The organism is Faecalibacterium sp. i25-0019-C1, assembly GCF_042854225.1.
GTDB lineage: Bacteria > Bacillota > Clostridia > Oscillospirales > Ruminococcaceae > Faecalibacterium > Faecalibacterium taiwanense.
The window spans coordinates 569,055-626,165 of sequence record NZ_AP031428.1 but is presented as its reverse complement, the minus strand read 5'-3'; the positions used below and the strand labels follow the sequence as shown (position 1 = coordinate 626,165).

The following is a 57,111-nucleotide window of genomic DNA, read 5'->3' as shown; positions in this document are numbered from 1 at the left end:
AACTGTAAGAAATAGTTTTAATCCTTTGCCGCCTTCGGGCGGCATTTTCATTTTATAGGGGGTGATTCGTGATGGCTGCGACACGATTGATCGCATTGCACAAGAATAAGGGAAAGACCGTTGCGGCCTGTTTGAAAAGCCGCACAGATTATGTGCAGAACCCCGATAAGACCGAGCAAGGTGAATTGGTGAGTTGCCACGAGTGCAGTCCTCTGACAGTCGATGAAGAATTTATGCTTACCAAGCGGCAGTATGAACTTGCTACCGGGCGCAGACAGAAAAGTGACGTGATTGCCTATCAGATCCGGCAGTCGTTCAAACCCGGCGAGATCACCGCCGAAGAAGCCAACAAGGTGGGCTACGAACTAGCCATGCGCTTTACCAAGGGCAAACACGCCTTTGTGGTGGCAACGCACACGGACCGTCACCACATCCATAACCATGTGATTTTCAACTCCACCGCATTGGACGGTTCAAAAAAGTTCCGGGATTTTTTCTTTTCGGCACTGGCCGTTCAGCGGTTGAGCGACTTGATTTGTCTGGAGCATCAACTCTCTGTTATTGAAATAAAGCCCTACCGGGAACGGCAGAAACGTACCCTCTATCCACCCAAAGAAAGCAATCGTGATAGGCTGTGTGGCATCATCGACAGTATCCTTGCAGAAAAGCCCAAGGATTACGAAGATTTTCTGCAAAAACTGGAACAACAGGGTTATGAGGTCAAGCGTGGAAAATACACTTCCGTCAAGGGCGCACGACAAAAACGGTTCATCCGATTCAAAACGCTGGGCGCAGGCTATAGCGAGGACGAACTGAAAGCAGTGATTGCAGGAAAAGCAGAACACCATCCCCACCAGAAGCAGCCGCCCCAAGAGCAACCGTTCCAATTGCTGGTTAACATTCAGGCAAAGCTCTCCGAGGGCAAAAGCGAAGGCTATGCACGATGGGCGAAAAAATATAATCTGAAAGAAATGTCCAAGACGCTGATTTTCTTGCAGGAGCACAAAATTGGCAGCACAGATGAACTGAATGAACGCGCAGCGGCGGCAACAGAAAAATATCACCAGCTGGGAGATTCCATCAAAGCCGCCGAAACACGGATGGCGGAAATTGCTGTGCTGAAAACGCACATCGTCAATTACGCCAAGACCCACCCAGTCTACGATGCCTACCGGAAAGCGGGATATAGCAAAAAGTTTCTGGATACTCACCGGGAAGAAATCACACTGCACAAAGTAGCCAAGGCCGCTTTCGATGAAACTGGCTTAAAAAAGCTGCCGAAGGTCAAAGCACTGAATGCAGAGTATTCCGATCTTCTGACCCAAAAGAAAGCAGCCTACCCGGACTATCGCAAGGCACGAGAAGAAATGCAGGAGTTGGTAAAGGCACAGAAAAATATTGAATTGTTCTTCACAGAAGAAAAAGACGCACAGGAAAAGCAGCAGACCCGATAAACGAAAGTCGCCGAGGATTCTAACCCTTTCATGGGGCGGAATCCTCGGCGACTTTTTTAGTTTATGTAGCAGCGATCCTGCGTTACGAGCCAATCTTCACACAGCCGTTGGGCTTCATCTGTTGAGCGGCACACGCAATTGAACAGCTTGCCGTGCAGGGAGCAGTAGGTGTAACGGATTTTGGGCACACCGTTCTCATCCCGAAACTTTGTGTAGCGTTCCTCACCGGGCATCAGATAAAGCTGCTCCATTTCTGCATCGTCCTTTCCGTTTTCATGTGTCAGGCACACAACGCACCTATTCTATCATGAACTTAGGAATTATGCCATTGACGCTTGCACCAAAAAGCGCCCCGGATTTTCGGAGAGAGTGTGCATTGACACATTCAATAGCGTTCGGAAAGAATGCGCAGCCTGCACCGGAACGGTGCAGATCAGAAAGGGTTTGGGATTTCCCAACAAGCATTTTGCAACGCAAAATTTGCATTTGTGCGCACGAATGCACTGCTTGCTACAATGGTGTTGGTTCTGAGAAGTTCACAGCCAGTGAGCTATACAGATGCCCAAACCTAAGCTACAATGAAGATGTGCTGAGAGAACGAAGCATTGCTTGAGCTGAACGCTCGTACGCGCAAACTGTTCTCCGCCATCTCCATTGCAGCGTTCGATTGACGCAGGTTGAGTTATCGGCAGATAAAAATGTTGCCGTACATTCGTGTCACAAAGCAAGCTGAATCGGTAATGGGCATAGGCGGAACCGGCATTAATATCCTCGACCGCGTGGGCGGCGGCGATGCCTTCGCCAGCGGCCTCATCTACGCCATGTAGTCTGCCTTTTGCCTGATGCGAAAGCCCGCAGACACGCGGGGCTTACAGCACCAGCGAGGGCGCGGTGTAGACCCGTGCCTTCAGCTCGCTGTTTAGCATATACAGCCCCTTGCTGTCACCGCCGAACAGATCCATCTTGGTAATGAGGTCAGCGGCGTTCTTCTCCTCCTCGCCCTGTTCCTTGATGAACCAGTCCAGCATCTGCATGGTGCGGAAGTCCCTGACCTCGTATGCGGCGGCGTAGATGGCATTGATGCTGGCGGTGACCAGCATCTCGTGTTCCAGGGCTTTTTTCAGCGGGGCCATGTGGTCGCCTCGTTCCCACTCCGGCTTTGCGATAGCCTCAAAGGTGACGTCCTCGCCGTTATTCTGCAAATACTGATAAAACAGCATGGCGTGATCACGTTCCTCCTGCGCCTGTACCCGGTACCAGTTCTCAAAGCCGTCCAGTCCGACGGCGGCGTAGTAGTTGGCAAAGTCCAGATACAGATAGGCGGAGTAGAACTCCTTATTGATCTGCTCGTTGAGCAGAAGAGATACGTTAGCGTTCATGATACTTCTCCTCCATAAGATTGTCTTTTCCTGCTCCCGGCATGGGGGCAGATATACCGTACCCAGAGCGATGCTGGGATGCTCCCTTTTCATCTCCAGGAACACCTGCTCCGCCTTGGGATGCTGTTGCAGCTCCGTTACGGCGGCCAATATCTCCTCTGCGTATTTTGGCGTACCGCCAACTCTCCAAATGCAAGAATGACTCTTATTATTTTGCTTTTATTATACCTATATTTTTTTCTCTGTCAACAAGCACAAAGGGCTTGTGCTCCAAAAGCTGCCTCGAAGCCGATTTTCTCAAATTATGTGACGCCGTCACAGTAAAACCGCTTGTCACGCGGTAATACTACGCATAAAAACACAGCCGCAGAGTACATCTGTGGCTGTGTTTTGTGTTCAGTTGCTCACTGTTGTGTGGACTGGATATGGAGAGACAACATATCTCCCGATCTTACATGGGTTATCTTATCTACCATCAGTCTGGCAGTTTGCCTTGCAGATATGTCGGCATCCCCACTGCGGTCGTATCCGGCCTGACCTTAAACATGGCTTTTTCAATCTACCTCCCTTATCGGTTTTCCGCGATATATTTCTCCGCCATGTGGACTGCCACCGCGCCGTCCGCCACGGCGGTGACCACCTGACGGAGGGGCTTCGTCCTCACGTCGCCCACGGCGTATACGCCGGGAATACTGGTTTCCGTGGTCTCTCCGGCCACGATATAGCCGCCGCCGTCCAGCGCCAGTTGACCCACCGCCAGCGCCGTGGCGGGCTGTCGGCCCACGCTGACAAATACGCCGTCGCAGTCCACCACGCTTTCCTCACCGGTGACGGTGTCCCGCAGGCGGACGCCGGTCAGCCTGTCCCCGGAAAGCAGCGCGGAAACGACGCTGTTCCAACGGAATTCCACGTTTTCGGCCTGTGCCAGCGGCTCGTGATAGATCTTGGTGGCCCGCAGGGTGTCTCTGCGGTGGACGAGGATCACTTTTTTCGCCACGCGGCTGAGAAGGAGGGCATCTGCCGCGGCGGAATTGCCGCCGCCCACCACGACCACCGTTTTGCCCTTGTAAAACATCCCGTCGCAGGCGGCGCAGTAGGCCACGCCCCGGCCCACCAGTTCCGACTCTCTGGCCACGCCCAGCGTTCTGGGGTTCGCACCGGTGGCCAGCACCACGGTTTTCCCCAGAAAGATCCCCTCGCTGGTCTCCACGAGCTTTGGAACCGCCGTCAGATCCATGCGGAGGACTTCTGCGTATTCGCTGCGTGCCCCGAAGCGCTCCGCCTGCTTTTGCATCTTCTCCGCCAGAGAGAAGCCGTCGATCCCGTCCTCAAAGCCAGGATAGTTGTCGATCTGCTCGGTCAGGGCCATCTGCCCTCCGGCGGACAGTTTTTCCAGCACGATGGTGTCCAGCCCCGCCCGTGCCGCGTACAGGGCGGCGGTGTAGCCGCCCGGTCCGCCCCCCACCACGAGCATATCATAAACATGATTGTTGTTCATATCTGAACCCTCCGTTATTTCGCCAAGGCTTCCTGAATGAAACGGTCGATTTCTGCCTTTGAGCCGGGCGCGGTGATGGAATCCACGGCCTTTCCGTTCCGGTACAGCACCAGAGTTGGGATGTCCTCGATCCCCTCGGCCCCCGCCAGCCGCGGCTCCTCGTCAATGTTGATCTTGCCGACGGCGAGGCTGTCCGCGTATTCCTCTCCGATCTTCTCATACGCGGGGCCGATCCTCCGGCAGTAGCCGCACCAGGGCGCCCAGAAATCCACCAAAACGGGCTTTTCCTCCCGGATCGCCTGCTCAAACTGCTCCTGATTCATGTTCATAGCTGCCATATCTGCCAGCTCCTTTCCTTTGTTTGGGTATTCTCAAGACTCCGGTCTCGCCCCACACCACATCGTGACCTCAACCTGAGATGACGGTACTCTGCCCTTGGGACATAAAGCAGATGAGTAAGACCATCATCTGTACGAGAATAGCTGCGGTTTGTTGCAGCTTATTCTGCGCAGAGCTCAGCCACCAGAGCGTCCATCTGCGCTTCGCTGGTTTGGTTCAATGCACCACGCAGAGACACTACCGTTTCGTAAAGGTGGATATCCTTCATCTCCTCCAATTTGGTGCGCATCAGCCGCGCGGCAGCAGGTGCCCAAGAGCCGTCTTCAATAAGGCCAACCCGGCGGTTTCGGAATCCCTTTGTCCGTAAATGTTCCAAAAACTCCCTCATGGGCGGAAACAGTCCTCCGTCATAGGTGGAGCTGGCTAAAACCAACTTCCCGCAGTAGAATGCACTGGCAACAGCGTAGGAAAGGTCTGTTGCCGTCAGATCGCATATGGTGACTTGCGCACCTTTGCCCTCCAGCTTGCTCTTGAGGGTCTTCGCCGCATGGGCAGTATTTCCATGGATCGATGCGTGAGCGATCAGGATGCCCTCCGGTTCTTCCGGTTTCCATTGTGACCAGAGATCATAGAGCCGCAGATACTCCCCCAAGTCTTCTGTGAGCATGGGGCCATGGAGCGGGCAGATCGTTTTGATCTCCAGCGCGGAGATTTTTTTCAGCAGAGCCTGCACCTGTGCGCCATATTTCCCGATAATATTGTAATAATACCGTCGGGCCTGCGGCACCCAGGGGGCACGGGCAGTCCGTTCCAGTGAGCCAAAGCGTCCGAAGGCATCCGCCGAGAACAGGATTTTTTCCGTTTCCTCATACGCCGTCATCACCTCCGGCCAGTGTACCATCGGCGCCAGCAGAAAGCGCAGCCGGTGCAAACCCAAGGAAAGCGTATCTCTTTCGCCAACCTCCAGCATACGGTCTTCCGACAATGCACCTGTGCCGAAGAACTGCTTGATCAGGGTAAATGTTTTCGCGTTTCCCACGATCTTCATCTCCGGGTACTTTTGTGCCAGCCGCATGAGGCTGCCGGAATGATCCGGCTCCATGTGTGTGACCACAAGATAGTCGGGGCTGCGCCCCTCCAACACCCGCGCCACATTGGAAAGCCATTCTTCCGTTGCCCGTGCGTCCACGCTGTCCATCACGGCAATCTTCTCATCCAGAATGACATAGGAGTTGTAGCTCACTCCCATAGGCTGGACGGGGTACTGGTTTTCAAAGAGTGCCAATGTGTTATCATCCACCCCTACATAGCGGATGGCATCTGTTACCGTTTGGATAGCCATATAAAAAATACCTCCTATTTTCCTTACTCAGACTCTGACTGATAGGTTCTTCTTTTCTAATGAAACATACGCTCAACCGCGGATCGGCGGTCGCGCATTTTACCGTTGCCTTGCTTCCCCCAGAGTCGTTACATGTGGTACACCGCAGCGGAGCGAAGTCCTTCCGGCAGGCCGTCGGGCGCAGCAGGTGAAAGTTCCCAGTGTACCTGCCCCGCCCACTGGGAGGCGACAGCGGAGAAGTGGAGCATGACAATACCGAGATCCAATGCGGCATCCAAATTATCGGTGTAGGCATCCTCCTGCTGCACCAAATAGATGCTGTGATCCTGCACAAGGAAGCCATAGGGCTGACGGTTGAGATAGCTGGGGGAGAGCGAAGCGGCGTAGAAGGACTGCCAGAGCATATCGTCGTAGAAGTCCATCATCTCGTCAAGCCCAGACTTGTTGCTCCAGCTCCCCATGTGAACCAAATCGTGCACGCCCTTTTTGGGCGCGTAGTACTGCTGTTCGGCCCGCACATCGATCTGAGACATACTTAGGATATTCAGCCGCAGCTTTTTTGCGGTCTTTTCCCCGTAGCCAAAGGCAACGATTGCCGCCACCTCTAACGGGGTGGCGAGAGACAGTGCCTTTTTGATTTTGTCGCTGTCGGTGAAGGTCATCCAGCAGGTGTCAATGTCCAACTCAGTCAGCTTGAGGACGAGATCTTCCATCATGTAGCCGGCGTTGATGGCCGCATAGGAATGCGGGGCAGACATAAGGAGCAGGTAGTGCGGTGCTCCGATGAGAAATTGATTATAGCCCGCTGAGCTCTCCAGCGCCGGCTGTGCATCCTTGTCCAAGACGATCAACTCCGTTGCAATCTCCGGGACAAGACGGGGGCAGGTCTTTTCATAGTAGGATCGGAGCTGGCCGATAGCCTCGCTCGGAACTTCCTTTTCGCGGAATGCGCGAACGGATCTGCGATTTTGAATCATAGCGCTGTAATTCATAGTAGTATCTCCTATTCTGATGTCTTTGGTTTTCTTATAAATCGTCTATCAGTGCGGTGCTCTTGGCGTAGGCGGTACTGCGTGCCTCAAAGAAATCGGTCTTGACCATGTTGGCGTCGGCGTACTGGCTGACCCATTCCATGCTCTCCGGTTCGCTCTCAAAGCCTGGATACAATGCAGGATAGCCAAGGCTCGTCCAGCGGAGGTTGCCGAGATAGCGGATGTAATCGCTGATCATCTGCCGGTTCAGCCCCGGGATGTCGTCGCCGATTACATAATGCCCCCATGCGATCTCCTGCTCCACGCCCTCACGCATCATCTTGCGCAGCGCTTGTACGCTCTCGACGGTGAATAACTCCGGCTGCTCCTTTTGCAGCTCCGTGATGATATTGCGGAACAGCCACAAGTGCGTGTTCTCATCGCGGTTTATGTAGCGAATCTCCTGCGCCGAGCCGGGCATCTTCCCGTTTCGGGAGAGATTGTAGAAGAACATAAAGCCGCTGTAAAAATAGATGCCCTCCAAAATATAGTTTGCCATCATCACGCGCAGCAGCGTGGGAGCGTCCTTCCGCTCCTGAAACTCGTTGTAGCAGTCCCCAATGAAGGTGTTGCGGCGCAGCAGATGCTCGTCCGTTTTCCATTGGTAGAGGATGTCATTGCGCTCCACGGGGGAACAGATGGTGTCGAGCATATAGCTGTAGCTCTGTGAGTGGACACACTCCTGAAACGCCTGAATGGACAGGCAGAGATTGACCTCGTTGGCGGTAATGTAGGCGCCGATATTAGGCAGGTTCGCTGTCTGAATGGAATCCAAAAAGACAAGAAAACTCAGAATTTTATCGTAGGCGCTGCGCTCGGCTGACAGCAGGCGTGGATAGTCCTTCACATCCTGCGAGAGATTGATCTCCTCAGGGATCCAAAAGTTGTTCATGGCCTGCCGGTACCAGTCGCTGACCCAAGCGTACTTCATATTGTTGAAGTCGTTGAGGTTTGTGGTATTGCCGCCGATCATGCGCCGCAGGCGCACATCAGGGTCGCCCTCCGGGTTAAAGAGGGGCTTTTTCTTCAGTTCCGTCATGCTATCCTCCTTATGACGAGCAGCTTTCGCAGGCCTCGACCTCAAGGGCCTTGCTGCGGACATAGTAAATGGTCTTGACGCCGGCCCTCCACGCCTCCAAATACAGTCTGAGCACCTGACGCATGGAATAGTCGTTTGTGATATAGAGATTCATGCTCTGCGCCTGGTCAATATGTCTCTGGCGAAGGCCCGCGGCGCGTACCGACCAGCTTTGGTCGATTAGATGCGCTGCCTTATAGTACCACCATGTGTCCATAGAAAGCTCTGGAGCAACGCGGGGCAGCATGCTGCCCTTTTTTTCCTCTAAAAAGAATTTCTTCATAATTGGATCTATACCCGCCGACGTGCCGGAGAGGATAGATGTGCTGGAGGTCGGTGCGACCGCCAGCAGATAGGCGTTGCGCATTCCCTGCACCGCCACCGTTTTCGCAAGCGCCCGCCACTTTTCGGAGGTATAACCCCGCTTTTCAAAATACGCGCCCGTCTGCCAGTCGCTGCCCTCAAAGAGCGCGTAACGACTCTTTTCCCGTGCCAGAGCTGTGTCCGCCTTGACGGCGGCGTAGTTGATGAGCTCGAACACTGCGTCGGTGAAGGCAAGGTGCTTATCGCTCTCCCAGTGGATGCCGCGCTTTGCCAGCATGTGGTGGTAGCCGCTGACGCCCAGGCCGATGCTGCGGTACTTCTGATTGGTAAGCCGCGCGTATTCCAACGGGTAGAAGTTGAGGTCGATCACATTATCCAGTGCGCGGATGGCCGTTTCCACCGTGCGTTCCATATAGGCCTCGTCCTCCACCGGCAGATTACCGAGAGACAGACTCGCCAGGTTGCAGACCACAAACTCACCTGGGCGTGTGGCCGTCACCACAATTGTGTCGCCGTTCTCCGTGTGCACCTCAGTGCTGATGTGCTCGATGGGTGCCATGTTCTGCGCGATCTCCGTACAGAGATTGGAGCAATAGATCATTCCCGTGTGGCCGTTTGGGTTCATATGATTTACACTGTCGCGATTGAAAGCGAAGGGTGTGCCGGTCTCCACTGCCGAGCGAAGCACCAGCCGCACGATGTCCTTGACGGTGACGCTGCGCTTTTCGATGCGCGGGTCATTGACGCAGTCCAGATACCGCTTCTCCCATTCTGTACCCCAGTAATCCTCCAGTGCGTAGCCCTTGACCGTGAGGATCTCATGCGGACACATGAGATGCCACGGTGCGTCTATGTTCTCCTCCGCCAGTCGCCAGAAGAGATCCGGATAGCACACGGCGGGAAACACATCATGTGCCTTCATGCGGTCGTCGCCGTTGTTGGTGCGCAGTTGAAGGAATTCCGGCAGATCCCGGTGCCATGCGTCTAAGTAAACCGCCACAGCGCCCTGCCGCATCCCCAACTGATCCACCGCCACGGCGGTGTCGTTGACCAGCCGGATCCAGCGGATAACACCGCCCGCCGCCCCTTGAAAGCCGCGGATGGTGCTGCCTGCAGCGCGCACCTTACCGAAGTACATCCCCATTCCACCGCCGAATTTAGAGACCTTTGCGAAGTTGTCCAGCGAGCGGTAGATGCCGTCCAGACTGTCCGGCACAGTGTCCACAAAGCAGCTTGAAAGCTGATGGTAGGGCTTTCGTGCGTTGGACATGGTAGGTGTCGCCATCGTGACCTCCATACGGCTGAGCATATCGTAAAAGCGTTTTACCCACCCCATGCGGTCAGAGCCTTCGTTCATAGCAAGATGCAGCGCGATACCCAAAAACATCTCCTGCGGTGTTTCCAGCGGCACGCGGCTGCGCGACTGGATCACATAGCGTTTGAGCAGCAGGTCAAGGCCGGAGTAGGTGAACAGCTCGTCCCGTTCCGGGCAGAGAAAGTCCTCCGCCATGGCAATCTCCTCGTGGGTATAGTGGGCAAGGATATAGTCACCGTAGAGTCCCTTATCCGTCAGATAGCGAAGCTTGCCATAGAGGTCGCAGACGCCGCGCCCCTCCCATTCCTGTGCGTTGCGACAGCGAAAGGAGTGGTTCAGAAGCCGCGCCGCGATGAACTCCCACTTGGGTGCCTCTGCCGTAGTCAGCTCTACCGCCGCCTTGGTCAGTGCCTCAGCCCGCTCATCCTCCGTCATGCCCAGACGACAGAAACTCTCAAACTTCATTTGAAGCGCCGCGAGGGAGTAGACTTCCTCGGTAAAATCCATCTGGATGCGGCGCAGCACCTCGTCAAGCGAGTCATCCCCCACCGTCCGCGCGATGGTATGCCGGACACGGCGCAGCGCAGACCGCTTTTCGCGGTAGAGGATGTACGCCTTGGCCACCTCATAGTGTCCGCGCTCCATGAGCGTTCGCTCCACCTCGTCCTGCACACGTTCTACGGTGAGCGGCACTGTGACGGAGAGATTGTTGAGAACGGTGGCGAGGATCTCATCCATCTCTCTGCTCCCGATCTCCTTGCCCTGTCCGTCAAACGCCTTTTTCATGGCGTTGAAAATTTTCTCCTGTTGAAAGGGAACAGACTCCCCGTTTCGTTTTCTGATCTCCATTTCGATCCTCTCATCTTCTCCGGTCACTTCTCATGTCCTTTTGGGAAAAGAGCGGGCAAGCGCAGTATCACGCTTGCCCGCTCTATTTTTGAAAGCCGGTTTTTCTGCAGCCGACGCGGCGGGGCTGTTTGTTGTCTGTTGTCTTGGTTTTGGCTTTCCTGCCAGTTACTTCATAGATTCCAGAATGGCGTCCGCCAGTGCTTCCAGCTCAGTGCGCTTGTCCGTGCCCATGGACGAGGCGAGGCTGAGCCGCTCGTTGAGCACCGTCATGTTCTTAAGCTCATTGTTGACGAATTTCTGCATGAGGTCACCGGACTTCACCGCCCATGAGCCGTTTTCAATGATGGCAAAGGTGCGGTTTTGCAGATTCAGTGCCTTCATATCCATGAGGAAGTCATGCATGGCAGGGTAGATGCCGAGGTTGTAGGTCACAGAGGCCAGGACAATGTGACTGTACTTAAACGCCTCGGAGATCAGCTGGGAGACATGAGTGGAGGACACATCGTACATCGCCACCTTGCTCATGCCCTTATCGCAGAGCGACGTCGCCAGAGCCTGCGCCGCGTTCTCCGTGTTGCCATACATAGAGGCGTAGACGATGAGCACGCCCTGGGTCTCAGGGGCATAGCGGCTCCATGTGTCGTACTTTTCGATGAACCAGCCCAGATCCCTGCGCCACACTGGGCCGTGGAGCGGGCAGATGTACTTGATCTGATCCAAAACGCCGCTGGCCTTTTTCAGCAGGAGCTGGATGTGGGGGCCGTACTTGCCCACGATGTTGGTGAGGTAGCGGCGGGCGTCGTCCAGCCAGTCCCGCTCGAAGTCCACCTCGTCGGCGAACAGCTTGCCGTCCAGCGCGCCGAAGGTGCCGAAGGCGTCGGCGGAAAAGAGGACGCCGTCGGTGACGTCAAGGGTCACCATGGCCTCCGGCCAGTGAACCATAGGCGCGCCCACAAAGGTGACGGTGTGCTTGCCGAAGGAGAAGGTGTCGCCCTCCTTCACCTCGATGCACTCATGTCCGTCCACATGGAAGCCGAACTGCCGCATGAGCATGAATGCCTTCTCATTGGAGATCAGTTTCACCTTGGGATGGCGTAGCAGGATCTCCTCGATGCAGGCGGCGTGATCCGGCTCCAGATGGTTGACCAGCAGGTAGTCCAGCTCGCGGCCATCCAGCACATACGCCAGATTTTCCAAAAGCTGGCGGCAGGCAGACCAGTCCACCGTGTCAAAGAGCACCGTCTTTTCATCCAGCAGGCAGTAGGCGTTGTAGCTTACGCCCCGGGGAATGGGAAAGCAGTTTTCAAACAGGGCCAGGCGATGGTCGTTGGCGCCCACCCAGTAGAGGTCGTTCGTTACTTTACGCACGCAATACATCTTATCTTGCCTCCTTCACGGCCTCAAGCCTTTACAAATTGATCCTTCGTCTCCGCGCACTCGGGACACACCCACTCGGCGGGAAGCTGCTCAAAGAGCGTACCGGGCGCGATCTCGCCGTCCTCGTCGCCCAACTCCGGCACATACTCGTAGCCGCAGCCGCTGCAGACGTAGCGGTCGCCGATGGGGGCGGGCTTCGGCGGCGTGGGCCGCTTCATCTTTACCATGGGCGGCGCGGGCAGCTTTTCGCCGCTATCCAGCGCGGCAGTGAGCAGGGGCAGGATCTCCTCCACATCGCCCACGATGCCGTAGTCGCAGTTCTTGAAGATAGGCGCGTTACCGTTCTTATTGATGGCCACGATGGTGGAGGCGTCCTTGATGCCCTTAAGGTGCTGGGATGCGCCGGAGATGCCGCAGGCGATGTACAGATTGCCGGTGAACTTCTGACCGGACATACCCACATAGCGGTTCAGCGGCAGATATTTGAGAGTCTCCGCCACAGGGCGGGAAGAACCGATGGCCGCGCCGGCGGCCTTGGCCAGCGACTCTACCAGTTTCATGTTCTTTTTCTCCCCGATGCCCTTGCCCGCGGAGACCACCCGCTCCGCCTGCGGGATGGGCGTATCCATAGGAATGCCCACGGAGAAGTCGTGACCATCCTTCTTCAGCGCCGCCACAAGGTCGGCCACCTGCTGGGCAGCATCCCCCTCCCGGAAGATGGTCTTTTTGCGAATGCCGGTGATGGGCGCGGGTTTCTTGGCCGCCGAACGGCTCTCGCCGCCGGAGCTCTTGCCCAGCCTGCCCAACAGATGAGAGGCGATGACCACCCGCTGGATCTCGTTAGTGCCCTCGTAGAGGGTGGTGATCTTGGCGTCGCGGTAGGCCCGTTCCACCTCCATGCCCTTGAGGTAGCCGCTGCCGCCGTGGATCTGCAGGGCATCGTTGGTGACCTCCAGCGCGATGTCCGAGGCGTACATCTTCGCCATGGCGGACTCCATGCCGTAAGGCGCGTGCTGCTCCTTCAGCTCCGCCGCGGAGTAGATGAGGAACCGGGCGCAGCGCAGCTTGGTTGCCATATCTGCCAGCTTGAAGGCGATGCTCTGCTGGGCCGCGATGGGCTTGCCGAACTGGACGCGCTCCTTGGAATAGCTCAACGCGTGCTCAAACGCGCCCTGGGCGATGCCCAGCGCCTGCGCGGCGATGCCGATGCGTCCGCCGTCCAGCGTGGACATGGCAATCTTGAAGCCCTCGCCCTCCTTGCCCAATAGGTTTTCCTTGGGAACCTTCACGTTGTTGAAGATCAGCTCCGCCGTGGAGGAGGAGCGAATACCCATCTTGTCATAGTGGTCGCCGAACTCAAAGCCCTTCCAGCCCTTCTCCACGATGAAAGCGGAGATGCCCCGGGTGCCGATGTCCGGCGTGGTGACGGCGAAAACCACATAGGTGTCCGCCTTAGGGGCGTTGGTAATGAAGATCTTGCCGCCGTTGAGGAGGTAGTAGTCCCCCTTATCCAGCGCCGTGGTCTCCGTGCCGCCGGCGTCGGATCCGGCGTTGGTCTCCGTAAGGCCGAAGGCGCCGATCTTCTCGCCCTTGGCCAGCGGAACCAGATATTTCTTCTTCTGCTCCTCGGTGCCATAGGCGAAAATGGGCCATGAGCCGAGGGAGACGTGGGCGGAGAGGATTACGCCCGTGCCGCCGTCCACACGGGCCAGCTCCTCCACCGCGATGGCGTAGCTCAGAGCATCAAGACCGGCACCGCCGTACTCCTTGGGGTAGGGAATGCCCATCCAGCCCAGCTTACCCAGCTTCTTGACAGCCTCCTCGGGAAACTCATTGTTCTGATCCATTAAAAATGCGAGGGGCTTGATCTCCTCCTCCGCAAAACTCCGGATCTTCGCGCGCAGCTCTTCGTGCGCCGACGTGGTTTGAAACAGCATACGGGTACCTCCTTTTAAAATTTTACAGCTTGCTTGTATCTTGGGGATCGGATCCGCCGGTCAGCAGCCTGCGCAGGCTCACGGCACGGAACGCCTCGTCCTGCTTTTGCTGCAAGGCCGCCAGCTGACAGTGGATGGTGCACCGCCCATGCTTGTCCTGCCAGCGGCATTCATATCCCGGCTCCATGCAGGCGCACAGGATGCCCCGCTCCCCCACGACCCCCATGAGATCGTAGAGGGAGGTCGCGTCCAGATCGCAGGACAGCTCGCAGCCGCCGAGAGCGCCGCGGCTCACCCGCACCAAATTGCCGGCGGAGAGTTTGCGCAGAATCTGGTAGGCAAACTGATTGGGGATCAATTCCGTTTCCGACATCTCGGCCACCGAATGCTTCTCCCCGTCCAGCAGCACCCGCAAAATGCGCAGCGCGTAGTCCGTCTCTTTGGTGATGATCATGCTCCACATCCTCTTTTCGCTTGCTTGTTAATACCATCATATCAATCTTGATAAAATTTGTCAAGATAATTTCAAAAAAAATATCGCTTTAATACAGACCGCCCCAGCCCGGGTCAGCTTCGCTTTCCATTCAGCGAAAAGCCATGTTCCTTACAATTATAGAAGCCGAAAAAGCTGTGCCGTGGCAGTCCGCCGAAAGCAGAAAAGACTATGCCTGAAAACCAGAAAGCGGAGAAATTGGTTGGGGCTCGCAGGGGTCGCCCATCCAAGGCGGATGAGGCGATCCCTGACAAGCCTAAGCCATCCAACCGAAACAAGCAATAAAGTGCGTGCTTTTCATTTTATTCATGCCGATCATTCTTGGGAGACAGTAGAAAAATTTCCATTGTTATTGACATGATGTGCGTTACAGAGTAAAGTATTCATCAAGACTGATTCGCAATAAAGAATATCATGGTCGTTCCGTGATCGAGGTCGTTATGATAAAAGGAAATGTAAAAATAGATCGCAAAAATCTCATCAGCATCCTGCAAAGCTGCCTTGTGCTGATTTTGGTGATCCTTGTCGCTCTGATGATGGTCGAGATCGGCAACCTGAAGGGCACGGCCCGCGTCATCAATTATGCCGGGCTGGTGCGCGGAGACACGCAGCGGGCGGTAAAGCTGGAGATCACAGGCACCCGAAACGATGAGTTGATCGCGTATTTAGACGATATTTTAAGCGATCTGACATCCGGGGATGGGCACTACGAATTGGTAAAGCTCAAGGACGCGGCCTATCAGGAAAGGCTGGACATCCAGAGTGCCTACTGGGAGCGGCTCAAGGCGGAGGTCGCGGCGGCCAGACAGCGTGGATATGAGAACACCCAAATCGTTGCCATGAGCGAGACCTATTTTGAAATGGCGGACGAAACGGTGTCTGCCGCGGAACACTATTCAGAAAAGATCGCCATGAAGATCCGCACTATTGAGATCCTCTCGGCACTGGATATGCTGTGCCTGGTGATCCTGATCATGCTCCAGACCGCCATGGCACTGAAAATGGCCCGGAAAAACCAACTGCTGGAGCAGAAGGCATACATCGACATCCATACCGGCCTGCCCAACAAAGGCTCCTGCGAGGAGCTTCTCAACAACAGGGAAATTCTCCGGGAGCCTACGGCCTGCGTCATATTTGACCTGAACAATCTGAAAACCGTCAACGATACGAGGGGTCATTCGGCGGGTGACCAACTGATCCTGAGCTTTGCCCGGCTTTTACGCCGGGTGATCCCGGAAAAGCATTTCGTGGGCAGATACGGCGGCGACGAATTTATGGCGGTCATTTACCATACGGACCGGCAGGAGGTGGAGGGCATACTGGACAGTCTGCGCAGGGAAGCCGACGCTGCAAACCGTGACGGCAATCAGCTTCCTCTCAGCTACGCCTACGGTTGGGCGATCTCCGCCGATTATGAAGGCTGCATCATGCAAACGCTGCTGGACAAGGCCGACTATTGCATGTACGAAAATAAGCGAGCCTACTACGCTACCCACGACCGGAGAGCGCCCAGGTCATAAGGCTCTTTTCAAACGAAAAACAGCAAGAACGAATTCGTCGCCACTATTGCGAAAAAAGCCTGGCCTGACGAAGAAAGGACAGGGAGGCGGCACTGAACGTCCACGTCGCAGTTGTGATGGAGGTACTGAAGGCTGGTGGCAGCGTGCAGTTCATTAGCTTCGTTAGCTTTGAGGTGAAGGGGTGCGCTGCCCGATCTGCCGGTTCAATGGTTTGCTGTACAGGAAACTCACCAGCAGGTACTTTACGATGAACGCTGGGGCGAGGGGCGGACGACTATCTTCTTTGCTGCACAACTGCACCATTTTCTCATACACGGACGGTAGATCCAGCACTGCCTCACATTTCCGGAGGATGGTCTCCTGCTGCATTAGATACTCGATTAATCCGCCAAGCTGATCTGGCCATTGCTGTAACGATACATAGCTGCCCTCCAGGTACAAGGTTTTTGCTGGATTTTTTCCAGTTCTCTTGCTCCAATTATACCACAGATTGGCCTCTATAGATTGAAATATAAGGCTTTTTCTTTTATTCAGTGCATATTAAGTTAGGATGTGCAGTAGATGCTCCATTTTAGCGTTTATCTGGAGATTGCCAAAGGATAAATAGAAGCAGTATTATGATGAGCAGCTTGCCGCAGAAAAACAGCGCACCGAGCGGGTGACCAAGCGCATTTTGACCGAGGAAGAAATGTCGGCTCTGTCCGATCGGCTGATGCAGGTCACCAAGGGCATGACCATCACGGTGCGGTACTTCAAGGAGGATACCGCCCACCCGGAGGTTCCAGCAGTGGGTAACTACATCACACTGACCGGAAAAGCAGACCGCATCGACCCGGTGTTCCGCACCTTGCAAGTGGGCGACACCGTGGTGCCCTTTGAAGATCTGGTGGAAATCAGCGGGGAGGGCATCATGGAGATCGACCAATATCTCAGCATCTCCGAGTAAAAAAAACGCTGGGAGAAATCTCCCAGCGCAAGCAGCCCTAGTCGCGGTATCGATATGTACCAAGCCAAAGCGGACCCAGCACCCACAACCAAGGCAATGAAAACACTTTCGTTACTTTTAATACGATAAGGACCAGCGTTAAAGCAAATAAGAGGGTCGTTGTAATTATTTCGGAACGGTCAGGTTTCTTCTCCATACGCAGATCACCTCGAAAATCCGGTCACATCTGAGAAATAGCATAAAAGTCAGTATGCTTCATCCGGTTCGGTAGGTGCTGCGATAATATCGCGGTAGAAAGTGGCCCATGCAGCTTCCTCATAGGGACGTACAAAAAAGAAGCCAATGCTCAATGGAATTGTCAGCAGAAGAAAAAGAGAAATCGCCATAGCCTCTGAACCGGTGAAATATTTGAGAACCAGAAAACCCCCGGCATACAGTGGCAACGAACAGAGCAACTCCCAGCCAATGAAGCTGAAATCCAGACAGAACAGCCGCCATTTGTTGCCGTCCATAATCCGCCGGGATTCTGTGATCGCTTCATTTGCAGTCAACGAAGGATGCTCGGACATGATGTAAGGTGTCATCGCATAGCTGTATGTTTTCACGATTCCCGGAATCACCAACAGCAGCGACCAGAGGGCGATGTACAGACCCTGCAGGAATTTCATGCAGAAGCCATCCCACAGACGGTCTTTCTGAGAGAACAAGTCCGAGATGGCAGCATCATTTCCATATACAAGGTTCAGATTAAAATGAGCATATCCCAGTTGAACTGCACCGCCCACGATCAGTTGGAGGATTGCCCACAGACCAATGCCGACAAGCAAAACAGCAAGCAGCCGACCGCCGTTTGGCTGGGCGAACAGGTTAAAATGAATGTCCTTTGCCTGATTGGAATTGGAAACGACACTGTTGGAACTGCTCACAATGGTAGCACCGAGCGCACTGGCGGCAATACCTGTCAGAACAGCAGTTTTCCATTTTCCGCGCAGAGCATCGCGAGCGAGCATACGATAGTCGGCAGATATTTTCATAGAAGCAACCTCCTGTCTGAAAATGGCAAGTATGTGTGAAAAGGAATATGATATGCCACTTTAATTTAGATACGTTTGAAACGCTGAAAAAATTGCAGCATGAATGAAAAAGAGGCTGTTGCACCGGCTTTTATCCGTGTGCAACAGCCCCTTCCTTTACTTCAGCAGCTTGTCCAGTTCATCATATTGCATTACTGGAGCTTTGCAAGGATTTCTTCAGCCGTCATACCGCTGGCAAGCAGCTTCTTCAGCACATCTTCTGCTTCGCCCTTCTTTGCTTCTTCTGCTGCCTTTGCTTCGGCGGCAGCTTTTTTGTTTTCGGCTTTGGCAAGTTCCTTGGTGGCTGCTTTCAATTCTGCTTTCTTGGCTTTCAGCTGCGTCTTCAGATCATCGAGATTTGCAGTCAGCGCAGCAACCTCAGATTCGATTTTTTCCTTTTCGGCGGTCTTTTCTGCAACGACGGCTGCATAATCAACGTTGGCATTTACAATACGGGTCTTATTCTTGCTTCCCTTGGGTCTTGCCATAATAATTTCCTCCCATACAGTGAAATAATTTGATACTTACAAGTATATTCCAAATAGTCAGAATTGCAATAGGTAACCTGAGCTGTTTTCAACTGCTACTGTGCCACATCAGAAGGTAGGGCTTCATAATGGCAAGATACTTATCGCGTGCAGAACTTTCGTGCATATGCTTCTTGAGAATCCATCTAGTGAATACCGACACCCTCCATGATCTTTTCTATCCAATTTGTGGAAGAATCATTTTTCTCACTAAATGACCCCAAATAATGTGACGAACTCTCAACCTCTATTATTACACCATCCGGCATTCTGTATTTTTCTAAACTGAGATTCAAACCTTTAAGTGGGATTGTTCTAGCCAGTTGAGGGATAGAAACTGTATGGAGAATATCAATTTTTGATAAACCTCTATACGTTTCTGTCTTTTCGGCTTCACTTAGCAACCGTTCTGCATACTGATTTGAAATAACCTGTATGCGAAATTGTTCTTTTTCATCCTCGGTCATCTCAAGTGGAACGCCGTGCAATGTGTCTACAATATAGGACGAAATTTTAGCGAAGTGCTCGTCAAAATCAGTGGTATTCAAATTTTCTTCCTGATTCACTTCACTCTGCATGTACGGTCACCTCACTTTCCTTTTTTTTAGGCATAAACCAATAAAATATAACACAAAATGCTAAAGCAAACACAACACCAAAAACATTTTGACTCACTCTAAGACTAACCGCTCCTTGTAGTCCATATGTCTCTGCAGCAATGGCTAAAGCACCAAATGTGTTAAATACTGCCTGCCAGCCATATTGTGCTGAAAATCCTACACCGATTCCACCAAGAATTCCTATATATGCATAGATTGACGAAGGAAGCAGAAAATATAATACTGTAAAACATATAACACCTGCAATATTTCCGACAATCCTTTTACGGACTCTGTAGTGCATATCTTCCATAGACGGCAAAATCACGGACATGGCCGCAATACCAGCCCACATTGCACGTGGCATATTACAAAGTTCTGCAATGCAAAGGACAATCGGTACGCATAAAATCTGACATATCTGCCATTTTGTTCTGGAAGAAGTGATATCAAATTCTTGTATCAGATCTTTCAGATTTCTTTTATAAGTTCTGTTTTTATGATTTCGATAAAATACGAAGCAGGTAAGTGCTGCACCTAAAGCCATTCCGACTAATCGCATCTGATAGCTTTTTCCCGTAACATCATAACCATATAGCAACAGATACCCAAGAACCAATGTAGATTGATTAAACATGGATGGATTATGGCATCCGAACAGAATCAACACAGCCAGTGCCGCAATATTTAACAGCATTCCCAATACCGGTGAAAACTGATTTGCTAAATGCGGACATACAGTCATAATTACAAAGAACAAAGCCAAAAGCATCGTAGATTGTCCGGTGTGGATCCCCAGATCCGCATTCCTAAACACCATGAGACATAATAAGACTACTACACCTACAATGCTGTTCTCATTTCCAAATAGGATGCTGAAAATACTAACAAAGAAAAAACAAAATGCCATTGTAGCAGCTATCTTCACCAGATATACCCACATATGATATAATTTTTCTTTTAGTGTTTCACTCTTTTTCAACAGGTTTTTAGAACCTGCCTGATTTAACTGCAACTCCTGATAAAATGTCATATAAATTCTCCCATCTTCTAATTTATCTTAAAACTAGATAATCTCATCTTTCTGCTTTGGCAGCTCTATAACAAATCTGCATCCACCATATTCACGGTTTTCTGCTTTGATTGTTCCTCCGGCACTATCTACAATCCGTTTTACAAGTGCAAGACCTAGGCCATTTCCTTCTGCTTTATGAGATCCATCTACCTGATAGAACTTGTCAAATATTCTGGATTTTACATCATCCTCTATTCCTGGTCCTTCATCTTCCAGAATGAACTTAACAGAATCCTGTTCTTGTTTCAGAAACATCGTAATTGTCCCCTTTGAAGGGCTGAACTTAATCGCATTATCTAAAAGATTTATCCAGATATGCATAAAAAGTCCTTCATTCGCAGTATATTTAACTTCCTCCAATTCTACCTGAAAACCAATTTCTTTTTCTGTCCATTTTGTTTCCAATGAAAGAACTGCCTGGCGGATCTGTTCATCCAGACGATATTCTGTTTTTTTCATTGGTATATTCTGATTCTCTAACTTGGATAACAGCAAAATATTACCAACCAATCCGGAAAGTCTTTGGGTGTTAAATAAGATTTTTTCTACATATTCCTCTTGATCCGGAGACAGTTCTTCTCCCTGAAGCAGCATTGTATATCCTTCAATGGCATTAATCGGGGTCTTAAACTCATGAGAAACATCAGATACAAAATCCATCTGCAGCACCTCTGTTGCACGAAGTTCTTTTGTCATAACGTTAAAACTTTGATAAGATTCTCCAACTTCTGCTATACGGCTGTTCGTTTCCAAATGCTGTTCAAAATCTCCCCGAGAAACTTCCTTCATTGCTTTACTAAGTCTTGTAATTGGTTCCAGTAACTTTGCATTAATAAAGGAAGTGATCAGCCCTGCAATCAATGTATTGAAAATCAAAAGCCAGCCAAGCACAGGTATGCTGCCCGGCAGATTAAAAAAATGATTCAAAAAAGCAAATAATAACGCAGATATGACTGTTGAAAATACAAGTGCCAGCCAGATTGCACCAGTCAGACAGGATCGGATACGCAATCCTTTTTCTTTCTTTTGTTCCATTATTTTTTCACCACCTTGTATCCAATTCCACGCATTGTTACGATTTCAAAATCAGGGTTATCTTTCAAACGCTCCCTGATTCTTCCTATATGTACCTCTATCGTATGTGGGTCTGCCTCCGTCTCGTATCCCCATACTTCATCCATCAACTGTTGTTTTGTAAATATTCTGCCTGGCGAAGCTGCAAGCTTATATAAAAGCAGGAATTCTTTTTTAGGCAAAACAAGACTTTCCTTATCAGTTGTAACCGTCATTGCATCATAATCAAACTCTGTTGAACCGATCACAATTTTGTGTTCATTCAGTATCTGTGCACGGCGAAGCAGTGCTCCGACTCTTAAAACCATTTCATTCACATTTACCGGTTTTACCATATAATCGTCACTTCCCGAAAGAAATCCCTGGCGCATATCATCAAAGGAACCTTTCGCAGTGATCATAAGTACAGGTATCTGATATCCTGCTGAACGGAGTTCCGACACCAGTTCATAACCATCCATAACCGGCATCATAATATCAGAAATGATCAGATCAATATATTCCTTAACCAATACTTCTAATGCCTGTGCTCCATCCGATGCACTTTTGACTTGATATCCATTCTTCTCAAGCACTTTTTGGAATAGCTGGCTTAATTCTTTATCATCTTCTACAATCAATATTTGAAACACGTTTTCCTTCCTCCTTATTAAAACAGATACCTTGCCCATCCAAGCAGATGCTGTACCAAAAATATTTTTCTCTGACGTTTCTTTGTTAATTCGATTGGCTCTACATGATATGGATCACGATAGGTTCCATCTTCCAATACCTGGCGGGACACTCTTTCATATTCCATCATGCCCTCTTCCAACTGTTTATTAATATCTTTACTGCGAATTACAAGCATCAGTTCCGTATCCAGATATGCACTTCTCATGTCCATATTAAAGGAACCGATTACAGACAGATCATCGTCAATCAGAATACTTTTTCCGTGGTATGAATAACCGCCTTCATATTCCCAGATATTAATTCCTGTACTTAAGATTCTATTTCTGTTTTTCGCATAATCGGCAGCCCCAAATGGATTCCCATTATTCGCAACTGAATTTGTCATGATAGAAAAATCTGAAACGTTCTCTGCAATCTCCTCCCATGTATTATACATCATATCATTGCAGATAATATATGGTGTATGAATTTTCACGCGCTCTTTTGCATTTTTCATTAGTTCTCCCAGTTGATACCAGACTACTGGTTCCTTGGGACCTGTGTGGATAGGATTTGACACTAATGCAATCTTTTCTGTCTCAAAAGTTTCGTCCGTGTAATCGGTATCGCAGATTCTTTCCTTATTCTCTTCAAAATATTTCTGATAGCCGTTCTGCAGCTCTAAAACTGCGTTCTTTACAGATTTTCTATTTGCCAGTTTTTTATTGTCATGAAAATAACCACTGTCTTCTTGTTCCCATATCGTTTCAAAATACTCTAACAACTGATTAACTGAATTTTCTTTCTCAGGTTCATCGCAAACCACTAACACATCTCTGTCATAGTTCTTATGTCCCAGAAAATCACCCAAGAAATAATTGTATGTATTTCTTCCACCAAGAATATATGTCTTACCATCTGCAATCAAATATTTATCATGCATTCTCCCCATCATCTTCCATGGTTTCAACGGATTGGCCTTATTATACAGTTTAATTTCAACATTCTCATGGGAAGATAATCCATAGAAATACGGATTTCCTTCCATATCAATCCAGCTCTCCATTCCATCTACTAACAGACGAATATGTACACCTCTGTCTGCCGCATCATGCAGTGCTCCTAAGATCAATTTTCCACTTTCATCGGATTGAAATGCAAAAGTAGAAAGAATAATTTCCTTTTTTGCATTCTTGATCAAACGCACTCTTTGTAAAAGCGCTTCTGGATTCTTTTCTATGATTACTGCCCGTTCTGTATTTTCACTGCATTCGTTCCATGACCCATTTTTTGTTTCTTTTTTGGTTGTATTGGACACTTCCGGCTGCTTTTTATATGCAACGCAGATTCCGAGCAATTCATAAAAAACCACACATAAAAAAATTGACAGTATAGCAAAAACAATTTTAAATATCTTACGTTTTCCCATCGCACATCACCTGACTTTTTTCATCTTATGTCTATACAATACAAAGTCAGCCTCAATTTAACCTCAACAAGGTTTGTTTTTTTCATCCATGCAAAATCTTCTTTGTACAACAGACTGTTAGATATAGCAAAAACGGCCTTTCAAAAACAGTTAACTTCTAAATCAACTGTTTTTTGAAAGGTCGTTTCATCAAATTCTTATAGCAATCCAGCAAATAATCTCATAAATAATTGTCCCAGTCGCAAATATGCACTTCGTCCGGTTTGATATTGGTCTGTCACATCACGACATTCTCCCATCGTTCTTATCAGATCATTTTTTATTTCCACAACTGCCTGACAATCTGCCATAAAACAGCCGTTTTCAAAATGGTGATATAAACTTCGATAATCCAAATTAATTGTTCCACAAGTTGCCATACAGTCATCTGCCACACTCATTTTTGCATGACAGAAACCAGGGGTCCACTCATAAACACGAACACCATGTTTAACTAATCCATGATAAAAAGAACGAGTTACATTATAAATGAATTTTTTATCAGGGATACCAGGTGTGATAATTCTTACGTCTACCCCTCGCTTAGCAGCCAGACATAACGCATGCGTCATTTCATCTGTTATGATTAGATATGGAGTCATAAACCAACAATATTTTTCAGCTTTATTTATCATACTGATATAAACTTCTTCTCCGACCTGCTCATTATCCATAGGACTGTCTGCATAAGGCTGAACAAAACCTGTTTGCTGTGCTTTATAATCGTAATGAATAATGTATTTACTAAAATCAGTATCATTCGTAGCTTTTTCACTAACAGCATTCCACATTTCTAAAAATGTCACTGTAAGCGACTGAACAGCATCTCCTTCTAAACGAATACCTGTATCTTTCCACTGTCCATACGGGTGTGTGTAATTAAAATATTCGTTTGCTAGATTATATCCACCTGTAAATCCGACTTTTCCATCAATAACTGTTATTTTTCTATGATCACGATTGTTCAAAAACAGATTTAAACCTGGCATAAACGGATTGAATACACGGCAATGAATTCCTATTGCCTCCATTTTTTTCACAAAATCTGTGTTAATAAAGCCTATAGAACCCATATCATCGTAGAATACTCTAACTTCCACACCTGCTTTTACTCGCTCTTCCAGAACATCTTGAATCTTATGCCATGCTTCAGCGTCTTCTATCGCATGATATTCCATAAAGATAAACTTTTGTGCTTTCTCCAAATCCTTAAGCTGTGCCTCTAATCCTTTCACTGCTTCATCAAAATACACAATATCCGTATTCTGATAGATTGGATACTGCGAATTTCTTTGTATATAACTTGCAATATTTCCTGCCTTCGGAATCGTTTCGTTTATTCTGTTTAAGCACTCCTGATTATCGGAAAGCATTGGTAACAATTTGCTATCAATTTCTGCATATCGCTCACGCATTTTATGTGTGCCGCCATTCAAACCAATCAATAAATATAGGCCTACACCCATAATTGGGAAAATTAAAATTAATATAACCCAAGGCATTTTCATGGAAGATGTCTTATCTGATGCATACAATCCCAAAACTAAAATTCCACTTAAAATCCTTGTAAATAGATTTATGATTTCTGCATATTCATTTAAGCGTGTTACAATAGTAATAATAAAAACTACTTCTAGAAGAATGCAGACTATGGAAAAACACAATCGTTTTACTCCGTTTTTTGTTTTCGCTTTTCCTTCTAAAGTATCTTGTTTCATATATATTCCAACCTTTCTACTCGATCAAATTTCTGCTTAAATTTCGTGGAACATACCAATTTTGTCTTTTATTCTCTGCATTTCATTACACCGGACTGGATAAGTTTGGTGCGGATGTCCTCATACAGTGAAATAATTTGATACTTACAAGTATATTCCAAATAGTCAGAATTGCAATAGGTATGACAAACAAAAATACCCGGCAGATTCTTTATGAAAAATCTGCCGGATATAGACCGGATGCCCTTGGGGCGTTCCATTCTGAAAAATTGCAGGGCAAATGCAAGCTGTGTTAACTGTTATGTAACCTTGTCAATCAATCTTCCAATCTTCCATGGTCGCAACCAAGCGAGAGATAATGCTCAATCTCCCCTCTCAGCACCATCTGTGCGTACTCCAGCGGTTTATTGTACAGCAGCCAGTCTAGTTCTGCCCGCTGTGCCGGGGTGTTGCCGTATTCGTCCTCCACGGCGATGCAGTCGATGGCAAGGGTAGTGCCATCCTCGAACCGGGCTTCCACCCGGTTAGTGTCCATGTTATAGTGGCAGGAAATCAATTTGTTCATACTAGAACCTCCTGTATGTATTCATCCTCTGAATCCAGTTGGTCGTGTCACTGCTCGTATGAATTTAAGGCAACTGAATTCATCACGAGTTATTATGGCACACCCCAAAAGGTTTGTGAAGATTATCGTCAAATGCTTGAAAATGCACTGAGAACTCAAGAATTGTGATCCCTAAAGAGTGGGAGCATTCCAACATAGGAATACTTCCACTTCTTTTTGTTGTCAGAACCACATATAAAATGACTGCTACATCTTGATGCGTGAATGCTATTGGGAATAAATAGAAGCAATATTAAAGCCGTTCACCGCACAGGTTTTCTAGCTCGGTGAACGGCTTTTTTCTGCCATATTTACAAATATGAAGAATCGAAGAAGTCTTTTAATGTAATTCCCAAACCCTGACAAATTCTTTCAATCGTCTCTACGCTTAACTGCCCTCCTCGACGGGCAGTACTTTGGATTGTGGAGTACGATATCCCGCATTTTTTTGTCAACACACACAGATTCATATCACGCTCTTGCATCAAATCCTGAACACGTTTGATCGTATCCACGAAAATCCCTCCCATCTTTTTAGTTCAAAACTTTTCCAACGATCTCAAATCTTTGCTCTGGAGATATAAGGATTGGCGAATATTTGGTGTTAAGAGAAACCAAAACCGGTTGGTTATGCACCACGCCATAGCTGTCGGTAAAGAACTCTGCTTGAGACTTATCTGGGGTATGTTCATCGTATTTTTTCAGATATCCGCAGTCATCATATACGAATATCCCGATATCCCCGCATTCAAGTTCTTCGCAGCGCTTCACCCATACGATTTGTCCGTCATGATAACGCGGCTCCATACTATCGCCACTAACGTATATCCCAAACTCAGTCCCTGCCGGAACGCTACTGGCAGGCACCTGTATCTGTTGAAACATTTCACCTTCAAGAAAAGCTCCTAGACCTGCCGATACTGGCAACTCTGATACTGGCATCGTTATGCAGTCGATTTTCGCAGGCTCTTCTGTGCCTGGCTGGTAGCGCCGAGATGCAATCAAGTCCATTTCGTACTCGGCGACTTTTTTTTGCCCGATGGCATTTAGAAGGGCGGGTTTCTGGAAGTTCTTTGTAAAGTAGGAAGGACCCTCCTTGATGTTCAATGCGTAGCAGATTGCAACTAGTTGGTAGATGCTAGGAGTGGTATAGCCTTTTTCCCATTTGCTGATTCCTTTATCACTGACATCGACGCCATAGTGACGGAGAAGTTCAGAGAAAGTTACAAGTGAATAGCCATTCCTTTTTCGTGTGCCTGCGAGAATCTGACCAACCTCATTGCTATCCCTCGCAGCGACTGCATCATAGCGCACTGTGGATGGGGCTATGTGCATTTTGGTGAGCGTGGTTTTCTTTTTCATAACAAGAACACTCCTTTGTGATCCGGCAGCTCTATTATAGTATAGAAAATATAAGAAATCAACAGGAAATCTCTAAAATGGCGACAAATGCGTAATTGACATCTCCATAAAGTGGGTATATAATCGAATCAAATCCGCAAATAACAGCTTTTTGGTGTTGATTCTGGACCGAAATCGTGTATATTTGGCGTTTTTGAGAGGTGATAATATGAGAAAAGAAAATTTAAGATGCCCGATGTGCGGAACCATGAACTATGATGTAGATCTTGATGCAACCGACGGCTGGACAAAATGCCGTCTGTGCAAAGCAGTAACCTGCTCTATGGATGAGTGGAAAAAGCATACAGTGTCCGTTCCTCTGTTAAACGAAAAGCAGCTCGTGGCACGCAGTATGATTCGCAAGTAATACACGCTGCATTCTGATAAATCTGCAAAAAGGAGGAATTCTGATGTGTGGTGATTACAACCTTCGCCGTGAGAAAAGATACGTCGAAGTGGATGTTCGTTTTACTCCTGACGGCAAGATCCGTCCTCTTGCCATAAACTATGACAAGACTCGTACTTATGGAATTGATCGTGTCTTGGCAGTCAAGCACGGTACATCACGTTTTGGCGTGAAAGGGCATTGCTTCACCTGCCTGATTTGCGGGCAGAAGCGGAATCTTTGGCTTGAAAAGGGCAAGTGGTTTGTGGAAGCCTACTGTGCCACATCAGAAGGTAGGGCTTCATAATGGCAAGATACTTATCGCGTGCAGAACTTTCGTGCATAGCAGGCAAATATATTGAAATGTATTATGCACTCTTCGGAATAAGCAAAAATGACCCCGCTCCTATTAACCCAGAGCAGTTTGCAAATTCTGTTCTTGGACTGAACCTGAAGATGTTGCCGCTGTGTAGCGATGGTCACATCCTTGGATTAACGGTTTTCCAGAGATGTAGCTTCACAGCAACCCTTGAGGATGGAACAAAGCTTGTTGAAGTATTTATGCCGAGGGATATCGTAATCGATTCTGCTCTTGCGGCAGACAGATGCACTGGATGCCGGAATTTCACAATAGCGCATGAAGCAGCACATCAGATTTTGGCTGATCTGTTTCCGAACGACTACGGAAAAGCAGTCAAGTGCCGTGGGCACATTGCCTATCGGGAGAGAAACGGAAAGCCCTCGTGGGAAGAATGGCAGGCGGATACCCTTGCAGCAGAGCTGCTGATGCCAACATTTCTGATCAATGCCGAAATAGAACGTGTAGCGTTGACTCTGCCAAATGGGATTCTATACAAATCAGTGTCTGACCCTAACTATGAAAAAATTTTGGAGATGGCTCGACGGATTGGGGTTTCTTGGTCTGCAATCAGGATCAGACTGCAGCAGATGCAGGTTATAAAAGGCAAACCCATCCACTGCCATCCATTGGACATCATGCGATTTGGAGAATGAATATGATTCAGTTAAAGAACCGTCCCTTTGCCGGTAAAGCACCGACTACTACACAGCAGGCAGAATTTAGCATAGGCTGGAGATTTTGCCCTGTTTGTGGAAATAAGTTATACCAAAAAATCGAGGGGTGTTCAGGTATACTACAAGTGAAGTGCAATAGATGCAAAGAAACCCTGAGACTTGATCTGGCATTTAGATGCCGGTGATTTTCCAGTCATTTTAACAAATACGGGTGCATTGCACCCTGAATATGGACTGTTCGCTCCGAGCAACGGGCCATTGCCGCAAGGCAATGTATGAAACGTGCTCCAAATAGCCGGGCAACAGCTGATTGAGAGATTTTCTTTGAAGATCCCTCAGTTGGTTGTTGTCCGGCTATTTTTTTAGCCTTCAGGAAGCCTGCTCCCGTAAAAAGGAGCAGGCTTTATGTTTGTCCGTTTTTCGTGGATGCCCCAAGCGGCTAGATATCCGTAGCAACTCCGAGTTTTCGAATTCTCACGCTTTATCGAAAATTTGGAGGTCACACATGAGTTTTGATCCGAATGCTATTGGTAACCGTATTTTTACTTTGCGTACAAATGCGAAGTTATCGCAGGAAAAACTTGCTGAAAAACTTGGTGTTTCCCATCGCCACCTCGGCGATCTTGAAAGGGGAAGCTCCAATAGCTCTGTAAAAATCCTGATCGATATTGCAGAATACTTCCATGTCAGTATGGATTATCTTCTTTTGGGCCGAGATCCTTCTAGGGATCAGTTTCAAAATGAACTGCAAGCCGCTATAGATCATCTTGAAAAAATCAAAGGTCTTTTATAATCACTTCAACAAGAAACGCTCCTGCCGGTTTTACACCGACAAGAGCGTTTCTTGTGTTATTCAAAAATATCGGCAAGGGTAAGCAGCTGTACTTCTCCGCGTTCCTGTGCCTGAAGCAGGCCGTCCGTAAATCCGCCTTTCGAGAAAATGTAGTAGTGGTAGTTTGTTCCTTTCCCAAAGACTGCTGCATATTCCCGAATCAGTTCCAGTTCGTCCAAACCGATTTTTTCATTGCGATATTTGCAGGAGCCGATGATATAGTCATTGCCCTCAACCGGCCTACCGACAATATCGATTTGTATCTGCTTCTTTTTTTGAGGGTCGGTTCCCCACCACTGCCCAATCTCACTCAACTCGATAGGAAGATCATTCGCATAATAGAGCAAGTAGTCTTGGCACATCTTCTCAAAAATCAGACCCATATAGTCTGGAAAATACTGCTTCACCGCATGGGGGTAGGTCTTTGCGATCCGCCCCGAATCAATGGCACTTGCATTGACCGGCACAAAACGGTACCAAAAACGAAAAAAATTGTCCGCCAGAAGATAAATCGTTTTTTTGCCCGGTTTCTCTGTGATCGGCGTTTCTTTTTTGACGATTCCAAGGTCTATCAACGTTTTGAGGTACTTCGCCACCACAGAGTTTTCTTCACCAACTTTCGTGGTGATATCATTCAGGCGAGAAGCCCCCTCTGCAATTGCCTTGATGATTGCATTATAAATTGCCGGCTCACGCAGCTCCTGCTTTAACAGGTTGGCCGGTTCCTCATAGAGGTAGCTGGAACGGTCAAACAAGTTTTCCATCAGTGCTTCATCTACGCTGTCCCGAACATCCAATTTGTTGATATAATGCGGAACGCCGCCTGTTATGCCATAAATCAGGGCGTTATCTTCCTCGGACAGATTCGGATGGAATACCGCTGTTTCCTTGTAATCCAGCGGCATGATCTTGAATTGCGCTGTTCTGCGTCCATACAGAGGGCTTTCTTTGCCCAAAACCTGACTTTCCATAAAACTCATGGACGAGCCACACAGGATCAGGTACATTTGGGAATCTGTCCATTTATGGTCGATGATGTGCTGAAGCATTGCGGAAATAGCGGGTTTAGCCTTTGCAAGATAAGGATACTCATCAATTACAAATACGATCCGCTGCTCCTTGGAGAGAGCTGTCAGTTCGTCCAATGCTGCATCGTAGGTTGTAAATTCCGGAGATGATTCTGCATTGGGTCGTTCAAAACTCATGATTGCCTTGGACAAGGCTTCCAGATTTTCTTTTCCGGTCGTATTCAAGGCAGAGAAGAAAATGGTCGGTTTATCCTTGCAGAATTCATTGATCAGCGCAGTTTTTCCAACACGGCGTCTGCCGTAAATGACAACGCATTCAAACTTTCCATTCTCATATCGTTTGTTTAACTTCCGAAGTTCCTCATCGCGGCAGTAAAATCGGCTCATTTTGTTCCCTCCCCAAAGTGTATTTATCGAATTTATATACTCGTAAGTTAGTTTCTTACGAGTATAATACTTCATTTCTTACATAAAGTCAAGAAATATATTTTTGACGGTTCATCGAGAAACAGGAACGATACTTCCTATTTTCCTCAAAAATTGTGAACTCTGAGTTCCTGTTCATTTCGTTCCGCATCGGTTACAATACAGCCATAGCTTCGGAAAGCGTTCAAAGCAGCCCTCAAGCTATCCCGCCCCTTGAAAATTGAACACGCATTCTTCAGTCACGTTCCTGTGATGATGAGCCACGTCCGTAACAAATGCGATGATCTCCCACTGAGGGAATGAGCGGTAGGTTGACGGTAAATTATCCAATCAGGAATTGATTTTCTGCAAAAAAAGAAGGAGGTTCCTTTATGATGAACGCAGTGGTAAAACCTTACCATGAAATGTGCCTGAACAGCAGTGAGCTGATCGTGCCGCGCGACACTTATCAGCGTGCTCTTCACCCCGCTCGTGTTGCCCGTATCGCAAAAGAATTTGACGAGCGGGTTGCCAATGAGCCGAAGATCAGCTTCCGGGATGGTCACTACTATGTGATGGACGGGCAGAACACCATCGCTGCCCGGAAGTTCCTGAACGGTGGTGATGATCTGCAGATTCGCTGCAAGGTCTACTTTAACATGACCGAGCAGGAAGAAGCCCTCCTGTTTGCACAGCAGACAGGCATTTCGGAACGGCTGAGTGCAGGGCAGAAGCTCCGTGCCCTGATTTTTGCAGGGGAGCCTGCTGCCGTTGCATTCCAGCAGGCCACCGAATTGGCTGGCGTTCATCTTTCTTTTGAAGAAGGCCGGGGCAAGCAGCGGATCAGCTGCATCGCAACCGCCTATCACGAATTCATCCGGCTTGGTCCTGAACTGTATATCGAATCCCTTGATGTTTTGCTGAATGCGTGGGACGGAGAACCTGATTCCATGAGTTCTGCAAATCTGCTCGGCATCTGCCGCTTTGTAGAACTGTACCACTCCGAATACAGTAAAAGCCGTCTGATTGCCAAACTGCGGCAGGTCGATGCATTCACGATTTTTCGCCTTGCACGAACCGCAGGCGTAAGCCTTCCCGGCAAGACGAAGTACCTTCAGCAGGTCTATACTATTTATAATGGTGGCAGCCGCCGGGCTGCATTGCCGCTCAAGTTTTAACTTTAAGTATATTTAACGAGGTATTATCCAATGATTATCCATGAAGAACCTTCGCCCAACTCGGTTTCCTCCCCTGTTTCCACAGCAAAGGACAGCCGCTGCTATACCGTAGAAGACCTGATGGAAATGCTGCTCCTGAGCCGTCCCACTGTCTACCGTCTACTGAAGCAGAACGAATTCCGCTGGTTCAAGGTAAGCGGCGCTTACCGTATTTCCAAAGCCAGCTTTGAAGCATGGCTCAATGATGGCACTGTTGAACGCAATCCTGCTGTTTGACATCCTCAACATTTCACGCGAAATCTGCTATTCTTTAGCCGGGATGAGAAATCCCGGCTAAACTTTTACATAGATAGAGAGGTGTCTTTCATGGATGATATGCGGAATACTTCGGCTCCCTTATACGGAAAAGCTGAACCTGCCACTACCAAAACCACCATGTCGGTTCGTGAGATGCGGCAGCTTCTCGGCCTTGGCAAAACAGATAGCTATTGGCTGCTTCATAAGAATCTCTTTGAAGTCATTCTGATAAACGACAAAAGGCGTATCGTTATTTCCAGCTTTGAGAAATGGTATGCCAATCAGGTCAAATATCATAAGGTCAATGGTTCGCCACCGGGCGAGGAACTTTGCAAACGGTCCTATTCCGTTCCTGACGCCGCCGAGATATTGAAGGTGAAACCCGAAACGATCTATACACTCATCCGACAGGGCAAGTTGAAAACAGAAACGGCAGACTTCTGTATGAGAATTCCCAAAGAGGACTTTGAGCGGTGGTACCGATCACAAAGTCGCTACCGCACAGCAGCCGACCGTGAGCGTGACCGGGAGATTGAAGCGCAAACCATCTCCATCCCGGAAATGGCAAAACTACTCGGTATCCCACGCAAGAATGTTTATGGGATTCTTGATTGCAAAAAATACCGAGATTGTTTCGTCATTGAGCGCGTGGCCGACAGGCCGCGCATTACCAAAAAAAGTTTTAAGGCATGGCTTAAAAGCCAATCTACATACCAACTTCAAAAACCGAAAAAAGAAACGCATGAGGAGCCGCCGCTAAAACTGCAATGTCCCAAGAATGGGAAATACTACAGTTTTCAGGAAATTCAGGCTTTTTACGGAATCAGCCGCCCAACACTTGACTCGTGGGTTCTCAAAGAAGGAATTCCAACGATGAAGTTGGGAAGGGTAAAACGCATCCAAAAAGATGCTTTCGATGAAGTTCTGAAGTCCAAACGTAAAGTAGAGGAGGATGTATAATGGCTAGCATTGTCAAACGCAATAACCGATACTGCGTTGTCTATACCTACAAACACACTAATGGAACGCTAAAGCAGAAATGGGAAACCTTTACCGACCTTGCAGATGCCAAAAACCGTAAGAAAGAGGTCGAATACAAAGAATCCGTCGGTACCTTTGTGGCACCCCAGTGCCGAACTCTAAAAGACCTGCTTAAAGAATACGTCACCCTGTACGGAAGAACCAAATGGGCACTTTCAACCTATCAATCAAACACTGCACTGATTTCAAACTACATAGAACCGCTTATCGGCTCAATGAAGCTGCAAGATCTCACCACCCGCGTAATTGAGGGATATTATCAGCGGCTGCTTAAATACGAAGCCGTTGACCCTATGTGTGGAAAGCGTCAGCATCAATACGTTTCTCCCGGCACGGTTCGTTCGGTTCACAAAATTTTGAGAAGTGCCTTTGAGCAGGCCGTAAAGTGGGAACTTATGGAAAAGAATCCCTGTATTTATGCCACCTTGCCCAAATACACTGCAAAGAAGCGTGATATCTGGACTGCCGAGACCCTGTTCCATGCCTTAGAAGTCTGTGATGATCCACGGCTCCGGCTTTGCATCAACCTCTCCTTCTCTTGTTCCCTGCGCTTAGGGGAATTGCTCGGTCTGACATGGGATTGTGTGGATATCTCCCCCGAAAGCATTGAAGCCGGGCGAGCCTCCATTTACATAAATAAGGAATTGCAGCGTGTAGATATTGCTTCGCTGAACGCCTTGGAAAATAAAAATGTCATCACTCGTTTTCCCTCGCTGAGTTCCCGCTGCACCACGGTCCAGGTTCTGAAAAGCCCTAAAACAGACAGCAGTATCCGAACCATTTTTCTCCCCAAAACAGTTGCTGAAATGCTTGTCCACTATAAAGCCGAGCAGGACATGACAAAGGACGCACTGGGTGCAGAGTATGCAGACTATAATCTCGTGGTTGCCGGCCCGCTGGGAATGCCGACCGAACAATCCACCATTAACGGTGCATTGAAGCAGCTGATTGAGGAAAACGATCTCCCAAAAGTGGTTTTCCACAGCTTCCGACACTCCAGCATTACATACAAGCTCAAACTGAACGGCGGCGATATCAAAGCCGTGCAGGGCGATTCCGGTCATGCACAGGCTTCGATGGTCACCGAGCAGTACGCACACATTCTGGATGATGATCGGCGTTTGAACGCACAACGATTCGACGATTTCTTCTATCAGCATCATGGTGCAGAGCCTGAAGTCCTCCCTCGCGCAGAGCAATCCACTCCCAAAGCCAGTCCAGTCGATACAGATGCGGCAGCAGCTCTTGCTAAACTGCTGGCTGACCCCTCTATGGCTACACTCATTAAAAATCTTGCAAAGAACCTATAAGCCTCTATACATAAACAGCGGCAGTTTTCCGTATATGGAAAACTGCCGCTATCTGTTTTAGGATGATCCCGTTTCTTTGTGTTTTTTCGCCTTAGCTTCCTCTATGTCCATCTTCAGCTGATGTGTAAGCTGTTTTACATAATCGAGTGAAACTTCATAGCCTTCTGCGATTTTTTCTGCCGGCATCCCATCAAGGATACGGGAGATCACAATGTTCTGAGTGGCTTGTTTTCTCGACTCTGCAATCATTTCCTCAATAGAGGGGCAATGTTTATTATGCATCCAATTCAAGTAATCCAAGCGTTCAGCTTCTATCCGCGATAGAAGCCTGACTGCATAGAAATTGTCATCTACCTCGAAGCGAACTTCCTCTCCGGGTTTGACTTCAAGTTTTTCCAGAACCGCATCTGGGAGTTTTACAGTTCCATCTTCACCGACTACAATATTAAATTTCTTTTCCATCGCACACTCCTAAAATCACGCAAAGTTCCTTGCATCCAGTGCCTTTACTCCCGTAAGAATACCATAAGCCCCTTCCTTTTACAAGACAATGCGCATTTCCATTCGCACTGTTACATAGACCAGAGTTTTCTCGCAGAAAGCTCTGGTCTTTTTCTATTGAAAACATTTGTCCATCACACCAGCTACGGCTGTATGGTCTGGTTCACGAATGCTAAACAAGCAAATATCCGTAGGGAAACGTACACTTCCCAGCTAATGAAAGGTGGGCATTTTACAATGAACCTTCCACTTTTCATTAGCTCTGCTAATTTTCTGCTAATGAAAAGCCTTTTACTCGTTTTATTTCGGGGTTTGTGTTCTTTACTCAGATTGACAGCGCAACAAAAAATCAATTGATAAAACGTTACTTGTTTTACCTACTTTTGCCTAGGATTTATGGCTTCAGCCCCTACTCCTAAGCCTGAGGCCCCCGGTTCGAATCCGGGCGGGGACGCCATTTTAAGAAAATGCGAAGGTCATTTTTCCATGTGAAAGACGATCTTCGCATTTTTCATTTTGAACCTATCACCAAAATTAGCCAGCGAATGCCATTAGCAGAATTTTCGGTTCCAGCTAATAAAATCAGGCTTCCAGCTAATTGAGGCCAAAATCGCCGTTTTCTATGCTTTATGCAACTTCACAGGAAAACCTTTTGGACATACAAAAAAGCGCAGAAGGCTTCCTTTGAGAAACACCTTCTGCGCTTTTCTGTTTTTACATTGCGATCCAGCCCAGAGCATTTGCCACAGAGCTGATCAGGATAATGGCCGCAAAGATGGGGCACAGATACTGGATCATGAAGTTGAAGATCTTTTTACGGCGGAAGGGCTTGCCGCCCAGCGTCACCTCTTCTTCGATCTTCTGCACGCCGATCACGCGGGACACCAGCAGGCAGATAGCAATGGCTGCAATGGGCATCATGACAGAGTTGGTGAGGAAATCGAAGAAATCCAGAAACTGCATTCCGAACACCGTCACGCCCGCCAGCGGGCCATAGCCCAGTGCCGAAAGGCTGCCCAGCGCCACCATGATCAGGCCGATCAGTGCCGTTGCGCGCTCGCGGCTCCAGCCCAGCTCGTCCTCAAAGGTGGAGACAGCGCTCTCGGTCAGGGCAATGGAGCTGGTCACGGCTGCAAACAGCACCAGCAAAAAGAACAGGATGCCCACCACATGGCCAAAGCCCATGCTCTCGAACACCTTGGGGATGGTAATGAACATCAGCGCCGGGCCGGCCTGCAGGGTGTCCGGGTCGCCGCCGGAGAAGGAGAACACCGCCGGAATGATCATCAGGCCCGCCATGATGGCAATGGCCGTGTCAAACACCTCCACGTTCTCGGTGGATTCCTCAATGGAGACCTCCTTCTTCATATAGGAGCCAAAGGTGACCAGAATGCCCATAGCGATGGACAGCGAATAGAACATCTGGCCCATGGCCGTGACCACCGTCATCCAGGAAAAGTTTGCCACGTTCGGCACCAGAAAATACTTCACGCCTGCCAACGCACCCGGGCGCGTGACCGAGTAGCCCGCAATGACCACCGAAAGCACCACCAGCACCGGCATCATCACCTTGGAAACACGCTCCACGCCGTTGCGCACACCGGCAAAGATGATGGCCAGCGTAAAGGCCGTGAAGATCAGAAAGCACACCTCTGCCGACAGTCCGCTGGAAATGAAATTGGAAAAATAACCGTCCTGCGAAAGCTCACTGCCATGGCCGCTGATATACTCCGACAGATAGCGGATGACCCATCCGCCAATGACCGAATAGTACGGCACGATCAGAATGGGAATGACCGCATTGATCCAGCCGCCGAACCGCAGGCCACCCTTTTTGCCAAAAGCTCCAAAGGCACCCACCGGGCTTTTGTGGGTCATGCGGCCCAGTGCCGTTTCGGCCACGATCATCGTGTAGCCAAAGGTGACGGCCAGCACGATGTACACCAGCAGAAAAATGCCGCCGCCGTATTTCGCGGCGAGGTACGGAAACCGCCAGATGTTGCCCAGACCCACCGAAGCGCCTGCGGCCGACAGCACAAAGCCGATCTTGCCGGAAAAGGCGCTGCGCTTTTGTTTTTGCGTATCCATGATTTAATTCCTCTTTTCCTATATTCCTATACACAAGTGGCCTTAGTGTACCATATCTGTCCGTCAAATACAACTGTCCCGCCTGTTTGCGTGCAAAAAACAAACAGCGCCCCGCAAGGGAGCGCTGCCTGTCTTTATAAGAGGTATACGCGTTGAGCTCAGAAGATGCTGTAGCCCAGCAGCTGCGGCAGGGCGGTAGTAAGCGGGCCCCACAGGCTGATGGAGATCAGAACGATCACGTTGCAGATCACGTAGGGCGCTGCGCCCTTGAAGATCTCGATGATGGGCATACGGTTGATCTTGTTGCAGGCGTTCAGGCACATGCCGACCGGCGGGGTGACCAGACCAATGGCCAGACCGGTGATCATCATGGCACCGAACTGCAGCGGCGAGAAGCCGTACTGCACCATGACCGGCAGCAGGATGGGGGTGAGCAGCAGGATGGCCGGGCTGACGTCGATGAAGGTGCCGATCATCAGGATCAGCACATCAAAGATCAGTGCAATGGCCCATGCGGGCATGTTCAGGGACATGAAGAAGGCACCCACCGTCTGCGGCACCTTCTGCATGGTCAGCACCCATGTAAAGATGGTGGTAAAGCCGATGATGAGCATGATGGAGGAAGAAGAGATCAGGGTCTTTTTCAAAGCCTCCCAGACACCCTTCCATGTCAGCTCCTTGTAGACGAAGAAGCCCACCAGCATGGAATACAGCACGGCCACACCGGCACTTTCGGATGCAGTGCACACGCCGAAGGAAACGCAGATGATGATGAACAGCGGCATGATGAGGGCAGGAATGCCGGAAAGCAGGCTCTTGGCGGCGCGCTTGCCGTCAAACTTGATCTTTTCCGGATGCCAGCCCTTCTTGGCGCTGATGATGTACACCAGCACCAGCTGGGTCAGACCGATCAGGATGCCGGGCACGGCACCTGCCACGAACAGCGCACCCACCGATGCACCGGAGATCATGGAGTAAACGATCATGGGGGTGGAGGGCGGGATGATCATGCCCATGGTGGAGGATGCCACCGTGATACCGGCAGAAGCTTCCGGCGGGTAGCCTTCCTTCTCCATGGCGGGGATCAGGATGGAACCCAGAGCCGAGGTATCGGCCACAGAGGAGCCGGAAATACCGCCAAAGATCATGGAAGCCACGATGTTCACTTCGCCCAGACCGCCGCGGATGGGCCGCAGCAGCTCCATGCAGAAGTTGATGATGCGCTGGGTGATGCCGCCGGTGTTCATCAGTTCGCCAGCCAGCATGAACAGCGGCATAGCGATCATCAGCTCACTGTAGGCACCGTTCCACACGCGCTGCGGCAGCATGGTAATAAAGGTAGGTGCATAGATCAGAATGTAGGTCACACAGGAAGCGCCGATGGCGAAGGCCAGCGGGATGCCCAGCGCGGCAAAGAAGATCAGCAGCACCAGAAGGATGAGCATTGCCATAGTTGTGTATTCTCCCCTTTCCGCTTATGCGTCGTCACGGCTCAGCGCCTGATTCTTGGGCGCAAAGTAGGAAATATCGGCCTTGTACAGGGTGATGATCTTGATCACGACGCAGATGGCACAGATGATGCCGCACACCGGCATGATGCCGTACATATACATCATGGGGATCTCCATGCCCTGACTGATCTGCTTACCGGCAACGCCCACATACTTGAAGCCCTGATAGGTGAACACCAGCACCACAGCCAGCACGATGAGGTAGTTGATGATGGCAAGCCAGCGCTTGCGGGCAGGCTTGACGCCGTCGTAAAGGATGTCGATCATGACGTGCTCGTCCTTGATCACGTTGATGCCCATGCCCCAGAATGTGGTAAAGGCAAACAGGGTGGTGTTGAACTCTGCCAGCTGCTTCCAACTCAGGGAGAAGCAGTAGCGCGCAATAACGGTAAAGATCACAAGAGCCGCCAGCAGTGCCATGGCGATCACGCCGATGGTAAAGTATACGTCAAACAGCTTCTTGCCGATTTTTTTCAGCTTTTCGATGGTGCTCAGCCCCTTTCGGTTATTTTACAACTTTTTCCATTGGCCTGTTACAGCAGAGGGCAGCCCGCAGGCTGCCCTCTCGCCTTTACCGTAACATGGCCGTTTTTGCCTTTGGTCGTTTCTGCTTATGCCTTTGCGACGATATCCTGCATCTCCTTGATCTCGTCGGCGGTGCAGATGCCCTCGGTGACACACTGGTCGTACACGGACTGCACAGCGGTCTGGAAGGCCTTCAGCTCATCGGCAGAGGGCTCGTAGACTTCGCAGCCAGAATCCACGATGGTCTGCTTTGCGGCGCTGGAGTTCTTGTCGATCAGCTCGTCGTTGTACTCGCCCATCTTGGTGGCACACTCGGTAATGATATCGCGGTACTCCTCGGGCAGGCCGTTCCACCATGCTGCGTTCACATAGAAGGGATCCGGATGGAACTGGTAGTTGACCTCGGTGAAGTACTTCTGCACTTCATAGAACTTCATGCCCTCCACGTTGACCCAAGGGTTCTCCTGACCGTCTGCAACGCCGGTCTTCAGGCCCATGTACAGGTCGGAGTACGGGATGGTGGTGGTGGTAGCACCCATTGCCTGGAAGGTCATGTCAATGGTCTTCATGCCGTTGGTGCGCATCTTCAGGCCCTTCAGGTCTGCGGGAGCCTTGATGGGGTGCTTGGAGTTGGAGAACTGGCGGTAGCCGCCTGCATCGCACAGGTTAATGATGACAGTGCCCGTCTCGCCTTCGGCCTCAGCGCACACCTTCTGTGCCAGATCGCTCTGCAGCAGAGCCGTGACCTGCGCACGGGTGTTGGTCAGGAAGGGCAGGGTGAACATCAGCAGACGGGGGCTGAAGTCGAACTGACCGCCGCGCATGCCCTGCACGGTGCCGGCCACGACCTGCTCCAGCATCTCCTTCTCGGTGCCCAGCTGGCCGTTGCCGTAAACTTCGATCTTCACATGGCCATTGGTGGCCTCTGCCACATCGGCGGCAAACTGCTCCATGGAAACAAAGCGGGGGTTGCCTTCGGGCTGTGCATGACCCACGGTCATGGTGAAATCGCCCAGAGATGCAAACTTGTCCTCACCGGCTGCTGCGGCACTTGCTGCAGTGCTGGTGGATGCTGCGCCGGAAGCAGCCGGGGTGGATGCACCGGAACCGCCGCAGGCTGCCAGAGCACCTGCAGCTGCCATTGCACCAGACACCTTCAGGAAATTGCGACGAGAGATCTTTTTCATAATCTTCTTCCTCCTTGTTTCAGGGGTACCTTTTTACCTTATACGCTAGCAAAGTTTTTGGCGGCCCCTGTATACAGCATTTTCATTGCACGCTAATCGTAACAGAAAATTCACATCCGCACAAAAGCCAAACTTCACCAACTTCGTAAAGTTTCTTTGTGCATAACTAACAATCTTATCCGTTTCTCGTGGAAACTGTTACAATCCGGCGACACTATTTGGTTCATTTTCATCTGATATATCAATTTTTGTCAGATATGATAAATTTCGGAGCTTTTCCTATACTTGTATACAGGCTATTGTATACTTCATTCTCATACGTTGACAATCTCTTTTTAGCAGGCTAAAATAGAAATGTCTTATCATCAACTATGTAAATGGAGTGTGAGCACATGGCTGAACAGCTGCATCCAGAGGACATCTACCAGACGCTGGAATATGAGATCGTTACGCTGAAGATCAAGCCCGGAGAGACCATCAGCGAAAATCAGCTGTGCAAACGGTTCGGCATTTCGCGCACACCAGTGCGCGCTGCCCTGCAGCGGCTGGAACAGAACGGCTTTGTGCAGATCATTCCCTGCAAGGGCACCATCGTCACCCCCATTGATCTGGATATCGTGGATCAGATCGTATACCAGCGCACAGCCGTTGAAAGCACGGTGCTGCGCGATTTCATTCAGGTCTGTTCGCCCAAAGAGTACATTGAGATCAAGCACAAATATGACCTACTGGAAGAGATGGCCCAGACCATGACCGACCCGGACAATGTGGATATCAATGCCTTCCTGACGCTGGATCTGGAAATGCACGCCATCTGGTTTTGCAGCATGAACAAGTGGTATATCTGGCAGAACCTGACAAAGCCGCAGCCGGATTATTCCCGCTTTACCCGTCTGGATGTGGTGCGGGCAAACAATGTGCCGGATGTGCTGAGCGAGCACCGGGAAATTTTGCGGGTGATCCGGGAAAAAGACCTGGATGCCATTGAACCGCTGATCCGGCGGCACCTGTACGGCGGCCTGCGCCGCATGGGCACCCAGCTGTACGCAGAAAAGTACAGACCTTATTTTACCGGCATCTGAACCAATAAAAAACAGGCGCATCCGCCAGCCTTTCGGCCTTTGGATGCGCCTGTTTTGTTTTTTGTATAATTTACTGCTTGTGGTACTTGCGGTCCTCTTCCTCGTAAACAGGGTCACAGGTCAGGTACATTCCCAGCCGGTTCAGGGTGCTGGTATCCACACCCGAGAGCAGCACGGTGGAGTGCACATCACAGCCCTTGAGGTTGGGCAGCTGATGCATGGCCGCTGCAGCCTGCTCGTTGGAAGCAGCCGAGCTGGAAAGCGCGATCAGGATCTCGTCGGTGTGCAGGCGGGGATTCTTGCCGCCCAGATAGTTGGTCTTGAGGGTCTGGATGGGCTCAATGGAAGCCGCACTCACAAGGTCGGTCTCCTGCGGGATACCGGCCAGCACCTTGAGAGCATTCATCAGAGCAGATGCTGCTGCACCCAGCAGCGGACCGGTCTTGCCGGTAACAACGGTGCCGTCCGGCAGCTCAATGGCGGCAGCAGGGGCCCCGCCGGTGCTCTCGCTGCGGGCATGAGCCTGCTTTTCCACTTCGCGCTGGCCCACGGTCAGGTCGGCCTGATTCATCAGCAGTTCCAGCTTGTAGCGCTCGGTCTCCTTGACCGTGCCGGTGATCTTCTGCTCACACAGGCACTTGAAGTAGCGGCGCAGGATCTCCTTGCGGGAGGCTTCGCGGCAGACCGCATCGTCCACGATGCAGTTGCCTGCCATGTTCACGCCCATGTCCGTGGGGGACTTATACGGGCTTTTGCCAGCGATCAGCTCAAACATGGCGTTCACCACCGGGAAGATCTCAATATCGCGGTTGTAGTTGACGGTGGTCACGCCGTAGGCTTCCAGATGGAACGGGTCGATCATGTTCACATCGTTCAGGTCGGCTGTAGCGGCCTCGTAGGCCAGATTCACCGGGTGCTTGAGGGGAATGTTCCAGATGGGGAAGGTCTCGAACTTGGCGTAACCGGCCTTCACGCCGCGCTTGTACTCATGGTACAGCTGGGAAAGGCAGGTGGCCATTTTGCCGCTTCCGGGGCCGGGGGCCGTGATGACCACCAGCGGGCGCTGGGTCTCGATGTAATCGTTCTTGCCGTAGCCCTCGTCGCTGACGATGCGTGCCACATCGTTGGGGTAGCCGGGAATTTTGTAGTGGCGGAAGGTGCGGATGCCCAGACTGTTCAGCCGCTTTTCAAAGGCCTCCACCTCCGGTGCAGCGGCGTACTTGGTCACGCACACGCTGCCCACATACAGGCCTACTTCCTGGAAGGCATCGATCAGGCGCAGCACATCCAGATCGTAGGTGATGCCGTAGTCGCCGCGGATCTTGTTGCTGATGATGTCCTCGGCGCTGATAACGATGACCACCTCGGCCTGATCCTTCAGCTGCAGCAGCATCTGCAGCTTGGAATCGGGCTGGAAGCCCGGCAGTACGCGGGACGCGTGGTAATCATCGAACAGCTTGCCGCCGAATTCCAGATAGAGCTTGTTGTCGAACTTCTTGATGCGCTCGCGGATATGTTCTGACTGCATCGAGAGATATTTGTCGTTGTCAAATCCAATTTTCATCGTTCGTTTCCTTTTTCCTCTTTGCTGTGCCCGGCACACCGCACCGGAACTTTTCCATAATAGAAACAGTATACCACACTCAAAAACCGGGTGCAATCCAAAAGGGCGGCTGCAAAGCTTTTTCCAGCAAATGCGGTGTTTCGCGCTGTTCTTTGCTGCATTTTTTGTGAAAATGGTTCTTGCCGCGTTTTTGACAGCGGGTGTATCATGTTATATCCGATTGGATTGGAAGTCGTGGGCGGTTACTTTTTCTTTTTATCCTTCTGATCCTTCGCGCGATCCTGCGTAATACAGCAAGCCCCCGGGTCTCCCCGGGGGCTTGCTGCAGCTTTATGAAGTATCTCGAATATGGAGGAAATGGCGTTTATTCTGCGTCGGTACGGTTTTTCTTGAGCAGGCTCAGGATCACAGCACCCAGCACGCTGCCCACAGCCAGCGCCACACAGTACAGAGCGGTATGGTCTACGACTGGGAACACGAAGATGCCGCCGTGCGGTGCACGCAGAGCGCAGCCGAAGGTCATGGAGAGCGCACCGGCCACCGCTGCACCGGCCACGCAGCTGGGCAGGACGCGCAGCGGATCTGCTGCTGCATAAGGGATCGCGCCCTCGGTGACGAAGCACAGGCCCATGACGTAGTTCACGATGCCGTTGCGGCGCTCGTCGGCAGTCCACTTCTTGGGGCAGAAGGTGGTGGACAGGGCGATGGCGATGGGAGGAACCATGCCGCCCACCATGACAGCGGCCATCACCTCATAGTTGCCGGAGGCAAGGGCTGCCGTGCCAAAGACGTAAGCTGCTTTGTTGAAGGGGCCGCCCATATCAATGCTCATCATACCGGCCACGATGGCACCCAGCAGCACCTTGGAGGTGCCGCCCATGGCGTTCAGGCAATCGGTCATGGCAGTGTTGATCATACCCATGACCGGGTTGATGCCGCACATCACCGCGCCGAGGATGAGCATACCGCCCAGCGGGTAGATGAGCATGGGACGGATGCCATTCAGGCTGGCAGGCAGCTTTTCGGTGATCTTTTTCAGCAGCTCGACGATGTAGCCTGCAGCAAAACCGGCCAGCAGTGCAGCAAGGAAGCCGCCGGAAACACCGGTGGTCTCACCCGCTGCAATGCCTGCAAAGTTGGTGCCGTTCATGGCCAGCACACCGCCCACAAAACCGACCGCCAGACCCGGACGGTCCGCGATGGACATGGCGATGAAGGCAGACAGGATGGGCAGCATGTAACCGAAGGCTGCGCTGCCCACCGTCTTAAAGAAGGCAGCGACCGGGGTGTTCATGCCAAAGTTGGAGGGATCGATGGTGTAATCGTCCAGCAGGAACGCCAGTGCGATCATGATGCCGCCGCCCACCACGAAGGGCAGCATGTGGGAGACACCGTTCATCAGGTTCTTGTACAGAGTGCGGCCAAAGCTGTCCTTGCCGGAAGCATCCTCGGCGGCCTGTGCGCCGCCCTCGGCGTGGTAAACAGGCACCTCGCCGTGCACGATCTTCTTGATGAGCTCCTCCGGCTTGTGGATGCCATCGTCCACCCGGGTGAACAGCACCGGCTTGCCGTCGAAGCGGGCGGTCTCCACCTTCTTTTCTGCTGCCACGATGATGCCATCGCAGTTTGCGATCTCTTCTCTGGTGAGGATGTTCTTTGCTCCATCCGAGCCATTGGTCTCCACCTTGGTGGGCAGACCCAGCTTGTCACCGGCCTTGGTCAGGGCTTCCGCTGCCATATAGGTGTGGGCGATGCCGTTGACGCAGGCGGTCACGGCCAGAATGCGGTAGCCGCTCTGGGGGATCTCCTGCTGGGTGAAGCTCTCCGCGCCGAACTGAGCCTCCTCCTGTGCATCGATGCAGTCAAGGAACTCTGCCGGGGTCTTTGCGGCCTTCAGCTTTTCTACAAAGTCCTCGTTCATCAGCATCTGCATCATACGGGCCAGCATGTCCACATGCAGGCTGCCGTTTTCCGGAGCCGCAATGGCAAACAGCAGGTCGGTGGTACCGTCGTCCTCGGCATTGTACTGCACGGGGCTGCTCAGCCGCAGCGCCGCCAGACTGGGACGGGTGACTACATTGGTCTTGGCGTGGGGCACCGTGATGCCGTTGTCCACATAGGTGGAGCCCTCCGCCTCACGGGCATAAAGGGCCTTTTTGTAGGCATCCTTGTCCGTGATGTTGCCATGGGTGGCCTGCAGCTCCACCAGACGGCTGATGATCTGCTCCTGATCGGTCAGAGCCTCATCCAGTGCGATGGACTGCGCGGTGAATAATTCCGTAATACGCATGATTTTTCTCCCTTCCTGTATAACTGCAACCCTCTCCGTCACAGAGGGTCAGATTTCCTTCATCAGTTCGTCGATTTTTTCTTTGGTGGCAAGGCCAAGGCTGAACGCCGTTGCACTGCCGCAGGCTGTGCCCAGACGCAGTGCAAAGGAATAGCTCCGGGTCTGCATCCAGCCAGCCACAAAGCCGGCCACCATGCTGTCGCCTGCGCCCACGCTGTTTACGACCTTGCCCTTGGGGCAGCCGATGCGGTGCACCTCGCCATTTTCGTCCACCAGCAGGGCACCGTCGCCCGCCATGCTTACCAGCACGTTGCGAGCGCCCTTTTGCTGTAGGGTGCGGGCCGCAGCAATGATCTCTTCGTCCATAGTCAGCACCCTGCCCACGATCTCGCCCAGCTCGTGGTTATTGGGCTTGATGAGGAAGGGGTGGTACTGCAGCACGTTCACCAGCAGGTCGCGGGTGGCATCCACCACAGCACGCACGCCCCTGCCCTGCAGCCGGGCCAGCAGCCGCTCGTAGGTATCCTGCGAAAGGCTTGCCGGGATGCTGCCCGCCAGAATGAGGATATCATCCTCGTTCAGGCTGTCCAGCTTCTTTTCCAGCTCCTGCATGGCGCTCTCCGGAATGTCGGGGCCCGCGCCGTTCAGCTCGGTCTCCTGCCCTGCCTTGATCTTGACATTGATGCGGGTCATGCCCTGTTCCAGATGCACAAAATCGGTCTTTAAACCCTGTGCAGCAAGACCGCGTTCCAGCCATGCGCCGGTCTCACCGGCCACAAAGCCCAGCGCCACGCTCTCGCAGCCCAGCTGTGCCAGCACACCGGACACATTGATGCCCTTGCCGCCCAGCACGCAGTCCTCGCCTTTGGCGCGGTTCACCTCGCCTACTTCCAGCGGTGCATCCAAACGCACCACATAGTCAATGGCCGGGTTGAATGTTACGGTATAAATCATACTTCCGTCTCCTTTACCAGCGTGAATTGTTTGTATTTGGGGTTGGGGCAGCGGTTGGTGAGAATGGCACCGCCCTGCAGGTCGGCAATGACTGCCGGGTAGATGCGGGAAAACTTGGCATCATCCACAAGGAACCAGGCTTCCCGTGCACGGTGCACTGCCGCTGCTTTCACGGCAGCTTCCTCGGGGTCCGGCGTGGTAAAACCGGCATCCAGCGCCACACCGTTGGCACCCATGAACGCCTTGGTAAAATTGTAGCGCTGCAGGCTGGTGACTGTGGGTGCACCTACAATGGCTTCGGTCTCGGGCCGCAGCAGTCCCCCGGGCAGATACACCCGGCAGCCCTTTCGGGCCAGTGCCCGGGCATGGGCCACGCCGTTGGTCACATAGCTGGCTTTGAGGGCATCCCCCGCCAGTGCACGCACCAGCTCCAGCGTGGTGGAGCCTGCATCGATGAACACAAAATCATCGGCGTTGATGAGCTTTGCCGCCGCCTGCGCGATGCTGCGCTTCTGCTCCACAGCCAGCGTTTCCTTTGCTTCCATGGTGGGTTCGTCTGCCAGAAAACGGCTGTCCGGCAGGGTGGCACCGCCGTGCACCTTGTTCAGCTTGCCCAGCCGGTCCAGTTCGGTCAGGTCGCGCCGGATGGTGGATTCGCTGGTGTTCAGCGCCTCGCACAGTTCCTGCACCGTCACAGTGCGCTTGCGGTTCAGCTGTTCCATGATCAGGCTGAAGCGTTCTTCTGCCAGCATCGGCATCCTCTCCTTTGGTTTGATCTTATCTTTGACGGTTTATGACCGTTTGTGCGTTGTTTTGGTTGATTTCATCTTTATTATAGCAAATGCAGCGCCAAAATCAATCGCTTTCAGTCAATTCCATTCATTTTCGTTCACAAAAAATTGTCTTTAAATTTGTGCAGGGAGCACAAAAGCTGGGATACAAGCATTTTGTGCAAACAAAAAAGCCGCCGTGCGTACCAATCGCACAGCGGCCGGAGAGATGGCTTATTGAGAAATCACTCGGCAGTCCAGTAGAAATCGTCGCCGGGCATTGCGCCGCCCACTGCCTTGGGGTCGGCATCAAACAGCACCTGCAGATAAGCGGATGCGTTGGTCTTGAGCTCGTCGCCGGTCAGGCAGACGATGTTGCAGTTGGGCAGGGCCTTCTTGGCAATGGCAGCCTTGGCCACAACACCCTGCTCCTCGCACAGAGCGGCAGTGCCGTCCAAATCGGCGTTGGCAGCTTCCACGCTCTTGGCGTAGTCGGTAAGGAATGCGGCCACAACATCCGGGTGTTCCTCGGCATACTCCTTGCGCACCACGGTCACGCCGGTGATGAGCTGCGTATCCGCGACCTTGTTCCATTCCTCGGTCAGGTCGAGGGCCACACGCAGGGTGTCGTCCTGCAGGCCGGCTGCAGTCACATAGGGCTGGGGCAGAACTGCAATGGCATCCTCGGTATTGGCCATCTGGGCCGTGACCTCGGTGGCCTCGCTGTAGTATTCAATGGTCACGTCCTTGTCCGGGTCGATGCCGTTGGCGTTCAGAAGATAGCGCAGCACGTACTCCGGCGTGGTGCCCTTGCCGGTGGACAGGATGGTACGGCCTGCAAGGTCTGCCATGGACTGGATCGTATCGCCGCCTTTTTCCACTACGTACAGCACGCCCAGCGTGTTGACGGCCACAGCCTGAATGCCGCCCTCCGTCTTCTGATACAGGGTGGCGGCCAGATTTGCCGGGATGGCAGCCATGTCCAGCTCGCCCTTCATCAGCAGCGGCACGATCTCATCGGCAGCACCGTAAAGCTGCAGGTCGTAATCCATGGAAGCGGTGCCATCCTCTTCCATGCTCAGCAGGTTGACAAGGCCCATGGTGGTGGGGCCTTTCAGGCCGGCAATGCGCAGAGCATCGGTGGTGGACAGTTCCTTTGCTTCCTCACTGGAAGCGGCTTCCGAAGCAGCCTCGGGGACAGCTTCGCTGGAAGCTGCACTGGATGCAACAGAGCTGGATGCCGCACCGCCGCAGGCGGCAAGGCTCAGCACAAGGGCCAGAGCCAGCAGCATGGATGTCAGTTTTTTCATGCGGGGTTCCCTCTTTCCTCACAAGACCGCGCCATTTTGTGCCTGAAAATTTTGCACAGAACCATGGGTCGGTCTTTTCATATTTTTTACAAGGCAAATTTGCAAAATCATTTGCTTTGCGGGTCTAAGTTTACTATAATAGAGTCAAAAATACCGTTGCGTGTGCAACGGAATTGCAGGAGGGCTGTGGGAAGCCGGATCTTTCCCACGGAATTGTGATGAAAAACTTTCTTCCGCTGTTATGCTCCACCTCTTTATTCAATGGTCTGACCCCTGAAGAGCTGCAGACCCTGCTGGCCCAGCTGGGTGCCGTTATGCGCAGCTACGGCAAAGGCGAAGCGCTTGTTCTGGCAGGCGAACCCAACCGCAGGGTGGGCATCGTACTGTCCGGTGAGCTGGAAGCCTACCGTCCCGGGCCGCAGGGTGCGCGCATTCCCATCACCCACATGGAACCGGGCGGCGTGTTCGGCGATGTGCTGAGCGGTTCCAGTCTGGCAAGCCCGGTCACGGTGATGGCTTCGGTGCCCTGCGAGGTGCTGCTGATTCCCTACGAGCGGCTGCTGCTTTCGGATGGCAGTCCGGCGCACCAGCAGACATTGCGCAATCTGGTGCGCACCATCAGCGATAAATATTTTTCCCTCTCCCGCCGCATCGACCTGCTGGTGCTCAAAAGCCTGCGGGCCAAAGTGTGCGCCTATCTGCTCAGTGAAGCCGAGCGGGCTGGCAGCCTGACCTTCAGCATCCCGTTCTCCCGCATCCAGCTGGCAGATTACCTGAACTGCGACCGCAGCGCCCTCAGCCGCGAGCTGAGCCAGATGCAGCGGGACGGCCTGCTGGACACCTACAAAAGCAGCTTCAAGCTGCTGGAGCCTGCGGTACTGAAGCAAATGGTGCAGTGACCATTTGAATAGCCGCCGCGTGCGCTTTGGCTGTATTCAGCTGAAATTTTATTTTTATATTTGAGTTTTAGAAAAATCTACGGATTTTTCTAAAACTCTTTTTCGCTGGAAGGCCGTAACCGTCAGCGGCATCATCTTGTTATTTTTAATATAGGAGTATTTTTAAATATGTCAAAACCGATTTTATGGATCGTGATCCCCTGCTACAACGAGGAGCAGGTGCTGCCCATTACAGCTCCCATGTTTCTGGAAAAGATCAGCGGCCTTGCCGCACAGGGCCTTGTGAGCGAGAAGAGCCGGGTGCTGTTCGTGAACGACGGCTCCAAAGACAAGACATGGGAACTGATCCAGAGTTTTGCCGCACAGGACGAGCACTACATCGGCATTTCCCAGAGCCGCAACCGCGGCCACCAGAACGCCGTGCTGGCAGGCTTGATGGAGGCACTGCACAGCGGCACCTGCGATGTTACCATTTCCATCGACTGCGATGGTCAGGACGACATCAACGCCATGGACGAGATGGTTAAAAAGTATCTGGACGGTGCCGAGGTGGTCTACGGCGTGCGCAGCCGCCGCGATACAGACACCTTCTTCAAGCGCTTCACCGCCGAGGGCTTTTACCATGTGATGAACGCTCTGGGCGCAGACATCGTGTTCAACCACGCAGACTACCGCCTCATCAGCACCCGTGTGCTGGAAAGCTTTGCCGACTACAGGGAAGTGAACATTTTTCTGCGCGGCATGGTGCCGCTGGTTGGCTTCAAGAGCGAGGTAGTCACCTATGAGCGCCACGAACGCCTTGCCGGTGAGAGCCACTATCCGCTGAGCAAGATGCTGGCCCTTGCCTTTGACGGCATCACCAGCCTTTCCAACAAGCCCATCCGCCTTATTACCGGATCTGGCATCTTTGTGAGCCTGATCAGCTTTATCGGAGTCATCTGGGCCATCGTGTGCGCCGCCATGGGCAGCAGCGTGGCCGGCTGGGCCTCCATCGTGTGCATCGTCTGCTTCATGAGCGGCGTGCAGCTGGTGTGCTTAGGCGTGATCGGCGAGTATATCGGCAAAATTTATATGGAGACGAAAGCCCGCCCGCGCTACATCATCAGCGAGCGCACCTGGGCCCCTTACGAAAGGAAGTATCACGGATGAGCAAACAGAGCTGGCGGGGCAGCACCCTGCTGAACCCGGAACCGCCGGTATTGGTGTCCTGCGGCGGGCTGGAAAAGCCCAATCTCATCACCATCGGCTGGACGGGCACCATCTGCACCCAGCCCAGCATGGTGTCCATCAGCGTTCGGCCGGAGCGCTACAGCCACCACCTCATTCAGGAAAGCGGACAGTTTGCCATCAATCTGCCCACCGAAGCGCTGGTGCGTTCGGTGGACTGGTGCGGCGTGAAAAGCGGCCGTGATGTGGATAAATTTGCCGCCTGCGGCCTGCATTCTGCCCCCGGCAGCGTGCTGACCGACTGCCCCATTCTGGAAGAAAGCCCGGTCAATCTGGAATGCAAGGTAACTCAGGTGATCCCGCTGGGCAGCCACGACCTGTTCCTTGCCGAAGTGGTGGCCTGTGATGTGGACGAAAGCCTGCTGGACGAAAGCGGCAAGCTGTGTCTCGAAAAGGCAAAGCTCATCGTCTACAGTCACGGTGACTATCTGGCTCTGGGCAAAAAGCTGGGCACCTTTGGCTACAGCGTGCGCAAGAAAAAGCCGGTAAGGCGTAAAAAATAATTTACATTTCATCGCTTGACTTTTGCCCAAAACTGCATATACTAAAGATAGGCAATGTAGAGAGATTGAATCCATCGGGTTCATGCCGAAACACGAAGCCCCCGGTAGTGTCAGTACCGGGGGCTTCTTTTAGTGTTTGCTGCCCTTGCCGATCTTACCGTCGATCCATGTGCACAGATAGTAGGCAACTACCTGCGCGGCAACGGTTTGGATAAATGTAGAGAGAGTTTCCAAGGGGTTCACCTCCTTTCCGCGGTTAGGGGAATGGAGAAGGGCCGCAGGAACAGTATAGCATAAAAACCGGTATCGCGCAATTTTGACGCAATACCGGTTTTTGTGCATTTATTCGTGCTTTACGCGCTGGATCTCGCCCAGATCGTAGGGGGTGTTCTGGTAGACGTAGTAGTTCAGCCAGTTCTCATACAGCAGGTGGGCGTGGGCACGCCAGCGGAACAGCGGCGGCTTTGTGGGATCATCGTCCGGGTAGTAATTCACCGGCACATGGATGGGCAGGCCCTTGTCCACATCGCGGCGGTACTCTGAATCCAGCGTGTATTTGTCGTACTCCGGGTGGCCGGTGACAAAGATCTGCCGTCCGTTCTCGGTGCTCATGAGGAAAGGCCCGGCCGCATCGCTCTCGGCAAGGATGCGCAAAGCCTTACAGTTGTCCACATCCTCGCGGCTGATGCCGGTGTGACGGCTGTGGGGCGCATAGAACACCTCGTCAAAACCGCGCACCAGCGGGTTCGACGGGCGGACGACCCGGTGCTCGAACACGCCGAACATCTTTTCCGGCAGCAGCTGCTTGTGCACGCCGTAGTGGTAATACAGGCCCGCCTGCGCGCCCCAGCACACATGCAGGGTGGAGTAGACATTCGTCTCGCTGAAGTCCATGATCTCGCACAGCTCCGGCCAGTAATCCACCTGCTCAAAGTCCATGGTCTCCACCGGTGCGCCGGTGATGATCATGCCGTCGTAGCGGTTGTTCTTCACCTCGTTGAAGTTCTTATAGAACGATTCGAGGTGTGCTGCCGAAACGTGGGTCGCCGCATGGCTGGCCGTCTGCAGCAGGGTCATGTGCACCTGCAGCGGGGTATTTGCCAACAGACGGGCGATCTGGGTCTCGGTGGTGATCTTGGTGGGCATCAGGTTCAGGATCAGGATCTCCAGCGGGCGGATGTGCTGGGCAAGGGCGCGCTCACGATGCATGACGAAGATATTTTCGTTGTAGAGGGCATCGTAAGCAGGCAGGGTCTTGGGGATGATCAGCGGCATAGTTCGTACTCCTAACGATTTAGAATAGCCTCCGCTGACGCTCTGGCTATCTTCAGCGGAATTTATTTTTATATTTTGCGTTTGTCGCGCCCTGCGGAGCGCGACAAACGCGTTTTTACGAGAAGGGCCGGAACCGATTAGATGCTGCTGAACTCACCTTTTAGATCTTATCCAGCGCCTGTGCAATATCTGCGATGAGGTCTTCGCTGCTTTCCAGACCGCAGCTCATGCGCACAAGCTCTGCGGGCACACCGGCGGCTTTCAGCTGCTCATCGTTCATCTGACGGTGTGTGCTGGATGCAGGGTTCAGGCAACAGGTGCGGGCATCGGCCACATGGGTCTCGATGGCTGCCAGCTTCAGGTTCTTCATAAAGATGCTTGCAGCCTCACGGCCGCCGGCCAGACCAAAGCTGACCACGCCGCAGCTGCCGTTCGGCAAGTATTTTTCAGCCAGTGCATGGTACGGGCTGGACTCCAAGCCGCAGTAGTTCACGTAGGCCACCTTGGGATGGCTTTCAAGGAACTCTGCCACGGCCATGCCGTTGGCGCAGTGGCGCTGCATCCGCACATGCAGGCTTTCCAGACCGAGGTTCAGCATGTAGGCGTTCATGGGCGACTGCATGGAGCCAAAGTCACGCATCAGCTGCGCGGTAGCCTTGGTGATAAAGGCACCCTCTTTGCCGAAACGCTCGGCGTAGGTGATGCCGTGGTAGCTGTCGTCCGGGGTGCACAGGCCGGGGAACTTCTCGGCATGGGCCATCCAGTCGAACTTGCCGCCGTCCACGATGGCACCGCCCAGCACCGCGCCATGACCGTCCATGTACTTGGTGGTGGAGTGGGTCACGATATCCGCGCCCCACTCAAAGGGGCGGCAGTTGACCGGCGTGGGAAAGGTGTTGTCCACGATCAGCGGCACACCGTGGGCGTGAGCAGCCTTGGCAAACTTCTCAATGTCCAGCACGGTCAGGGCCGGGTTTGCGATGGTCTCGCCGAACACCACCTTGGTGTTGGGCCGGAATGCGGCGTTCAATTCTTCCTCGGTGCACAGCGGATCAACAAAGGTGGCTTCAATGCCCATTTTCTTCATGGTGACGGAGATCAGGTTGAAGGTGCCGCCGTAGATGGTACTGGATGCCACGATGTGGTCGCCTGCTTCGCAGAGATTGAACAGGGCAAAGAAGTTTGCAGCCTGACCGCTGCTGGTCAGCATTGCAGCCGTGCCGCCTTCCAGCTCGCAGATCTTCTTAGCCACAAGGTCGCAGGTGGGGTTCTGCAGACGGGAATAGAAGTAGCCGTCAGCTTCCAGATCGAACAGTTTGCCCATGTCCTCGCTGGTGGCATACTTGAAGGTGGTGGACTGGATAATGGGGATCTGGCGGGGTTCGCCGTTGCCGGGGGTGTAACCGCCCTGCACGCAGATGGTATCGCGATTCATACTACATACTCCTTTACTGGGTTTGTCCATATAGCACAATTCCCCGCAGGAGTGCTGCAGCCTCCGGCGGGGAATTGAAACGTTAAATTTTAGTTCCCGTTCGGGGGCAAAATGAGGAGAGGGCTCCTTCCGTCAAAGCCTTTCGGCTTTGGCAATACCGGAAAGTTTTCCTCTTCGCCAGAGGCTCCCTCTCCGGGGGAGCTGGCGCACGAAGTGCGACTGAAGGAGTTACTTCCGCAGCCGCTTATCGCTTCTGGTGGCCCAAGCAGTGCCCAAAGTCTGGAACACCTGAACCATCAGCACCAGCAAAATGACACACACGATCATGATATCGGTCTGGTAGCGGTAATAGCCATAGGACAAAGCGATCTTGCCCAGACCGCCGCCGCCAATGACACCGGACATGGCCGAGTAGCCCAGAATGGTGGTCAGTGCGGTGGTCATGCTGGAGATCAGGCCGGGCAGGCATTCCGGGATCATCACCTTGGTAATGATCTGGAACGGCGTTGCGCCCATGCTCTGGGCCGCTTCCACCACGCCCTCGTCCAGCTCGCGCAGGCTGGTCTCCACCAGACGCGCCACGAACGGGAAGGCTGCCACCACCAGCGGAACGATGGTGGCTTTGGTACCCACCGTGGTGCCCACGATGGCACGGGTAAGCGGGAATACACAGATCATCAGGATCAGGAACGGAACACTGCGCAGGATGTTGATAACGATGTTGAGAATGTGCATCAGCCAGCCGGGCAGCGGCAGAATGCCGTCCTTATCACCGGCCACCAGCAGCACACCCAGCGGCAGGCCCAGCACCAGCGCAAACGCGGTGGAAAGGACCGTCACGTAAAAGGTCTCCCAGATGGCAAAACCGTAATCTGCAATACTCATTCGCCGGTCACCTCCTCTACCGTAATGCCGGGCTGGGCGCGCATATAGGCCGCAGCCTGCTTTGCCTGCTCCACATCAGTGGGCAGCTTGAGCAACATGGAGCCGTAGCACTGGCCGCTCAGATCACGGGTGTCGGCACTGAGTACCGACACCAGAATGCCTTTTTCTGCAGCAAGGCTTGCCACCAGCGGCTTTGCCGTGGACGAACCGTTGAAGGTGACGCGCACCACATGGTCGTCCGGTGCAAAGCTGGACAAATCCCGTGCGGCGCTGCCGCCGTTAGGTGCCACCAGACGCTTTGCTGCGGGCGTTTTGGGGTTCGAGAAGATCTCCTGCACGGAGCCTTCCTCCACCACAACGCCGCCGTCCAGAATGGCAACGTGATCGCAGATCTCTTCCACAACGCTCATCTGATGGGTGATGACCACAACCGTGATGCCCAGCTTCTTGTTGATGTCCTTGATCAGGGTCAGGATAGCATGGGTGGTGTTGGGGTCCAGTGCGCTGGTGGCTTCATCGCAGAGCAGAACTTTGGGGTCCGTTGCCAGTGCGCGGGCAATGGCAATGCGCTGCTTCTGGCCGCCGGACAGCTGTGCCGGGTAGGCGTTGGCCTTATCGGGCAGGCCCACCACTTCCAGCAGCTCTCTGGCACGCTTTTCGGCATCCGCCTTTTTCACACCGGCCAGCTCCATGGGGAAGCAGATGTTCTTCAGGCAGCTGCGCTGCATCAGCAGATTGAACTGCTGGAAGATCATGGTGATATCGCGGCGGCGCTCACGCAGCTGGGCTGCGTTTAAAGTTTCCATAGCGGTACCGTCGATCACAACGCTGCCCTCGGTGGGGCGTTCCAGCAGGTTGATGCAGCGCACCAGCGTGGATTTGCCCGCACCGGACATGCCGATGATGCCATAAATGGAACCATCCGGGATGGTGAGGTTGATGTCCTTCAGCGCATTCACCGCGCCGTCCTTCATCTGGAAGGTCTTGGAAAGATGTTTGATCTCGATCACAGAAATTGCTCCTTGCTGTTGAATAAACTCCTTCAGTCAAACCCTTGCGGGTTTGCCAGCTCCCTCATGGAGGGAGCCTGAAACAGAACGGTCAGGCAAAGACCCCCTCCCCGAGGGGGCTGTCACCGCAAGGTGACTGGGGGAGTTTGCTTAACCCTCGATCGGTGCCAGACTGTCCTGCTTGCCGCCGTAGATGCCCATAGGCTCCACGTGGATGCCGGCAACCGTCACCAGATGGGTGCCGTGCTCTGCATTGAAGTCGTCCAGATACGGCTGATGCTGGAAATAGTTGGTATCGCACTGGCCGTCCTCAACGATGTTGTTGGGAATGATGTAGTCGTCGTACTCCTGAATATCCAGCGTGATGCCCTTTTCGGCCAGGATGTCCTTGCAGATCTCCAGAACCTCGCAGTGAGGAGCCGGAGTAGCAGCGCAGCTGACGGTCTCGCCGTTCAGTGCATCGTAGTCGATGGAGGAGTCATAGCCGTCGGTGGGGTTCTCCACAACGGACACCACAGCGCCCTTGTAGTTTTCATCCATGAAGTCCTTCACCTTCTGGCTCTGCAGAGCAGCGGCCAGAGCCTTGATCTTCGGCTCTTCCTGATTGCCGTCCTTGCAGACCAGAATGTTGACGTAAGCAGAGGTGCCGTCCTCCATTGCCAGAGCATCGGTCATGGGGTCCAGACCAGCGGAGATGGCGTAGTTGGAGTTGATGACGGCGTAGTCCTCGTCCTGCAGGACGTTGGGCACCTGAGCAGCCTCGACCTCATCGACGGAAACATTCAGGGGGTTCTCCTCGATGTCCTTTGCGGTTGCGGTCAGGCCTGCATCAGCCTTCAGCTTAAAGAAGCCGTTCTTCTCCAGCAGGGTCAGGGCGCGTGCCTCGTTGGTGGTGTCGTTGGGCACAGCCACCTTCACCTTGTCCAGCTTAGCCACAGCAGAAGAAGCTGCGGAAGAAGCAGTGCCGGAAGCAGCGGAAGATGCGGTGGAAGAAGAGCCGCCGCATGCGGTCAGGGCAGCTGCAGCAGCTGCGACGCCAGAAACCTTCAGAAAATCACGACGAGTAATCATAGTTTTGTTCCCTCTCTATTGCTTAATAAAATGTACAGCGGCCCGCACGGCACAGTTCCGTGCTAAGGGCCTTTGACGGATGCATGAAAAAAGCTCCCGTCCTTGACCTTGAGCCAACGCTCAGACAAGGACGGGAGCATAACATACTTCCGTGGTACCACCTTGGTTTACCGCACCCTTGCGGGCACAGCCTCAATGCTGCGGCAGCCTTGCTGCTTACAGCCGGACGCTGTAACGGGCGCATCCCGTTGCAAACTTAGCGCTCATGCACCTCGCCTGCACAGCTCCGAGACCATTTTCAGCTTCCTGTTTCCTGCCCTTTTCCATCGCCCGGGCTTTCTGGTAAGGATCAATGCGAAGGCCTACTCTTCTCTTCACAGCCATTTTTGTGATATTGCATTTATAATAATCCAATCGAGCGGATTTGTCAACACCTAC

The 57,111-nt window shown here is 51.9% G+C and carries 54 protein-coding genes (1 of these 54 cut by a window edge); 16 read left to right on the top strand and 38 right to left on the bottom strand.

Features of this window, described 5'->3' with window-relative positions:
- Window positions 1–8, top strand: partial view of a hypothetical protein gene (locus ACGHUK_RS02960; protein ID WP_154261226.1) — the 3' end only. The gene continues 271 nt to the left of window position 1, outside the view; 8 of the gene's 279 nt are visible here — the last part of the coding sequence; its start codon lies beyond the left edge, outside the window; it ends in the stop codon at window positions 6–8.
- Between the two features lie 63 nt (window positions 9–71).
- Window positions 72–1,454, top strand: coding sequence for a relaxase/mobilization nuclease domain-containing protein (locus ACGHUK_RS02955; RefSeq protein WP_215675910.1), 1,383 nt, complete (start codon window positions 72–74; stop codon window positions 1,452–1,454).
- Between the two features lie 56 nt (window positions 1,455–1,510).
- Here ACGHUK_RS02955 and ACGHUK_RS02950 read toward each other — a convergent pair whose 3' ends face one another.
- From ACGHUK_RS02950 to ACGHUK_RS02900, 11 genes are all read right to left on the bottom strand, one after another.
- Complete coding sequence (locus ACGHUK_RS02950) at window positions 1,511–1,705, bottom strand: DUF3873 family protein (RefSeq protein WP_005924624.1); 195 nt, start codon at window positions 1,703–1,705, stop codon at window positions 1,511–1,513.
- A gap of 618 nt (window positions 1,706–2,323) precedes the next feature.
- Window positions 2,324–2,833, bottom strand: a complete 510-nt coding sequence (locus ACGHUK_RS02945) for a ferritin (RefSeq protein WP_154256539.1) — start codon at window positions 2,831–2,833, stop codon at window positions 2,324–2,326.
- 568 nt (window positions 2,834–3,401) lie between these two features.
- Window positions 3,402–4,331 (bottom strand): thioredoxin-disulfide reductase, encoded by a 930-nt coding sequence (gene trxB, locus ACGHUK_RS02940; protein WP_154261237.1) that lies wholly within the window; start codon window positions 4,329–4,331, stop codon window positions 3,402–3,404.
- A gap of 14 nt (window positions 4,332–4,345) precedes the next feature.
- Complete coding sequence (gene trxA, locus ACGHUK_RS02935) at window positions 4,346–4,669, bottom strand: thioredoxin (protein WP_154261239.1); 324 nt, start codon at window positions 4,667–4,669, stop codon at window positions 4,346–4,348.
- 161 nt (window positions 4,670–4,830) lie between these two features.
- Window positions 4,831–6,012, bottom strand: a complete 1,182-nt coding sequence (locus ACGHUK_RS02930; protein WP_154261241.1) for an FprA family A-type flavoprotein — start codon at window positions 6,010–6,012, stop codon at window positions 4,831–4,833.
- 128 nt (window positions 6,013–6,140) lie between these two features.
- Window positions 6,141–7,004: a nitroreductase family protein gene (locus ACGHUK_RS02925; protein WP_256266874.1), complete on the bottom strand. Its 864-nt coding sequence runs from the start codon at window positions 7,002–7,004 to the stop codon at window positions 6,141–6,143.
- Window positions 7,005–7,038: 34 nt separating this feature from the next.
- On the bottom strand, window positions 7,039–8,082 hold the full coding sequence (locus ACGHUK_RS02920; RefSeq protein ID WP_256266875.1) for a ribonucleotide-diphosphate reductase subunit beta: 1,044 nt from the start codon (window positions 8,080–8,082) through the stop codon (window positions 7,039–7,041).
- 10 nt (window positions 8,083–8,092) lie between these two features.
- Entirely contained in the window at window positions 8,093–10,609 is a 2,517-nt protein-coding gene (locus tag ACGHUK_RS02915) for a ribonucleoside-diphosphate reductase subunit alpha (RefSeq protein ID WP_207699152.1), read from the bottom strand.
- A gap of 165 nt (window positions 10,610–10,774) precedes the next feature.
- Complete coding sequence (locus ACGHUK_RS02910; protein ID WP_015536760.1) at window positions 10,775–11,986, bottom strand: FprA family A-type flavoprotein; 1,212 nt, start codon at window positions 11,984–11,986, stop codon at window positions 10,775–10,777.
- Window positions 11,987–12,009: 23 nt separating this feature from the next.
- Window positions 12,010–13,923, bottom strand: a complete 1,914-nt coding sequence (locus tag ACGHUK_RS02905; RefSeq protein ID WP_005946387.1) for an acyl-CoA dehydrogenase family protein — start codon at window positions 13,921–13,923, stop codon at window positions 12,010–12,012.
- Window positions 13,924–13,945: 22 nt separating this feature from the next.
- Complete coding sequence (locus ACGHUK_RS02900; RefSeq protein WP_243111492.1) at window positions 13,946–14,386, bottom strand: Rrf2 family transcriptional regulator; 441 nt, start codon at window positions 14,384–14,386, stop codon at window positions 13,946–13,948.
- 470 nt (window positions 14,387–14,856) lie between these two features.
- Between ACGHUK_RS02900 and ACGHUK_RS02895 the strand changes: the two genes are divergently transcribed.
- Together ACGHUK_RS02895 and ACGHUK_RS02890 are read left to right on the top strand one after the other, a co-directional pair.
- A complete protein-coding gene (locus ACGHUK_RS02895) occupies window positions 14,857–15,936 on the top strand; it encodes a GGDEF domain-containing protein (RefSeq protein ID WP_154261245.1) in 1,080 nt (359 codons plus the stop codon).
- A 658-nt stretch (window positions 15,937–16,594) separates the two neighbouring features.
- On the top strand, window positions 16,595–16,882 hold the full coding sequence (locus ACGHUK_RS02890) for a hypothetical protein (protein WP_390574930.1): 288 nt from the start codon (window positions 16,595–16,597) through the stop codon (window positions 16,880–16,882).
- 245 nt (window positions 16,883–17,127) lie between these two features.
- Here the strand turns inward: ACGHUK_RS02890 and ACGHUK_RS02885 are convergent, their stop codons facing one another.
- From ACGHUK_RS02885 to ACGHUK_RS02835, 11 genes are all read right to left on the bottom strand, one after another.
- Entirely contained in the window at window positions 17,128–17,916 is a 789-nt protein-coding gene (locus tag ACGHUK_RS02885) for a DUF975 family protein (protein ID WP_390574927.1), read from the bottom strand.
- Window positions 17,917–18,107: 191 nt separating this feature from the next.
- Window positions 18,108–18,443 carry a hypothetical protein gene (locus ACGHUK_RS02880; RefSeq protein WP_207699150.1) on the bottom strand — a complete coding sequence of 112 codons (336 nt, stop codon included), beginning with the start codon at window positions 18,441–18,443 and terminating at the stop codon, window positions 18,108–18,110.
- Between the two features lie 185 nt (window positions 18,444–18,628).
- Window positions 18,629–19,060 (bottom strand): hypothetical protein, encoded by a 432-nt coding sequence (locus tag ACGHUK_RS02875; protein ID WP_005921183.1) that lies wholly within the window; start codon window positions 19,058–19,060, stop codon window positions 18,629–18,631.
- Window positions 19,050–20,114, bottom strand: a complete 1,065-nt coding sequence (locus ACGHUK_RS02870; protein WP_005946426.1) for an FUSC family protein — start codon at window positions 20,112–20,114, stop codon at window positions 19,050–19,052. The genes ACGHUK_RS02875 and ACGHUK_RS02870 overlap by 11 nt, the downstream gene beginning before the upstream one ends.
- 33 nt (window positions 20,115–20,147) lie before the next feature.
- Window positions 20,148–21,191, bottom strand: coding sequence for a HAMP domain-containing sensor histidine kinase (locus tag ACGHUK_RS02865; RefSeq protein WP_005929825.1), 1,044 nt, complete (start codon window positions 21,189–21,191; stop codon window positions 20,148–20,150).
- Window positions 21,191–21,901, bottom strand: a complete 711-nt coding sequence (locus ACGHUK_RS02860; RefSeq protein ID WP_005946428.1) for a response regulator transcription factor — start codon at window positions 21,899–21,901, stop codon at window positions 21,191–21,193. The genes ACGHUK_RS02865 and ACGHUK_RS02860 overlap by 1 nt, the downstream gene beginning before the upstream one ends.
- Window positions 21,880–23,313 carry a phospholipase D family protein gene (locus ACGHUK_RS02855; protein WP_390574922.1) on the bottom strand — a complete coding sequence of 478 codons (1,434 nt, stop codon included), beginning with the start codon at window positions 23,311–23,313 and terminating at the stop codon, window positions 21,880–21,882. The genes ACGHUK_RS02860 and ACGHUK_RS02855 overlap by 22 nt, the downstream gene beginning before the upstream one ends.
- Window positions 23,314–23,510: 197 nt before the next feature.
- Window positions 23,511–25,070, bottom strand: a complete 1,560-nt coding sequence (cls, locus tag ACGHUK_RS02850; RefSeq protein WP_008396523.1) for a cardiolipin synthase — start codon at window positions 25,068–25,070, stop codon at window positions 23,511–23,513.
- A 316-nt stretch (window positions 25,071–25,386) separates the two neighbouring features.
- Window positions 25,387–25,635: a DUF6061 family protein gene (locus tag ACGHUK_RS02845; RefSeq protein ID WP_113992750.1), complete on the bottom strand. Its 249-nt coding sequence runs from the start codon at window positions 25,633–25,635 to the stop codon at window positions 25,387–25,389.
- Between the two features lie 350 nt (window positions 25,636–25,985).
- Window positions 25,986–26,189: a helix-turn-helix transcriptional regulator gene (locus ACGHUK_RS02840; RefSeq protein WP_242821978.1), complete on the bottom strand. Its 204-nt coding sequence runs from the start codon at window positions 26,187–26,189 to the stop codon at window positions 25,986–25,988.
- Window positions 26,190–26,208: 19 nt separating this feature from the next.
- A complete protein-coding gene (locus tag ACGHUK_RS02835; RefSeq protein WP_390574918.1) occupies window positions 26,209–27,036 on the bottom strand; it encodes an XRE family transcriptional regulator in 828 nt (275 codons plus the stop codon).
- 208 nt (window positions 27,037–27,244) lie between these two features.
- Between ACGHUK_RS02835 and ACGHUK_RS02830 the strand changes: the two genes are divergently transcribed.
- The 4 genes from ACGHUK_RS02830 (at window position 27,245) to ACGHUK_RS02815 (ending at window position 29,288) form a co-directional block, all read left to right on the top strand.
- A complete protein-coding gene (locus ACGHUK_RS02830; RefSeq protein ID WP_154261131.1) occupies window positions 27,245–27,442 on the top strand; it encodes a hypothetical protein in 198 nt (65 codons plus the stop codon).
- Between the two features lie 43 nt (window positions 27,443–27,485).
- The gene (locus tag ACGHUK_RS02825) at window positions 27,486–27,767 is read left to right on the top strand and encodes a hypothetical protein (RefSeq protein ID WP_005928337.1); all 282 of its coding nucleotides are present in this window, start codon (window positions 27,486–27,488) and stop codon (window positions 27,765–27,767) included.
- A complete protein-coding gene (locus ACGHUK_RS02820) occupies window positions 27,767–28,474 on the top strand; it encodes an ImmA/IrrE family metallo-endopeptidase (RefSeq protein ID WP_181573319.1) in 708 nt (235 codons plus the stop codon). The genes ACGHUK_RS02825 and ACGHUK_RS02820 overlap by 1 nt, the downstream gene beginning before the upstream one ends.
- A 526-nt stretch (window positions 28,475–29,000) precedes the next feature.
- Window positions 29,001–29,288, top strand: coding sequence for a helix-turn-helix domain-containing protein (locus ACGHUK_RS02815; protein ID WP_242889529.1), 288 nt, complete (start codon window positions 29,001–29,003; stop codon window positions 29,286–29,288).
- Window positions 29,289–29,344: 56 nt separating this feature from the next.
- On the opposite strand, the gene ACGHUK_RS02810 is transcribed toward ACGHUK_RS02815, so the two are convergent.
- Entirely contained in the window at window positions 29,345–30,742 is a 1,398-nt protein-coding gene (locus ACGHUK_RS02810; protein WP_154252277.1) for an ATP-binding protein, read from the bottom strand.
- 410 nt (window positions 30,743–31,152) lie between these two features.
- Between ACGHUK_RS02810 and ACGHUK_RS02805 the strand changes: the two genes are divergently transcribed.
- The 4 genes from ACGHUK_RS02805 to ACGHUK_RS02790 all read left to right on the top strand — a co-directional run bounded on the left by ACGHUK_RS02805 (window position 31,153) and on the right by ACGHUK_RS02790 (window position 34,586).
- Window positions 31,153–31,938, top strand: a complete 786-nt coding sequence (locus tag ACGHUK_RS02805) for a DUF6551 family protein (protein ID WP_005928324.1) — start codon at window positions 31,153–31,155, stop codon at window positions 31,936–31,938.
- Between the two features lie 30 nt (window positions 31,939–31,968).
- A complete protein-coding gene (locus tag ACGHUK_RS02800) occupies window positions 31,969–32,214 on the top strand; it encodes a helix-turn-helix domain-containing protein (protein WP_005933015.1) in 246 nt (81 codons plus the stop codon).
- Window positions 32,215–32,304: 90 nt separating this feature from the next.
- The gene (locus ACGHUK_RS02795; protein WP_005928318.1) at window positions 32,305–33,195 is read left to right on the top strand and encodes a helix-turn-helix domain-containing protein; all 891 of its coding nucleotides are present in this window, start codon (window positions 32,305–32,307) and stop codon (window positions 33,193–33,195) included.
- Window positions 33,195–34,586 (top strand): site-specific integrase, encoded by a 1,392-nt coding sequence (locus ACGHUK_RS02790; protein ID WP_112090681.1) that lies wholly within the window; start codon window positions 33,195–33,197, stop codon window positions 34,584–34,586. Before ACGHUK_RS02795 ends, ACGHUK_RS02790 begins: the two co-directional genes overlap by 1 nt.
- Before the next feature lie 57 nt (window positions 34,587–34,643).
- On the opposite strand, the gene ACGHUK_RS02785 is transcribed toward ACGHUK_RS02790, so the two are convergent.
- The 5 genes from ACGHUK_RS02785 to ACGHUK_RS02765 form a co-directional block, all read right to left on the bottom strand.
- Complete coding sequence (locus ACGHUK_RS02785) at window positions 34,644–35,048, bottom strand: AbrB/MazE/SpoVT family DNA-binding domain-containing protein (RefSeq protein ID WP_015536742.1); 405 nt, start codon at window positions 35,046–35,048, stop codon at window positions 34,644–34,646.
- A gap of 753 nt (window positions 35,049–35,801) precedes the next feature.
- The gene (locus ACGHUK_RS02780; protein ID WP_097780897.1) at window positions 35,802–37,175 is read right to left on the bottom strand and encodes a sodium-dependent transporter; all 1,374 of its coding nucleotides are present in this window, start codon (window positions 37,173–37,175) and stop codon (window positions 35,802–35,804) included.
- Window positions 37,176–37,333: 158 nt separating this feature from the next.
- Window positions 37,334–38,626 carry a TRAP transporter large permease gene (locus ACGHUK_RS02775; protein ID WP_005946462.1) on the bottom strand — a complete coding sequence of 431 codons (1,293 nt, stop codon included), beginning with the start codon at window positions 38,624–38,626 and terminating at the stop codon, window positions 37,334–37,336.
- 24 nt (window positions 38,627–38,650) lie between these two features.
- Window positions 38,651–39,106, bottom strand: coding sequence for a TRAP transporter small permease (locus ACGHUK_RS02770; protein ID WP_097780928.1), 456 nt, complete (start codon window positions 39,104–39,106; stop codon window positions 38,651–38,653).
- A 191-nt stretch (window positions 39,107–39,297) separates the two neighbouring features.
- Entirely contained in the window at window positions 39,298–40,398 is a 1,101-nt protein-coding gene (locus ACGHUK_RS02765; RefSeq protein ID WP_223388112.1) for a TRAP transporter substrate-binding protein, read from the bottom strand.
- Window positions 40,399–40,790: 392 nt separating this feature from the next.
- Here ACGHUK_RS02765 and ACGHUK_RS02760 point away from each other — a divergent pair, with 392 nt between their 5' ends.
- The gene (locus tag ACGHUK_RS02760) at window positions 40,791–41,480 is read left to right on the top strand and encodes a GntR family transcriptional regulator (RefSeq protein ID WP_097773976.1); all 690 of its coding nucleotides are present in this window, start codon (window positions 40,791–40,793) and stop codon (window positions 41,478–41,480) included.
- Window positions 41,481–41,550: 70 nt separating this feature from the next.
- On the opposite strand, the gene ACGHUK_RS02755 is transcribed toward ACGHUK_RS02760, so the two are convergent.
- The 5 genes from ACGHUK_RS02755 to ACGHUK_RS02735 form a co-directional block, all read right to left on the bottom strand.
- Complete coding sequence (locus ACGHUK_RS02755; protein ID WP_044954306.1) at window positions 41,551–43,044, bottom strand: DUF1846 domain-containing protein; 1,494 nt, start codon at window positions 43,042–43,044, stop codon at window positions 41,551–41,553.
- 364 nt (window positions 43,045–43,408) lie between these two features.
- A complete protein-coding gene (locus tag ACGHUK_RS02750) occupies window positions 43,409–45,334 on the bottom strand; it encodes a fructose-specific PTS transporter subunit EIIC (RefSeq protein WP_120120958.1) in 1,926 nt (641 codons plus the stop codon).
- 48 nt (window positions 45,335–45,382) lie between these two features.
- Complete coding sequence (pfkB, locus tag ACGHUK_RS02745; protein ID WP_120081412.1) at window positions 45,383–46,288, bottom strand: 1-phosphofructokinase; 906 nt, start codon at window positions 46,286–46,288, stop codon at window positions 45,383–45,385.
- A complete protein-coding gene (locus tag ACGHUK_RS02740; RefSeq protein WP_223388113.1) occupies window positions 46,285–47,040 on the bottom strand; it encodes a DeoR/GlpR family DNA-binding transcription regulator in 756 nt (251 codons plus the stop codon). The genes pfkB and ACGHUK_RS02740 overlap by 4 nt, the downstream gene beginning before the upstream one ends.
- Window positions 47,041–47,303: 263 nt before the next feature.
- The gene (locus ACGHUK_RS02735; protein WP_120081411.1) at window positions 47,304–48,368 is read right to left on the bottom strand and encodes an ABC transporter substrate-binding protein; all 1,065 of its coding nucleotides are present in this window, start codon (window positions 48,366–48,368) and stop codon (window positions 47,304–47,306) included.
- 218 nt (window positions 48,369–48,586) lie between these two features.
- On the opposite strand from ACGHUK_RS02735, the gene ACGHUK_RS02730 reads away from it, so the two are divergent.
- The 3 genes from ACGHUK_RS02730 to ACGHUK_RS02720 all read left to right on the top strand — a co-directional run bounded on the left by ACGHUK_RS02730 (window position 48,587) and on the right by ACGHUK_RS02720 (window position 50,997).
- Window positions 48,587–49,267, top strand: coding sequence for a Crp/Fnr family transcriptional regulator (locus ACGHUK_RS02730; RefSeq protein ID WP_120081410.1), 681 nt, complete (start codon window positions 48,587–48,589; stop codon window positions 49,265–49,267).
- A 168-nt stretch (window positions 49,268–49,435) separates the two neighbouring features.
- A complete protein-coding gene (locus tag ACGHUK_RS02725) occupies window positions 49,436–50,416 on the top strand; it encodes a glycosyltransferase family 2 protein (RefSeq protein ID WP_120081409.1) in 981 nt (326 codons plus the stop codon).
- Window positions 50,413–50,997 (top strand): flavin reductase family protein, encoded by a 585-nt coding sequence (locus ACGHUK_RS02720; protein ID WP_005946489.1) that lies wholly within the window; start codon window positions 50,413–50,415, stop codon window positions 50,995–50,997. The genes ACGHUK_RS02725 and ACGHUK_RS02720 overlap by 4 nt, the downstream gene beginning before the upstream one ends.
- Window positions 50,998–51,339: 342 nt before the next feature.
- Here ACGHUK_RS02720 and metA read toward each other — a convergent pair whose 3' ends face one another.
- The 5 genes from metA to ACGHUK_RS02695 all read right to left on the bottom strand — a co-directional run bounded on the left by metA (window position 51,340) and on the right by ACGHUK_RS02695 (window position 56,673).
- Window positions 51,340–52,272, bottom strand: coding sequence for a homoserine O-succinyltransferase (gene metA, locus ACGHUK_RS02715; protein WP_390574904.1), 933 nt, complete (start codon window positions 52,270–52,272; stop codon window positions 51,340–51,342).
- Between the two features lie 160 nt (window positions 52,273–52,432).
- Window positions 52,433–53,707 carry an O-acetylhomoserine aminocarboxypropyltransferase/cysteine synthase family protein gene (locus ACGHUK_RS02710; protein WP_097780906.1) on the bottom strand — a complete coding sequence of 425 codons (1,275 nt, stop codon included), beginning with the start codon at window positions 53,705–53,707 and terminating at the stop codon, window positions 52,433–52,435.
- Window positions 53,708–53,935: 228 nt separating this feature from the next.
- The gene (locus ACGHUK_RS02705) at window positions 53,936–54,592 is read right to left on the bottom strand and encodes a methionine ABC transporter permease (RefSeq protein ID WP_097773982.1); all 657 of its coding nucleotides are present in this window, start codon (window positions 54,590–54,592) and stop codon (window positions 53,936–53,938) included.
- Window positions 54,589–55,602, bottom strand: a complete 1,014-nt coding sequence (locus tag ACGHUK_RS02700; protein WP_337679536.1) for an ATP-binding cassette domain-containing protein — start codon at window positions 55,600–55,602, stop codon at window positions 54,589–54,591. Before ACGHUK_RS02700 ends, ACGHUK_RS02705 begins: the two co-directional genes overlap by 4 nt.
- A 150-nt stretch (window positions 55,603–55,752) precedes the next feature.
- Window positions 55,753–56,673 (bottom strand): MetQ/NlpA family ABC transporter substrate-binding protein, encoded by a 921-nt coding sequence (locus tag ACGHUK_RS02695; protein WP_390574900.1) that lies wholly within the window; start codon window positions 56,671–56,673, stop codon window positions 55,753–55,755.
- Window positions 56,674–57,111 lie beyond the last annotated feature (438 nt).

What these genes read in the sequence shown, in the direction of transcription:
- ACGHUK_RS02735 (WP_120081411.1), bottom strand. Translation starts at nt 48,368, where the DNA reads ATGAAAAAACTGACATCCATGCTGCTGGCTCTGGCCCTTGTGCTGAGC.
- ACGHUK_RS02880 (WP_207699150.1), bottom strand. Translation starts at nt 18,443, where the DNA reads ATGGCAAGACCCAAGGGAAGCAAGAATAAGACCCGTATTGTAAATGCC.
- trxB (WP_154261237.1), bottom strand. Translation starts at nt 4,331, where the DNA reads ATGAACAACAATCATGTTTATGATATGCTCGTGGTGGGGGGCGGACCG.
- ACGHUK_RS02770 (WP_097780928.1), bottom strand. Translation starts at nt 39,106, where the DNA reads ATGGCACTGCTGGCGGCTCTTGTGATCTTTACCGTTATTGCGCGCTAC.
- trxA (WP_154261239.1), bottom strand. Translation starts at nt 4,669, where the DNA reads ATGGCAGCTATGAACATGAATCAGGAGCAGTTTGAGCAGGCGATCCGG.
- ACGHUK_RS02945 (WP_154256539.1), bottom strand. Translation starts at nt 2,833, where the DNA reads ATGAACGCTAACGTATCTCTTCTGCTCAACGAGCAGATCAATAAGGAG.
- ACGHUK_RS02865 (WP_005929825.1), bottom strand. Translation starts at nt 21,191, where the DNA reads ATGGAACAAAAGAAAGAAAAAGGATTGCGTATCCGATCCTGTCTGACT.
- ACGHUK_RS02825 (WP_005928337.1), top strand. Translation starts at nt 27,486, where the DNA reads ATGTGTGGTGATTACAACCTTCGCCGTGAGAAAAGATACGTCGAAGTG.
- ACGHUK_RS02785 (WP_015536742.1), bottom strand. Translation starts at nt 35,048, where the DNA reads ATGGAAAAGAAATTTAATATTGTAGTCGGTGAAGATGGAACTGTAAAA.
- ACGHUK_RS02720 (WP_005946489.1), top strand. Translation starts at nt 50,413, where the DNA reads ATGAGCAAACAGAGCTGGCGGGGCAGCACCCTGCTGAACCCGGAACCG.
- ACGHUK_RS02710 (WP_097780906.1), bottom strand. Translation starts at nt 53,707, where the DNA reads ATGAATCGCGATACCATCTGCGTGCAGGGCGGTTACACCCCCGGCAAC.
- ACGHUK_RS02925 (WP_256266874.1), bottom strand. Translation starts at nt 7,004, where the DNA reads ATGAATTACAGCGCTATGATTCAAAATCGCAGATCCGTTCGCGCATTC.
- ACGHUK_RS02810 (WP_154252277.1), bottom strand. Translation starts at nt 30,742, where the DNA reads ATGAGCCGATTTTACTGCCGCGATGAGGAACTTCGGAAGTTAAACAAA.
- ACGHUK_RS02775 (WP_005946462.1), bottom strand. Translation starts at nt 38,626, where the DNA reads ATGGCAATGCTCATCCTTCTGGTGCTGCTGATCTTCTTTGCCGCGCTG.
- cls (WP_008396523.1), bottom strand. Translation starts at nt 25,070, where the DNA reads ATGAAACAAGATACTTTAGAAGGAAAAGCGAAAACAAAAAACGGAGTA.
- ACGHUK_RS02900 (WP_243111492.1), bottom strand. Translation starts at nt 14,386, where the DNA reads ATGTGGAGCATGATCATCACCAAAGAGACGGACTACGCGCTGCGCATT.
- ACGHUK_RS02795 (WP_005928318.1), top strand. Translation starts at nt 32,305, where the DNA reads ATGGATGATATGCGGAATACTTCGGCTCCCTTATACGGAAAAGCTGAA.
- ACGHUK_RS02765 (WP_223388112.1), bottom strand. Translation starts at nt 40,398, where the DNA reads ATGAAAAAGATCTCTCGTCGCAATTTCCTGAAGGTGTCTGGTGCAATG.
- ACGHUK_RS02870 (WP_005946426.1), bottom strand. Translation starts at nt 20,114, where the DNA reads ATGACATTTTATCAGGAGTTGCAGTTAAATCAGGCAGGTTCTAAAAAC.
- ACGHUK_RS02920 (WP_256266875.1), bottom strand. Translation starts at nt 8,082, where the DNA reads ATGACGGAACTGAAGAAAAAGCCCCTCTTTAACCCGGAGGGCGACCCT.
- ACGHUK_RS02955 (WP_215675910.1), top strand. Translation starts at nt 72, where the DNA reads ATGGCTGCGACACGATTGATCGCATTGCACAAGAATAAGGGAAAGACC.
- ACGHUK_RS02950 (WP_005924624.1), bottom strand. Translation starts at nt 1,705, where the DNA reads ATGGAGCAGCTTTATCTGATGCCCGGTGAGGAACGCTACACAAAGTTT.
- ACGHUK_RS02740 (WP_223388113.1), bottom strand. Translation starts at nt 47,040, where the DNA reads ATGCTGGCAGAAGAACGCTTCAGCCTGATCATGGAACAGCTGAACCGC.
- ACGHUK_RS02930 (WP_154261241.1), bottom strand. Translation starts at nt 6,012, where the DNA reads ATGGCTATCCAAACGGTAACAGATGCCATCCGCTATGTAGGGGTGGAT.
- metA (WP_390574904.1), bottom strand. Translation starts at nt 52,272, where the DNA reads ATGCCGCTGATCATCCCCAAGACCCTGCCTGCTTACGATGCCCTCTAC.
- ACGHUK_RS02910 (WP_015536760.1), bottom strand. Translation starts at nt 11,986, where the DNA reads ATGTATTGCGTGCGTAAAGTAACGAACGACCTCTACTGGGTGGGCGCC.
- ACGHUK_RS02705 (WP_097773982.1), bottom strand. Translation starts at nt 54,592, where the DNA reads ATGAGTATTGCAGATTACGGTTTTGCCATCTGGGAGACCTTTTACGTG.
- ACGHUK_RS02800 (WP_005933015.1), top strand. Translation starts at nt 31,969, where the DNA reads ATGATTATCCATGAAGAACCTTCGCCCAACTCGGTTTCCTCCCCTGTT.
- ACGHUK_RS02905 (WP_005946387.1), bottom strand. Translation starts at nt 13,923, where the DNA reads ATGCTGTTTCAAACCACGTCGGCGCACGAAGAGCTGCGCGCGAAGATC.
- ACGHUK_RS02730 (WP_120081410.1), top strand. Translation starts at nt 48,587, where the DNA reads ATGAAAAACTTTCTTCCGCTGTTATGCTCCACCTCTTTATTCAATGGT.
- ACGHUK_RS02815 (WP_242889529.1), top strand. Translation starts at nt 29,001, where the DNA reads ATGAGTTTTGATCCGAATGCTATTGGTAACCGTATTTTTACTTTGCGT.
- ACGHUK_RS02780 (WP_097780897.1), bottom strand. Translation starts at nt 37,175, where the DNA reads ATGGATACGCAAAAACAAAAGCGCAGCGCCTTTTCCGGCAAGATCGGC.
- ACGHUK_RS02755 (WP_044954306.1), bottom strand. Translation starts at nt 43,044, where the DNA reads ATGAAAATTGGATTTGACAACGACAAATATCTCTCGATGCAGTCAGAA.
- ACGHUK_RS02875 (WP_005921183.1), bottom strand. Translation starts at nt 19,060, where the DNA reads ATGCAGAGTGAAGTGAATCAGGAAGAAAATTTGAATACCACTGATTTT.
- ACGHUK_RS02805 (WP_005928324.1), top strand. Translation starts at nt 31,153, where the DNA reads ATGATGAACGCAGTGGTAAAACCTTACCATGAAATGTGCCTGAACAGC.
- ACGHUK_RS02725 (WP_120081409.1), top strand. Translation starts at nt 49,436, where the DNA reads ATGTCAAAACCGATTTTATGGATCGTGATCCCCTGCTACAACGAGGAG.
- ACGHUK_RS02855 (WP_390574922.1), bottom strand. Translation starts at nt 23,313, where the DNA reads ATGGGAAAACGTAAGATATTTAAAATTGTTTTTGCTATACTGTCAATT.
- ACGHUK_RS02885 (WP_390574927.1), bottom strand. Translation starts at nt 17,916, where the DNA reads ATGAAAATATCTGCCGACTATCGTATGCTCGCTCGCGATGCTCTGCGC.
- ACGHUK_RS02835 (WP_390574918.1), bottom strand. Translation starts at nt 27,036, where the DNA reads ATGAAAAAGAAAACCACGCTCACCAAAATGCACATAGCCCCATCCACA.
- ACGHUK_RS02860 (WP_005946428.1), bottom strand. Translation starts at nt 21,901, where the DNA reads ATGGGCAAGGTATCTGTTTTAATAAGGAGGAAGGAAAACGTGTTTCAA.
- ACGHUK_RS02820 (WP_181573319.1), top strand. Translation starts at nt 27,767, where the DNA reads ATGGCAAGATACTTATCGCGTGCAGAACTTTCGTGCATAGCAGGCAAA.
- ACGHUK_RS02830 (WP_154261131.1), top strand. Translation starts at nt 27,245, where the DNA reads ATGAGAAAAGAAAATTTAAGATGCCCGATGTGCGGAACCATGAACTAT.
- ACGHUK_RS02895 (WP_154261245.1), top strand. Translation starts at nt 14,857, where the DNA reads ATGATAAAAGGAAATGTAAAAATAGATCGCAAAAATCTCATCAGCATC.
- ACGHUK_RS02760 (WP_097773976.1), top strand. Translation starts at nt 40,791, where the DNA reads ATGGCTGAACAGCTGCATCCAGAGGACATCTACCAGACGCTGGAATAT.
- ACGHUK_RS02695 (WP_390574900.1), bottom strand. Translation starts at nt 56,673, where the DNA reads ATGATTACTCGTCGTGATTTTCTGAAGGTTTCTGGCGTCGCAGCTGCT.
- ACGHUK_RS02915 (WP_207699152.1), bottom strand. Translation starts at nt 10,609, where the DNA reads ATGGAGATCAGAAAACGAAACGGGGAGTCTGTTCCCTTTCAACAGGAG.
- ACGHUK_RS02750 (WP_120120958.1), bottom strand. Translation starts at nt 45,334, where the DNA reads ATGCGTATTACGGAATTATTCACCGCGCAGTCCATCGCACTGGATGAG.
- ACGHUK_RS02845 (WP_113992750.1), bottom strand. Translation starts at nt 25,635, where the DNA reads ATGAACAAATTGATTTCCTGCCACTATAACATGGACACTAACCGGGTG.
- pfkB (WP_120081412.1), bottom strand. Translation starts at nt 46,288, where the DNA reads ATGATTTATACCGTAACATTCAACCCGGCCATTGACTATGTGGTGCGT.
- ACGHUK_RS02790 (WP_112090681.1), top strand. Translation starts at nt 33,195, where the DNA reads ATGGCTAGCATTGTCAAACGCAATAACCGATACTGCGTTGTCTATACC.